At 62.0% G+C, this 57671-nt stretch carries 50 protein-coding genes, 1 tRNA gene and 1 pseudogene (2 of these 52 running past the window's edge); 33 read left to right on the forward strand and 19 right to left on the reverse strand.

The window, feature by feature from the left end; genetic code table 11:
* The 3 genes from XH98_RS37150 to XH98_RS37160 all read left to right on the forward strand — a co-directional run.
* On the forward strand, positions 1-1544 hold the 3' portion of the coding sequence (locus XH98_RS37150; protein ID WP_271621495.1) for a TRAP transporter large permease. Its footprint begins 343 nt before the window's first position; 1544 of the gene's 1887 nt are visible here — the last part of the coding sequence; its start codon lies beyond the left edge, outside the window; it ends in the stop codon at positions 1542-1544.
* A gap of 311 nt (positions 1545-1855) precedes the next feature.
* Positions 1856-4543 carry a pyruvate dehydrogenase (acetyl-transferring), homodimeric type gene (aceE, locus tag XH98_RS37155; protein ID WP_271621938.1) on the forward strand — a complete coding sequence of 896 codons (2688 nt, stop codon included), beginning with the start codon at positions 1856-1858 and terminating at the stop codon, positions 4541-4543.
* Positions 4544-4566: 23 nt separating this feature from the next.
* On the forward strand, positions 4567-5757 hold the full coding sequence (locus tag XH98_RS37160) for a biotin/lipoyl-containing protein (RefSeq protein WP_271621496.1): 1191 nt from the start codon (positions 4567-4569) through the stop codon (positions 5755-5757).
* A gap of 98 nt (positions 5758-5855) precedes the next feature.
* Here the strand turns inward: XH98_RS37160 and XH98_RS37165 are convergent, their stop codons facing one another.
* The 10 genes from XH98_RS37165 to XH98_RS37210 all read right to left on the reverse strand — a co-directional run bounded on the left by XH98_RS37165 (position 5856) and on the right by XH98_RS37210 (position 16507).
* Complete coding sequence (locus XH98_RS37165) at positions 5856-6746, reverse strand: SMP-30/gluconolactonase/LRE family protein (protein ID WP_271621497.1); 891 nt, start codon at positions 6744-6746, stop codon at positions 5856-5858.
* Positions 6747-6781: 35 nt separating this feature from the next.
* Positions 6782-7885: an ABC transporter ATP-binding protein gene (locus XH98_RS37170; protein WP_271621498.1), complete on the reverse strand. Its 1104-nt coding sequence runs from the start codon at positions 7883-7885 to the stop codon at positions 6782-6784.
* A gap of 10 nt (positions 7886-7895) precedes the next feature.
* A complete protein-coding gene (locus XH98_RS37175; RefSeq protein ID WP_271621499.1) occupies positions 7896-8735 on the reverse strand; it encodes a carbohydrate ABC transporter permease in 840 nt (279 codons plus the stop codon).
* Positions 8732-9655 (reverse strand): carbohydrate ABC transporter permease, encoded by a 924-nt coding sequence (locus tag XH98_RS37180; RefSeq protein ID WP_271621500.1) that lies wholly within the window; start codon positions 9653-9655, stop codon positions 8732-8734. Before XH98_RS37180 ends, XH98_RS37175 begins: the two co-directional genes overlap by 4 nt.
* A gap of 61 nt (positions 9656-9716) precedes the next feature.
* On the reverse strand, positions 9717-11153 hold the full coding sequence (locus tag XH98_RS37185) for an ABC transporter substrate-binding protein (RefSeq protein ID WP_271621501.1): 1437 nt from the start codon (positions 11151-11153) through the stop codon (positions 9717-9719).
* Positions 11154-11571: 418 nt separating this feature from the next.
* Positions 11572-12423 (reverse strand): ABC transporter permease, encoded by an 852-nt coding sequence (locus XH98_RS37190; RefSeq protein WP_271621502.1) that lies wholly within the window; start codon positions 12421-12423, stop codon positions 11572-11574.
* Between the two features lies 1 nt (position 12424).
* Entirely contained in the window at positions 12425-13273 is an 849-nt protein-coding gene (locus tag XH98_RS37195) for an ABC transporter ATP-binding protein (RefSeq protein ID WP_271621503.1), read from the reverse strand.
* Positions 13270-14316, reverse strand: coding sequence for an ABC transporter substrate-binding protein (locus XH98_RS37200; RefSeq protein WP_271621504.1), 1047 nt, complete (start codon positions 14314-14316; stop codon positions 13270-13272). The genes XH98_RS37195 and XH98_RS37200 overlap by 4 nt, the downstream gene beginning before the upstream one ends.
* A 38-nt stretch (positions 14317-14354) precedes the next feature.
* Positions 14355-15575, reverse strand: a complete 1221-nt coding sequence (locus tag XH98_RS37205) for a CaiB/BaiF CoA transferase family protein (protein WP_271621505.1) — start codon at positions 15573-15575, stop codon at positions 14355-14357.
* Positions 15572-16507, reverse strand: coding sequence for a hydroxymethylglutaryl-CoA lyase (locus XH98_RS37210; RefSeq protein ID WP_271621506.1), 936 nt, complete (start codon positions 16505-16507; stop codon positions 15572-15574). Before XH98_RS37210 ends, XH98_RS37205 begins: the two co-directional genes overlap by 4 nt.
* Before the next feature lie 87 nt (positions 16508-16594).
* Between XH98_RS37210 and XH98_RS37215 the strand changes: the two genes are divergently transcribed.
* Entirely contained in the window at positions 16595-17503 is a 909-nt protein-coding gene (locus XH98_RS37215; RefSeq protein ID WP_271621507.1) for a GntR family transcriptional regulator, read from the forward strand.
* A gap of 305 nt (positions 17504-17808) precedes the next feature.
* Here XH98_RS37215 and XH98_RS37220 read toward each other — a convergent pair whose 3' ends face one another.
* Together XH98_RS37220 and XH98_RS37225 are read right to left on the reverse strand one after the other, a co-directional pair.
* A complete protein-coding gene (locus tag XH98_RS37220) occupies positions 17809-18474 on the reverse strand; it encodes an RraA family protein (protein ID WP_271621508.1) in 666 nt (221 codons plus the stop codon).
* Between the two features lie 21 nt (positions 18475-18495).
* Positions 18496-19704 carry an aspartate transaminase gene (locus XH98_RS37225; protein WP_271621509.1) on the reverse strand — a complete coding sequence of 403 codons (1209 nt, stop codon included), beginning with the start codon at positions 19702-19704 and terminating at the stop codon, positions 18496-18498.
* 142 nt (positions 19705-19846) lie between these two features.
* Between XH98_RS37225 and nac the strand changes: the two genes are divergently transcribed.
* From nac to XH98_RS37285, 12 genes are all read left to right on the forward strand, one after another.
* The gene (nac, locus tag XH98_RS37230; protein WP_271600918.1) at positions 19847-20785 is read left to right on the forward strand and encodes a nitrogen assimilation transcriptional regulator NAC; all 939 of its coding nucleotides are present in this window, start codon (positions 19847-19849) and stop codon (positions 20783-20785) included.
* Between the two features lie 112 nt (positions 20786-20897).
* Positions 20898-21338 carry an acetyl-CoA carboxylase biotin carboxyl carrier protein gene (locus XH98_RS37235; protein ID WP_271600919.1) on the forward strand — a complete coding sequence of 147 codons (441 nt, stop codon included), beginning with the start codon at positions 20898-20900 and terminating at the stop codon, positions 21336-21338.
* Between the two features lie 3 nt (positions 21339-21341).
* The gene (accC, locus tag XH98_RS37240) at positions 21342-22694 is read left to right on the forward strand and encodes an acetyl-CoA carboxylase biotin carboxylase subunit (protein WP_271621510.1); all 1353 of its coding nucleotides are present in this window, start codon (positions 21342-21344) and stop codon (positions 22692-22694) included.
* Complete coding sequence (pxpB, locus tag XH98_RS37245) at positions 22691-23350, forward strand: 5-oxoprolinase subunit PxpB (protein ID WP_271600921.1); 660 nt, start codon at positions 22691-22693, stop codon at positions 23348-23350. The genes accC and pxpB overlap by 4 nt, the downstream gene beginning before the upstream one ends.
* Complete coding sequence (locus XH98_RS37250) at positions 23347-24333, forward strand: biotin-dependent carboxyltransferase family protein (RefSeq protein ID WP_271621511.1); 987 nt, start codon at positions 23347-23349, stop codon at positions 24331-24333. Before pxpB ends, XH98_RS37250 begins: the two co-directional genes overlap by 4 nt.
* Positions 24334-24359: 26 nt before the next feature.
* A complete protein-coding gene (locus XH98_RS37255) occupies positions 24360-24749 on the forward strand; it encodes a hypothetical protein (RefSeq protein WP_271621512.1) in 390 nt (129 codons plus the stop codon).
* Positions 24746-25540 (forward strand): LamB/YcsF family protein, encoded by a 795-nt coding sequence (locus XH98_RS37260; protein WP_271621513.1) that lies wholly within the window; start codon positions 24746-24748, stop codon positions 25538-25540. The genes XH98_RS37255 and XH98_RS37260 overlap by 4 nt, the downstream gene beginning before the upstream one ends.
* 83 nt (positions 25541-25623) lie before the next feature.
* Positions 25624-26391, forward strand: coding sequence for an SDR family oxidoreductase (locus XH98_RS37265; protein WP_271621514.1), 768 nt, complete (start codon positions 25624-25626; stop codon positions 26389-26391).
* Positions 26392-26405: 14 nt separating this feature from the next.
* On the forward strand, positions 26406-27107 hold the full coding sequence (locus XH98_RS37270) for an amino acid ABC transporter permease (protein WP_271600926.1): 702 nt from the start codon (positions 26406-26408) through the stop codon (positions 27105-27107).
* A gap of 2 nt (positions 27108-27109) precedes the next feature.
* Positions 27110-27868, forward strand: a complete 759-nt coding sequence (locus XH98_RS37275) for an amino acid ABC transporter permease (protein WP_442868679.1) — start codon at positions 27110-27112, stop codon at positions 27866-27868.
* A 38-nt stretch (positions 27869-27906) separates the two neighbouring features.
* Positions 27907-28641: an amino acid ABC transporter ATP-binding protein gene (locus XH98_RS37280; protein WP_220004523.1), complete on the forward strand. Its 735-nt coding sequence runs from the start codon at positions 27907-27909 to the stop codon at positions 28639-28641.
* A gap of 39 nt (positions 28642-28680) precedes the next feature.
* Positions 28681-29526 (forward strand): ABC transporter substrate-binding protein, encoded by an 846-nt coding sequence (locus XH98_RS37285; RefSeq protein ID WP_271600927.1) that lies wholly within the window; start codon positions 28681-28683, stop codon positions 29524-29526.
* Between the two features lie 147 nt (positions 29527-29673).
* Here XH98_RS37285 and XH98_RS37290 read toward each other — a convergent pair whose 3' ends face one another.
* Positions 29674-30486, reverse strand: a complete 813-nt coding sequence (locus tag XH98_RS37290) for a FadR/GntR family transcriptional regulator (RefSeq protein WP_271600928.1) — start codon at positions 30484-30486, stop codon at positions 29674-29676.
* A 174-nt stretch (positions 30487-30660) separates the two neighbouring features.
* Here XH98_RS37290 and XH98_RS37295 point away from each other — a divergent pair, with 174 nt between their 5' ends.
* The 6 genes from XH98_RS37295 to XH98_RS37320 are packed head-to-tail and all read left to right on the forward strand — an operon-like array spanning position 30661 to position 37883.
* Positions 30661-31623, forward strand: coding sequence for a dihydrodipicolinate synthase family protein (locus XH98_RS37295; RefSeq protein ID WP_271621515.1), 963 nt, complete (start codon positions 30661-30663; stop codon positions 31621-31623).
* A gap of 32 nt (positions 31624-31655) precedes the next feature.
* The gene (locus tag XH98_RS37300) at positions 31656-32768 is read left to right on the forward strand and encodes a BMP family ABC transporter substrate-binding protein (protein WP_271621516.1); all 1113 of its coding nucleotides are present in this window, start codon (positions 31656-31658) and stop codon (positions 32766-32768) included.
* A 9-nt stretch (positions 32769-32777) separates the two neighbouring features.
* Positions 32778-33854 (forward strand): ABC transporter permease, encoded by a 1077-nt coding sequence (locus tag XH98_RS37305; protein WP_271621517.1) that lies wholly within the window; start codon positions 32778-32780, stop codon positions 33852-33854.
* 5 nt (positions 33855-33859) lie between these two features.
* On the forward strand, positions 33860-34786 hold the full coding sequence (locus tag XH98_RS37310; protein WP_271600932.1) for an ABC transporter permease: 927 nt from the start codon (positions 33860-33862) through the stop codon (positions 34784-34786).
* Between the two features lie 40 nt (positions 34787-34826).
* Positions 34827-36341, forward strand: a complete 1515-nt coding sequence (locus tag XH98_RS37315) for an ABC transporter ATP-binding protein (RefSeq protein ID WP_271601051.1) — start codon at positions 34827-34829, stop codon at positions 36339-36341.
* A gap of 42 nt (positions 36342-36383) precedes the next feature.
* On the forward strand, positions 36384-37883 hold the full coding sequence (locus tag XH98_RS37320) for a CoA-acylating methylmalonate-semialdehyde dehydrogenase (protein ID WP_271600933.1): 1500 nt from the start codon (positions 36384-36386) through the stop codon (positions 37881-37883).
* Positions 37884-38196: 313 nt separating this feature from the next.
* Here the strand turns inward: XH98_RS37320 and XH98_RS37325 are convergent, their stop codons facing one another.
* A complete protein-coding gene (locus XH98_RS37325; RefSeq protein ID WP_271600934.1) occupies positions 38197-39840 on the reverse strand; it encodes a recombinase family protein in 1644 nt (547 codons plus the stop codon).
* 514 nt (positions 39841-40354) lie between these two features.
* A pseudogene (locus tag XH98_RS37330) lies at positions 40355-41356 on the reverse strand (type II toxin-antitoxin system HipA family toxin); the annotation flags it as partial.
* 393 nt (positions 41357-41749) lie between these two features.
* Between XH98_RS37330 and XH98_RS37335 the strand changes: the two are divergent.
* Together XH98_RS37335 and XH98_RS37340 are read left to right on the forward strand one after the other, a co-directional pair.
* Positions 41750-42988 carry a tyrosine-type recombinase/integrase gene (locus XH98_RS37335; RefSeq protein ID WP_271600935.1) on the forward strand — a complete coding sequence of 413 codons (1239 nt, stop codon included), beginning with the start codon at positions 41750-41752 and terminating at the stop codon, positions 42986-42988.
* Positions 42989-43184: 196 nt separating this feature from the next.
* Positions 43185-43919, forward strand: coding sequence for a hypothetical protein (locus tag XH98_RS37340; protein WP_271621518.1), 735 nt, complete (start codon positions 43185-43187; stop codon positions 43917-43919).
* A 47-nt stretch (positions 43920-43966) separates the two neighbouring features.
* On the opposite strand, the gene XH98_RS37345 is transcribed toward XH98_RS37340, so the two are convergent.
* Positions 43967-44629 carry a hypothetical protein gene (locus tag XH98_RS37345; RefSeq protein WP_271600937.1) on the reverse strand — a complete coding sequence of 221 codons (663 nt, stop codon included), beginning with the start codon at positions 44627-44629 and terminating at the stop codon, positions 43967-43969.
* Positions 44630-44862: 233 nt separating this feature from the next.
* Between XH98_RS37345 and XH98_RS37350 the strand changes: the two genes are divergently transcribed.
* From XH98_RS37350 to XH98_RS37390, 9 genes are all read left to right on the forward strand, one after another.
* Entirely contained in the window at positions 44863-45222 is a 360-nt protein-coding gene (locus XH98_RS37350; protein ID WP_271600938.1) for a hypothetical protein, read from the forward strand.
* A gap of 54 nt (positions 45223-45276) precedes the next feature.
* On the forward strand, positions 45277-46548 hold the full coding sequence (gene ihpA / locus XH98_RS37355) for a divalent metal ion exporter subunit IhpA (protein ID WP_271600939.1): 1272 nt from the start codon (positions 45277-45279) through the stop codon (positions 46546-46548).
* A complete protein-coding gene (gene ihpB / locus XH98_RS37360) occupies positions 46545-47543 on the forward strand; it encodes a divalent metal ion exporter adaptor subunit IhpB (protein ID WP_271621519.1) in 999 nt (332 codons plus the stop codon). The genes ihpA and ihpB overlap by 4 nt, the downstream gene beginning before the upstream one ends.
* Positions 47536-50724 (forward strand): efflux RND transporter permease subunit, encoded by a 3189-nt coding sequence (locus XH98_RS37365; RefSeq protein ID WP_271600941.1) that lies wholly within the window; start codon positions 47536-47538, stop codon positions 50722-50724. The genes ihpB and XH98_RS37365 overlap by 8 nt, the downstream gene beginning before the upstream one ends.
* Positions 50725-50767: 43 nt before the next feature.
* On the forward strand, positions 50768-51880 hold the full coding sequence (locus XH98_RS37370; protein ID WP_271621520.1) for a cation transporter: 1113 nt from the start codon (positions 50768-50770) through the stop codon (positions 51878-51880).
* A gap of 207 nt (positions 51881-52087) precedes the next feature.
* A complete protein-coding gene (locus XH98_RS37375) occupies positions 52088-53329 on the forward strand; it encodes a Fic family protein (RefSeq protein ID WP_271600942.1) in 1242 nt (413 codons plus the stop codon).
* A 732-nt stretch (positions 53330-54061) separates the two neighbouring features.
* Positions 54062-54541 carry a hypothetical protein gene (locus XH98_RS37380; protein WP_271621521.1) on the forward strand — a complete coding sequence of 160 codons (480 nt, stop codon included), beginning with the start codon at positions 54062-54064 and terminating at the stop codon, positions 54539-54541.
* Complete coding sequence (locus XH98_RS37385; protein WP_271621522.1) at positions 54538-54843, forward strand: hypothetical protein; 306 nt, start codon at positions 54538-54540, stop codon at positions 54841-54843. Before XH98_RS37380 ends, XH98_RS37385 begins: the two co-directional genes overlap by 4 nt.
* A gap of 166 nt (positions 54844-55009) precedes the next feature.
* Positions 55010-55180, forward strand: a complete 171-nt coding sequence (locus XH98_RS37390; RefSeq protein WP_271621523.1) for a hypothetical protein — start codon at positions 55010-55012, stop codon at positions 55178-55180.
* A 227-nt stretch (positions 55181-55407) separates the two neighbouring features.
* Here XH98_RS37390 and XH98_RS37395 read toward each other — a convergent pair.
* The 3 genes from XH98_RS37395 to XH98_RS37405 form a co-directional block, all read right to left on the reverse strand.
* Positions 55408-55483 (reverse strand) — tRNA-Ile (locus XH98_RS37395).
* Positions 55484-55768: 285 nt separating this feature from the next.
* Entirely contained in the window at positions 55769-56743 is a 975-nt protein-coding gene (locus XH98_RS37400; protein WP_271621524.1) for a Bug family tripartite tricarboxylate transporter substrate binding protein, read from the reverse strand.
* Between the two features lie 179 nt (positions 56744-56922).
* Positions 56923-57671, reverse strand: partial view of an ABC transporter substrate-binding protein gene (locus tag XH98_RS37405; protein ID WP_271621525.1) — the 3' portion only. Its footprint extends 466 nt past the window's final position; the window shows 749 of its 1215 coding nt (coding positions 467-1215); the start codon falls outside the window, past its right edge; its stop codon occupies positions 56923-56925.

The raw sequence follows: 57671 nt of genomic DNA on the forward strand, positions 1-57671 counted from the left end.
CAGCAGCGGCTTCAATGGCCTTCCTTCTGCTGGTCATCCAGCCGGCTTACGAGTTCGCCGCCGACGAGGTGTTCGTTACGACGCCGGCGCTTGGTATCGTGAATAGCTGGCGTGCCGCAGCCTTGCCCGTTGGTATCGGGCTGATGCTGGTCGCGGCGGTCCTCCGTCTCATTCGTATCGCGAGCTTGCGGAGCATGCTGACGGCCTTGGTATTGGTCGCAGTTATCATCACTGTATTTGCGCTGCTGGCGCCTGCGTTGAAGCCTCTCGGCAATCTGAACCTGCTGATCTTCTTCGTCTTCGTCGTGGGCGCCATGGTGTTTGCGGCGGTGCCAATTGCTTTTGCTTTCGGTTTGGCAACCGTCGGCTATCTGACGTTGACGACCAGCACACCCGACGTCGTGATCATTGGGCGCATGGACGAAGGCATGAGCCATTTGATTCTTTTGGCTGTGCCCCTATTCGTGTTTCTCGGGCTATTGATAGAGATGACCGGGATGGCGCGGGCGATGGTGGGCTTCCTGGCAAGCCTGTTGGGGCACGTCCGCGGTGGCCTGCATTATGTTCTCGTCGGCGCGATGTATCTTGTCTCGGGCATATCGGGTTCGAAGGCCGCCGATATGGCCGCGGTTGCCCCGGTTCTGTTCCCGGAAATGAAGCAGCGGGGAGCCAAGCCCGGCGATCTGGTCGCACTTCTTTCCGCGACAGGGGCGCAGACCGAGACAATTCCGCCCTCCTTGGTCCTGATCACGATTGGCTCCGTAACGGGCGTATCGATTTCGGCCCTGTTCACGGGCGGGCTCCTTCCGGGTGTCGTCCTGGCAATCATGCTGGCTGCGGTGGTCTGGTGGCGATATCGGCACGAAGATCTGTCGCATGTCGAGCGCGCAACCAAGCGGGAGATTGGCCGCAGCTTTGTCATCGCGCTTCCTGCCATCGCGCTGCCATTCGTGATCCGCACTGCGGTCGTCGAGGGTATCGCAACCGCGACCGAGGTGTCCACGATCGGAATTGTCTACTCTGTCTTTGCGGGCCTCGTAATCTATCGGCAATTCCCCTGGCAGCGGATCTATCCGATGCTGGTGGAGACGGCGTCTCTTTCGGGCGCAATTCTTCTTATTATCGGCGCCGCAACTGGAATGGCTTGGGCTCTCACCCAGTCGGGCTTCTCAGCCTCGCTGGCCAAGTTCATGACGTCGCTTCCCGGAGGGGTGCCGATGTTTCTGGCTGTGACAATCATCGCGTTCGTTGTCTTGGGAAGCGTCTTGGAGGGCATTCCGGCGATTGTGCTCTTCGGACCGCTGCTATTCCCAATCGCGCGCCAGGTTGGGGTTCATGACGTGCACTACGCGATGGTGGTGGTCCTCGCCATGGGTATTGGCCTCTTCGCTCCGCCATTTGGCGTCGGCTACTATGCCGCCTGTGCCATCAGCCGCATCAACCCAGATGAGGGAATGAAGCCGATCGTTGGCTATATGATCGCGCTCTTGATCGGAACCATCATCGTCGCAGCCATACCGTGGATTTCGATAGGATTCCTTTGAACAGAGCACATCGGTTGCGGTCTGTCTCAACGCCGGGAGCTTCCGAGAATATGCACAAAGATGGGAGACATGTCGTGGTGGCCTTTGGCTAATTAAGTTGTGGTTCGCGGTCACCCTGGATGACCGCGGCGGTAAGAGGCGCGCTGGCTTTCGTTGCTGACCAAAACCAGCTCAACGCTGGTCTGCATCCGGGAGCTTGGATTTCAGCAATAGCGGCGCGATTTCAAATGGAGCCAGCCCGGTCGCTTTATCGGTCGGTAGATCGAGATGAACGACGGAAGCGGACACGACAAATACCAGGAAGGGGCGCCATGGGTGAGCAAACCGACACGGATTCGCTTGAAACGCAGGAGTGGCTGGACTCGCTCGAGGCACTCAGAGCCAATCGGGGTGCGGAGCGTGCCAACTTCGTGGTGAATGCCGTTGTGGACGCAGCACGGCGTGACCGGCTCTATGTACCGCAGTTCCTCACGACTTCTTATTGCAACACCATACCTGCCAGCGAGCAGCCGCCGTTGCCGGCCGACCGTGCGACTGAGCACAGGTTGCGCTCAATCGTCCGCTGGAACGCCCTGGCTATGATCCTGCGGGCCAACAAGCACAGCTCGGAGCTTGGGGGCCATATCGCGAGCTTTCAATCGGCGGCTACGCTCTACGACATCGGGTTTGGTCACTTTTGGCACGCGCCGACGGAGAGTCATGGAGGCGACCTCATTTTCGTGCAGGGTCATTCCTCGCCGGGCATCTATGCCCGCGCTTTCCTTGAAGGACGTCTGACCGAGGAGCAATTGCTCAACTATCGGCAGGAGACGCAAGGCAACGGTCTGTCAAGCTATCCGCACCCTTGGCTGATGCCGGACTTTTGGCAGTTTCCGACGGTCTCGATGGGTCTTGGTCCGCTGATAGCGATCTATCAGGCGCGCTTCCTGAAGTATCTGGAAAGCCGGGAGTTCGCCGCAACGTCAAACCGCAAGGTCTGGGCCTTCATGGGTGACGGAGAGATGGACGAGCCGGAGTCGCTCGGCGCCATTTCGCTGGCCGGTCGAGAAAAGCTCGACAACCTGATTTTCGTCATCAACTGCAACCTGCAGCGCCTCGACGGTCCCGTGCGTGGGAACGGCAAGATCGTCCAGGAGCTCGAAAGCGTATTCCGCGGCGCGGGATGGAACGTCATCAAAGTGCTGTGGGGCTCGGGTTGGGACCGCCTCCTCGAAAAGGACAAGAGCGGCCTCTTGCTCAAACGCATGGAAGAGTGTGTCGACGGCGAGTACCAGGATTTCAAGAGCAAGAGCGGCGCCTATGTACGCGAGCATTTCTTCGGCAAATATGACAAGCTGAAGCAACTCGTCGCCGATATGAGCGACGACGACATCTGGAAGCTGACACGCGGTGGGCATGACCCGGACAAGATCTTTGCTGCCTACACCGCCGCGGTGAGCCACAAGGGCCAGCCGACGCTGATTTTGCCGAAGACCGTCAAGGGCTACGGGATGGGCGAGTCCGGCGAAGGGCAGATGATCGCCCATCAAGCCAAGAAAATGACCCTGAGCGCCCTGCGGGGTTTTCGCGAACGGTTCGAGATTCCAGTTTCAGACGAGGATCTGGAAAATGTCCCGTTCATCAAGCTGCCGGAAGACAGCCCTGAAATGCAGTACCTGCGAGCGCAGCGCGCTCGACTCGGTGGCTCTCTGCCGCAGCGGCGTCGCAAATCGCAGTCGCTCGAGATCCCGCCGCTGTCTTCGTTCCAGCGGCTGTTGGAGAACACCGGCGAACGCGAGATCTCCACGACCATGGCGTTCGTACAATTTCTGGGCAGTCTCGTGCGCGACAAGGCCATCGGCAAGCGCATCGTGCCGATCGTGCCGGATGAATCCCGCACCTTCGGCATGGAAGGCATGTTCCGGCAGCTCGGCATCTATTCGTCGGTCGGACAGCTCTATCGGCCGCAGGACGCCGACCAGCTGATGTATTACCGTGAGGACAAGCACGGTCAGGTGCTGCAGGAGGGCATCAACGAGGGCGGCGCGATGTCGAGCTGGATCGTCGCCGCGACGTCCTACTCCACGAACAACGTGCCGATGATCCCGTTCTACATCTTCTATTCGATGTTCGGGCTTCAGCAAGTCGGCGATCTGGCCTGGCTTGCCGGTGATATGCGCGCCCGCGGCTTCCTGCTCGGTGGCACTGCGGGCCGCACCACGCTCAACGGCGAGGGATTGCAGCACGAGGATGGCCACAGCCACGTCATGGCCGGCACGATCCCGAATTGCGTCTCCTACGATCCCACCTTTGCCTATGAAGTCGTGACGATCATGCGCGACGGCCTGCGGCGCATGTATCAGGACCAGGAGGACGTCTACTATTACGTCACCTTGATGAACGAGAACTACGCCCATCCGGGGATGGGTGAGGCGGCGGCAGGAGCGGCGACGAAAGCGGGTATTCTCAAGGGGCTTTATCTCCTGAAGAGCGGCGGCGAGACCGCGAAGAACGGTCTTCGCGTCCAGTTGGTCGGCTCGGGCACGATCCTGCGCGAAGTCATGGCCGCAGCGGACCTGCTCGAGGCGGATTTCGGCGTGACTGCCGATGTGTGGAGCGCGACCAGCTTCAACGAACTGCGTCGCGATGGCATGGCGGCCGAGCGCTGGAATCTGCTCCACGCGACGGAGCCTCGTCGCAAAAGCTGGGTCGAAGCCCAACTCGAGGGTCATCCGGGGCCGGTCGTGGCATCCACCGACTACATGCGCAACTACCCCGACCAGATCCGGGAATATGTGCAGGCGGCCGGACGCAGATACGTCGTGCTCGGCACGGATGGCTTCGGCCGCAGCGACTATCGCGTGAAACTCCGGCGATTTTTTGAGGTGGACCGGCATTACGTGGCGGTCGCAGCCCTCAAGGCACTCGCCGACGAGGGAGCAATAAAGCCTGCTGTCGTCGCCGAAGCCATCGGCAAATATCAGATCGACGGCGGGCGTCCCGCGCCTTGGACCGTGTGATGCAAGGAGCCGAGGGCAGAGCGATGAGCGGCGTGATCGACATCAGGGTTCCCGATATCGGCGACTTCAAGGAGGTCCCGGTGATCGAGGTGTTCGTCAAGCCGGGCGACAAAGTGAAGGCCGAAGATCCGCTGGTCGCGCTGGAGTCCGACAAGGCGACCATGGAGGTGCCCGCGCCGCGGGATGGCCGCGTGAAGTCGGTCATCGTCAAAGTCGGCGATAAGGTGAGCGAAGGGGCCGTGATTGTGCAGTTCGAGAGCGCCGGCGCGGAGCAGGCCGAGGCACGCCCGGTCATCAGCGCGCCGCCATCGTCGGTCAGCGCGCCGGCTGGTGTCGCTGACGTGCGCGTCCCCGACATCGGCGACTTCAAGGACGTGCCCGTCATCGAAATCTTCGTGAAGCCCGGCGACAGTGTGAAAGCCGAAGATCCGCTGATCGCACTTGAGTCGGACAAAGCGACGATGGAAGTGCCCGCGCCGCTCTCGGGAACGGTGCGCGAGATCAAGGTCAAGGTCGGTGACAAGGTCTGTGAGGGCGCGATCATTCTCTCGCTGGGAACGGCGGGATCTGCCATGCAGGCCGACGGTCCTCCCAGGTCGCCTGCTGTCTCGCCGGCCGCCGCCGTGGAAGCGGCGGTGGCCGGTGCTTTTGACGAAGAGAGCTTTGCACTCGCCTATGCAAGCCCCGCTGTTCGCAAGCTTGCGCGCGAAAAAGGCGTCGATCTCGGAAAACTGAAAGGGACGGGCAATCACGGCCGCATTCTGCGTGAAGATGTCGAGGCTTACATCAAAGGCGGAGCGCTCCCCGCCGCGGCGAGGGTGGACGGTGCTGCCGGCGGCATCGACCTTCTGCCCTGGCCAAAGGTCGATTTCGCGAAATTCGGGCCGGTCGAGCGCAAGGAGATGGGCCGCATAAAAAAAATCTCCGCGGCCAACCTTCATCGCAACTGGGTCGTCATTCCGCATGTGACGACCCACGACGAGGCCGACATCACCGATCTCGAACAGTTCCGCGTCCAGATGAACAAGGAGCTGGAGAAGAGCGGCGTCAAGCTGTCACTTCTGCCGTTCATGGTGAAGGCGGCGGTCGCGAGCCTGAAGACATTCCCGGAGTTCAATGCCAGCCTCGACGGCGACACGCTGGTCTACAAGAATTACTGGCATATCGGTTTTGCCGCCGACACCCCCAACGGACTGATGGTCCCGGTGATTTAGCTCTCTGTCAGCATACGGGATACGCTCCGTTCTTCAGGATCGAACAGCAGAACAATCAGCAAGCCCGCCACGATCACGACGTCGGCATTGAACACTGATCAGGCGAATTTTGGCAGGTGCAGCGGTAGGCCGTCACACGGCATATCGATTTCCTCGACCTGACCCTTGCCGACTTCAGTGACGCGCAGCTTCTTGCCTTCCAACGTAAAGGCACAATTCGTCGGCTGCGATCCATCCAGGATCAAGCGATCGGCGAGCTCGCCTCGGCGATCCAGCACAGTGACGTTCTTCTGATTGTAGACGGTGCAATAAAGCCGGCCGTCGGTTCCAAAAGCCATTCCGTCCGGTCCTTTGAAGTCCGGGTTCGGATCCGGTTGCAGGACGTTGCCGAAGACGACGCGCTTTGGCGCCGCTTCGCCGAACACGTCGTATCGGTAAATTTCGCCGGTAAAGGACGCGTTGGCATACAGGTGATCGTCGGGACCGAAGGCGATGCCGTTGGTGAAACGAATTTTGCGATCGATCACGCGCAGCACCTTCATCGCTGCCGGATCGATCTCATACACACGGCCATCCCAATCGAGATCCATATAGCCCTCCACGAAGGCCTGTCCGTTGATGAAATCCTCTGCGGCCATGCCTGAATCCGTCATGTAGAGCAGTCCGTTCGGACCAAAGCAGAGGTCATTGGGAAACAGAAACCGGTCCGCGCCTTCGCCCTGCATGCGCCGGATCTCGTTTCCGCTTTCGTCGATGCAGATCAGCGCCTGGAGGCCAGCTTCTGCGATCCAGATCCGGCCGTGGCCATCGATCGTCAATCCGTTCGGACGCCCGCCGGTCGTCCGGATCACGCGGCGGCTGCCGCGATGATCAAGTCGCGTAACGCAAAGGGTCGACGCGGACATCTCCGTAACATACATGGATCCGTCCGACAGGCACACCGGGCCCTCGGGCGCTCCGATCCCGCTTGCAAAGAGCTTCGACGCCATTTTTCCCTCCCGTTTCCCAGACTGTTCACCGATCGCTATCCGATGACCAGGCCGCTGGCCGGATCGATCAGCACGACGCGATTGAGGTCGATGGCGAGGTCGATGCGCTCGCCATGGCTGCTGACGTCATGAGCCTGCAGCTCCGCCACAGCATCCACACCGCCGAGCTTAATGGTGGTGAAAGTGCGGGTCCCGGTTGGCTGAATGAGGTCCGCAATGGTTGAGTAAGCCACCACTCCGTCCCTGAGAGGTCCGCCGGCGGCCCGGCTGAAATGCTGCGGTCGAATCCCGACGAGAACCTGTTTTCCATCTGCATGGGTCAGCGATGCGGCCTTGGCTTTCGGAAGTGCCAGCGCGTCGCCGGACTGAAATACCACCGCGCCGTCGGGGCCGTTTGTCGTGAGGGCCGCCGGGATAAGGTTGATTGATGGCGAGCCAAGAAAGCCCGCAACGAATCCCGTACGAGGCTGTTCGAACAGCTCGAGCGGAGCGCCCTGCTGCTCGATGTTTCCATCACGCAGCAGCACGATGCGGTCGGCCAGCGTCATCGCCTCGATCTGGTCATGGGTGACGTAGATCATGGTCGTCGTGATCTCGTGATGCAAGCGCTTGATCTCGGTCCGCATCTCGTCACGCAGCTGCGCGTCCAGGTTGGAGAGCGGCTCGTCGAACAGAAACAGATCTGCCTTGCGGACAATGGCGCGGCCAATGGCGACGCGCTGACGCTGCCCACCAGAGAGCTGTCGCGGATAGCGCTGCAGGAGACTGCCGATGCCGAGCATCTCGCCGGCTTCGCTGACCCGCTTCCTGATCTCGATCTCCGGAGTTTTGCGGGCGCGCAGACCGAAGGCGATGTTCTCGCCGACGGTCAGATAGGGGTAGAGCGCATAGTTCTGAAACACCATTGCTATGTTGCGCTCGCGCGGGCGCAGATCGTTAACCACTGCGCCTCCGATGGCGATCGTTCCGCCGTCTGGGTCCTCGAGACCTGCAATGGTTCGTAACAGTGTGCTCTTGCCGCAGCCGGACGGACCCACCAGCACAGCAAATTCGCCGTCGGCGATGGTGAGATCCACACCACGCACTGCATGCACGTTGCCGTAATATTTGTGTACACCGGACAGCCTGACGTCAGCCACTTCGCTCTCCCTAACCTTTGACTGCGCCCAGCGAGATGCCTCGCACGAGATAGCGCTGCATGACGGAGACCGCGACGAAGATCGGCAATGTCCCCAAGACCGACATCGCTGCGATCTTTGCCCAGAAATTCGATTGTCCGCCGAAATAGTGCGTCAGCATGACCGGAAAGGTGATGACTTCGGTGCGCGTGAGCACCAGCGCGAACAGGAAGTCGTTCCAGGCGAACACGAAGGTGAAGACCGACGTCGCCATGAGACCGGGTCTGACCATCGGGAAGACGACTTTCCAGATCACCTCCCATCGGTTCAGGCCATCGACCAGAGCGCTCTCCTCTAGCTCCAGCGGAACGTCGACGATGTAGCCGCGCATCATCCAGATCACGTAGGGGAGATTGAATGCGGTGTAGAGGAGGATCAGCCCGAAATAGCCGTCGACGAGGCCGAAATAGACGTAGATCAGAAAGATCGGGAAGACGACTGCAATTGGTGGAATCATGCGCTGGGAGATGATCCACATCGCCAGGTTCTCGCCGCCGGTGCCGAACCTGGCGAGGCTGTAGGCGCAGAGCGTTCCGAGAACGATTGCGATGCCGGAGCTGACGCCTGAGACGATCAGGCTGTTCAGGATGGCAAGAACGTCGCCGTCCTTGAACAAAACGTAGTAGTTCGAGAACTGGATCTGCCCAGGTATCCATAGGGGTGGCACGTGATAGATCTCGTCCGGCGTCTTGAACGAGATCATGAACAGCCAGTAGACCGGAAACAGAAATAGCAGGGTTACGACGCCGGCGCCGAGATAGCGAAGCCCCCGAATGCGGGCTTTTCTCGCCGGTAGCTTGCCGACCCTCATCGCGCGAGCTCCATGCGCTTGAGGACCAGCGTGGTGATGACCGTGAGCAGCGCAATCACCAGAAAGGAGATTGCGGCTGTGTAGCTGGTCTCGAATTGCGAGAAGCCTTGCACATAGGTGTAGAGCGAGACGGTCTCGGTCATCGAGCCTGGCCCGCCTTCGGTGAGGGCCCAGATGATGTCGAAGATGCGCACGAGATCGAGGCCGCGGATCAGGCAGGCCACGGCGACAACGGGAGCGATCGCCGGCAGAATGATTGCGCGAAGCACGCGCAAGTACGAGGCGCCGTCGATCTCCGCAGCCTCGAGTTGTGACTGGTCGACGTTCGACAGGGCTGCAAGCAGGAGCAGGAACATGAACGGTGCCCACTGCCAGACTTCGCAGATGATGATCGCCGGATAGACGTAGGCCGGATTGACGGTCCAAAGGATCCGAACCGGCTCGCCGGCGAAGACACTCAGGATCTGGCCGATCGGACCGAAGCGGACGTCGAACATCAGGCGCCAGGTCGCGCCGGCAACGATTGGAGAAATGACGGTCGGCAACACCAGCAGCGCGACGAAAAGCTGCCGCCCAGGCATGCGATCGATAAAGAGCTGCGCCATGAGGAAGCCGATCAACAGCTCAAGGGGCAGGGCTATCGTGGTAATGATGGCGGTGTGGCCAAGCGAAGCCCAGAGGCGAGCATCCTTGAAGAGCTCCGTATAGTTCAAGAGCCCGGCGAAGGACGTATCACTCTCGGTCATCGTGATGCGCTGGAAGCTCACGATGAGGGAGTAGATCAGGGGAAACAAACCGACCAGGAGAAGGATCAGAATGGCCGGTGCGACGATGAGATAGGGAAGGCGGTCCTCAAGGAGGCGCCCGAAGCGGCTAGGACGGCGTTGCTCGGCAACATTGAGACTTGCGGAAAGCGTCATCATCAGTCCAGGAAATGGCACGACACGGGAGGGCGATGCCTCCCGTGCGGTATTCAGTCCGTTATTGCGGGTAGGCGCCGGGCTTTGCCGCCCAGACCTTGTAGACGGCTTTCTGGTTCTCGATGCCGACCTTCTCGGTGATCGCGTCGAATTGTTGCGCCATGCGGTCGAGAACGGCTTTAGGATCTTCGCCGGCCCAGAGGCTCGAGATCGCCTTGGTCATCGCCTCGTCGTATTTGTCCTGTTGCAGCAGCGACAGGTCGAGTAGGCCCTTCTCACCAGACGTCTTGATGGTGTCGAGATAGGCGGGAGCATCGGGCCAGAGCGCGCGATATTTCTCGCTCGCGTAGTGGGAGAGGCGGAACGGATCGCGCAGCGTATAGGGTAGCTGGACACGCGCAAGGCTGGTCTTCTTGCTGTTCAGCCACTGGATGAAGAGATAGGCGGCCTCCTTGTTCTTGCTGGTGGCCGACACCGACAAGTCGAAGCCGACGCCGAGCTCGGGACGGCCGACAGGGGTGAGCGCGTAGCCGACCTTGCCTGCGACCTGCGATTTCGGCACCCACTTCAGCGCTTCCTCGCCCGAGCCGTAGCCGGCTGCCCAACGGCCGTAGGGCGGCCAGGAGATCGTCATTGCGGTCGTGCCCTGGAGGAAAGCGGCGAGATTATCGACAAAATTCCACTGCTCCACGCCCGGCGGCATGAACTTGTTCTCCGCCAGCATCTGCTTGAAGACCTTGAGGCCGACATCGCCATTCACCGTCGCCTTCATCGTGTCGGCATTGAAGAACTTGCCGCCCTCCATGCGGAAGCGTTCTTGGAACATGTATTGCGGATAGGGCGCGGTGCGGAAAAATCCCGCGCCGTAGACCTTGGGTCCCATCTTGTCGGTGATGAATTGGCCGATCTCGTCGAACTGTTTCCAGTCCTTTGGCGGCGCGAGCTCGTAGCCGAACTTGGCCTTGAACTCGTCCTTCATCTTCGGATCCTCGAAGATGTCCTTCCGGTAGTAGAGCAACATCACGTCGCCATCATCCGGGAAGCCGTAGATCTTCCCGTCATACTGCATCTGGTTGTCGCGATATGCGGCCGCAATGTCCTGCAACTCCTCGCGATAGCCGAACTTGTCGACATATTTGTCGAGGGGCTCGAGTGCCCCTGCGCGGGCCAAATCGGGCATCCAGGATGGGATAACGTTCAGCGCGTCATAGGCTCCGGCGCCTGATTTGAAATCCTGCATGATCTTGGTGAACATCTGATCGGTCGGCACTTCGACCACCTTCACCTTGATGCCGGTGAGCTTCTCCCATTGCGGGCCCGAATAGTTCAGCGGATCGAGCGACTGGAGACCAGCCTCCCAGACGATGCTGATTGTTGTACCCGCGTACTTCTTCGCGGCCTCCACCGCTGTGTCGGCCGCGTCCTTATCGGCGGCGGGCGCCGAGGTGCCAGCGAACGCCAGGATTACGGCGGCGCCGAGAAACGTCTTGAACTTCATTCCATCCTCCTCCTCTTCTCCCGAGCGTCCCGAGGCCACAAGCCGGCTTCGGAGCGCTTTCACATCATTCCTGGACGTGTCTCCGCCAGCCGCCGACATCGACAGGCTGTGCCGGCGCCAAGGGGCGCCGAACAAACGATTTCACCTATGTTGAGGGTTGGCGGCGCAGCCGTATCGCTGCCGGATTGCTGCTCCAGCCTAGATGAGGCCAGTTGGGCTTTTTAAAAACACGCGTCCTCCCCGAAAACGCTCTAGGGCGTTGATTTTGGGGCTAGTCTGCGTTGCGACGGAACTGTTGGGCAAATGAGAACTTTGCAATCATCGATGAGCAGGATTCACCTGTCTTCTGGTGCTCTCAGAAGTGCGAATCTGCAAAGCTTCGCCTGATCACAGTGGTTCGCGAAGCTTCCACGTCGGGCTAAGATGAATGTTCGAATTGCGGTTGCCAGCGCAGCAGATAAGATTGCAAAGCACGGACGGCAACCGCCAGCAGAATACCCACGACCATCATGACGAAGATGGCGACCATCATCTCGCTGGCATTGGCGCGCGCCTCCGCTTCGATGATGAGCTTGCCGAGGCCACGCTCGGCACCGATGAACTCGCCGACGATGACGCCGATCAGCGCGAACGAGACCGCCGGCAGCAGCGAGGCGAATACCCAGGCGAGCGCCGAGGGAATCACGACCGTCCGCAGCACGGTGAATTCGCTGGCGCCGAGCAGGCGGGCGGCCGCGATCTGGTCGCGGTCGACCGCGCGCGTGCCCTCAAAGGTGTTGAAGAACACCACGAAGAACACGACCAGCCAGGCGGTCGCGATCTTGGAGAGATCGCCGAGGCCGAAGATCAGGATGACGAGCGGCACCAGCGCGATGCGCGGGATCGAGTTGAGCGCGACGATATAGGGCCCGAACACGCGGGCGAGGAAATCCGAGCGGCCGAGGATTAGGCCGGCCGCAATTCCGCTCGCCGATCCGAACAAAAATCCCCACCAGGTGTTCTTCAGCGTCACGAGCGTGGCGAGCCAAAGATTATTGTCGTTGCCCTTGATGCAGGCGGCAAAGCCACTCGCATCGGAGAAGCAGCCGAGGCGCAGGAAGCTCTGCCAAATCAGCGACGGCTTGGCGACGAAATAGGGATCGAGGATTTTCGGCACATAGGCTTTCGGCAGCAGCGCCTTGCTCCAGTCGAAGCCCCATTGCCAGATGACGAGCAGGCTCGCGAGGATGGCGAGTTGCCAGAACAGGATGACGGCGCGGCTTTTGGGCATGTCAGTCGGCCCTGGTGCGGCGGAATTCTTCGCCGAGCGAATGCCAGATGTGGGAATAGAGGCGGCCGAATTCGGCGGTCTCGCGCAACGAAACGGGATCGCGCGGACGCGGCAGGGCGATCTCGAAGTCTTCCTTAAGCCGTCCGGGGCGCGCCGAGAGCAGGATGATGCGGCTCGCCAGGGTGATGGCCTCGCCGAGATCATGCGTCACGAACAGCACGGTCTGCCGCTCCCGCTCCCAGATCTCCAGCAGCGTCTTGTGCATCTCGAGCTTGGTGTGGGTGTCGAGCGCGCCGAACGGCTCATCCATCAGGAGGATCTCGGGCTCCAGGATCAGGGTGCGCATCAGGGCGACACGCTGGCGCATGCCGCCGGAGAGCATGCGGGGGAAGCTCTGCGCAAAGCCGGAGAGCCCTGCCTTGTCGACGGCCGCGGCGACGCGGTCCGTGCGCGCGGCCTTGGCGACGCCGGCGATTTCGAGGCCATAGCCGATGTTCTGTTCCACCGTGCGCCAGGGGAACAGCGTGTCACGCTGGAAGACGTAGCCGACCTTGCGGTTGATCCTACCGGTTTCGACAGTGTCATCGTCGATCAGGATGCGTCCGCCCGAGCGCGGCAACAGGCCGGCGACCATGTTGAGGATAGTGCTCTTGCCGCAGCCGGACGGGCCGAGCAGTGCGACGAATTCGCCTTGGCTGACCTCGAAGGAGACGTCGTCGACCGCGACGAACTCGCGGCCGGCCGAGGTGAAGCGCTTGGCGAGACCTTGCACGGCAATGCGTGTGCGGGCCGCATCCGCGTCCTTGTCCTCTCGCGTGAGCGCGAGGCTCGGGCCTTGAGCGGCCATCATTTGGTTTTCGCCTGCGCTGTCGCAAGGAAGCTCATGTTGACGACATCCTCATATCTGGTTTCGGGAATGTCCGTACCCTTGCGATACCAGGGTTTGGCGCCGCGTTCGAAAGACACCTTGTCGATGTGTCCGTCGTAGGCCCAGGTCGATGTGTCGAAGCCGAGCTCGGCGCTGACCGCGTCCGGATCGATGCCGGAGAAGTATTTCGGCGTGACCAGCGCCTGCACCTCGGCGAGCGGCGTTGCCTTGACATAGGCCATGGCGCGAGAGATCGCGTTGACATAGGCCTGCACCATCGCTTTGTCCTGGTCGATCGTGTCCTGCAGCGTGTAGATCACGAGCACGGGCAGGGTGCCGCCGAAGTCCTTTTCGAACACACCAGGCTTGGACGTGTCGTAGATCGTCTTGCCAAACCCCGTCTTCTCGACTTCGACCATCCAGCTCGGCGGCGCCATGATGGCATCGAACTGCTTGGTCTGGAGCGAGGGGAACATTGTGTTGGGGCCGCCGCCGGCCACCCAGTTCACCTTGTCGCCGAGCCCGCGCGCCTCGAACACATAGGTGCCGAACACCCAGGTGCCCGAGCCGATGGCGGTGGCGGCAACGATCGGCTTGGCGCCCTCGGCGCGCTTGTAGGCAGCGAGCTTCTCGACGGTGGTAATGCCGCTGTCATAGAGGTCCTGCCGGACCATGATGTTGGCGTAGGAACACACCATCTCGGTCGCGAGCAGGATCTTGCAGGGCTTGCCGCGCGCGCTGAGCTGCAGCGGATGGCTGGCGTCGCCATGCGCGAACAGCGCCTGTCCGGCCGCCAGCGTCTGGCGGCCGAACGTGCCGGCATTGCCGGTGATAAGCTTTGAATCGAGCCCTTCGTCTTTGAAGTAACCCTTTAGCTCCGCGATCATGCCGATGGCATAGACTGGCGAGACCGGCCCGAAGGCGAGCGAGACCTGCTTGCCTTCGGCTCGCACTTGCCTCGGCAGCAGCGATGCGCCGGCCCATGCGGAGCCTGCAATCAGCGCCGCGCGCCTGGTGATGGTCATGTGCTCCTCCCTTTATTCTCGTTTCATTGCACCATCCGTCACGATGGCGTCGGCGCAATCTTGATTGTTCCGGCTTGCCGCAGCGCCTCGATGTCATTCGCGGAGAGGCCGGCCTCGCCGAGGATCTCGCGCGTGTGCTCGCCGATCCCGGGCGGATCGTAGCGATTAGGCAGGCGCTGCCCGTCCATGGAGATCGGCAGCAGCGGCGTCTTGGCCTCGCGCCCGTCGGGCAAGTGAATGTTGGTCATGCCGCCCGACTGATTGAGATGAGGATCGTCGAAGAGATCGCCCGGCTTGTTTACGGGCGCATAGGGCAGGTCCAGCTGCTCCAGCCGTGCGGCGAGCGCGGCCTTGTCCCACTCCTTGAAGATCTTTGCGATCTCGGGGATCAGCCAGGCGCGATGATCGACGCGGCCGTTGGCTGTCGCAAGGCGCGGATCGGCGAGCCAGGCTTCGCGCTCGAAGGCGCGGCAGAACGCCTCCCATTGCTCCTCGCCGACGATAGTGACGAACAGTTTCGAGCCGTCCTTGGTGTCGAAGAGATCATAGACCGGCCACGGGCTGTCCTTGATCGAATAGGGGATCGACGGCTGGCCGCTGACCACCTCGCACATCATCGCCTGCGCCATCAGGAACACGTTGTTCTCGTAGAGCGCGCTCTGGATGTAGCGGCCGCGACCGGTGCGCTGCCGCTCCGAAAGCGCAGCCTGGATCGCGATCACGCCAAACATGCCACCCATGACGTCGTTGACCGAGGCGCCGGCGCGCATTGGACGGTCGGGCAGGCCGGTCATGTAGGCGAGCCCGCCCATCATCTGCACGACCTCGTCGAGCGCGAGACGGTTCTCGTAGGGGCCGGGCAGGTAGCCCTTCAGCGAGCAGTAGATCAGGCGTGGCGCGAAGGTTGAGACGCTGTCGTAGTCGAGCCCGATCCGTTTCAACAGGCCGGGGCGGAAATTCTCGATCAGCACATCGCTCGTCTCGATCAGCCGCCGCGCGATCTTCTGGCCTTCCGCGGTCGATGTATCCAGCGCAATGCTGCGCTTGTTGCGGCTGTAGGTAGCGAAGAAGCCGGCGGCCGGTCCCTTGAAGGTGCGGGTGCGGTCGCCCTTGGGAGGCTCGACCTTGATGACGTCTGCGCCGAGGTCGGCGAGGATCAGCCCGCAGCTCGGGCCCATCACCATCTGGCTGAATTCGATGACGCGAATGCCGGCCAGCGGCCGCAGCTCGGAGCCGCTCTCTCGCACGGCCGCGGTCATGCCGCCCTCCGCAGCACCTTGGGAATGCCAGCTTCATGCAGATGTCCCGTGAGATGCTTCGCCTGAATATGGCGGGCGAGAATCTCGCGCGTCTGCATCAGGCGGTCGAGATCGATGCCGGTGGACAGGCCCATGCGCTCCAGCATGAACACCAGATCCTCGGTGACGATGTTGCCGCGTGCGCCTGGCGCGAACGGGCAGCCGCCGAGGCCAGACACCGCAGCATCGAACCGGCGGATGCCGGCTTCGAGACCGGCGACGGCGTTGGCGAGGCCGGCGCCTAGCGTGTCGTGCAGATGCAGCCGCAGCGTCATCTGCGAGCCGACCTCGCGCCGGACGGCGTTCACGATCTTCCCGATCAGCTTCGGCGTGGCATAGCCGACGGTGTCGGCGAGCCCGATCTCGTCGGCCCGGGCCTCCGCGAAGGCTCGCGCGACCCGGCATACGGCAGCTTCGCTGACCTCACCCTCCAGCGAGCAGCCGAAGGAGGTGGAGATCGCGCCCATCAGTTGCGGCCGCTGACCCACAGGGCGGGCATCGATCGCGGCGCGCACCGAGCGGAAGCCTTCGATCTGCTCGTCGATCGTTCGGCGCACATTGGCGCGGTTGTGGGTCTCGCTGGCGGAGATGACGAAATAGATGGCGTTGACATTCGCCGCGATGGCGCGCTCGGCGCCCCTGGCGTTCGGCACCAGCGCGCCAATGGTCGCGGTATTCTGGGTGAGCGCGTGCGCCATCACCGCATCGACATCGGAGAATTGCGGCACGACCTTCGGCGGCACGAAGGAGCCGGCATCGATCTCGTGCAAGCCGGCAGCGGCGATCGTATCGATCAGCGCGCATTTGGCTTCCGTCGGAACGAAGACGTCCAGGTTCTGCAAGCCGTCGCGCGGGGCAACCTCGCAGATGTGGACGTCGGGCGCGCATGCCATTGGGCTCTCCCTGCTCGATTGTATATTATTGCATTAAAGAACAATCCGTGAGACGATCTGTCAAGCCTGAAAACTGTGTGCACTGCAATGACGGCCACCCAAGGCTATCGACGTTCCCAAGGCAAAGCCGGGCCCGAGCGCGCCGAGCATCTCGCCGGCCTAATCATGGCGCTCGCCCGGCGCGACGGCATGAAGGCCGGCGATCGCTTGATCGAGCAGAGGCTGGCGGACGCGCTCGACCTCTCGCGCGCCCCGATCCGGCTCGGGCTGAAGGCGCTGGAAGCCGCGGGCCTTGCCCGAGGCGAGCCACATCGCGGCTTCGTGCTGGCTAAGAATCCGACCAGCGGCGCGGCCCAGCCGGCGCTTGCGGCGGTCAGGCGTGGCGAACAGGTCTATGCGAGCATTGCAGGCGACGTTCTGGCGAGCCGGCTTTCGGCCGATGTCACCGAGGCGGAGTTGATGCGCCGTTATGATCTGAGCCGGGCCGAGCTGCAGCGATTGCTCGATCGCATCGCGGCCGAGGGCTGGATCGCGCGCCTGCCGGGCTATGGCTGGCGCTTCGCGGAGACGGTGTCGAGCCCCGCCGCGCAGGCGCAGGCCATGGCGTTCCGCGTCGTGATCGAGCCGGCCGCGATGGCGCAGCCTGATTACACGCTATCGCAGGAGGTGATCGCACGGCTGCGGGAGCGGCAGCAGCGCGTCCTCGACGGTGAATTCGAGAAGATGACCATCGGCGAGATCTATCAATCCGGCTGCGATTTCCACGAGGAGATCATCCGCGGCGCTGGCAATCCGTTCTTCGTCGAGGCGCTGAAACGTGTGAACTCGATCCGCCGCCTGTTCGCCTATCGCAGCTTCGCCGACCGCGACGGCATGCGTCGCCACGTGCGCGAGCATCTGCGCCTGCTCGATCGGTTGGAAGCGCGGCACTATGCGGAAGCGGCCGAGCTGATGGCAAGGCACCTGCAGCGCCCGCTGGTCGAGGGCTTATCTTGACGATTGAGGAGGATGATCATCAGACACGCCTAAACATTCGACTCTAAGCTTGAGGTGCTGTCGGCGAGAACTCCGGCTGGGGGAGGGCGCCGAAAATTCGCCTGCCGCGACAACGGAAGAGATGCCGAACGGGATATTGTCCGATCAGCTGCGCGCGAGGCTCGAAGGGCGTTCACGGGTTGACACTCTAAACTGGGGTTACTGAATCGAAGCTTCTCTTGGGGCAGAAGCGGTGGGTCGTAGACTTGGATAGTGGGGGCGAGCAAATCGGAGTGTCGCACGACGAAAATGCCATCCTTTTCCGTTCAGTTCGCGCAACGAGCCTCAAGCGCATCGACGAAGGCCCGATCCCAACGGCCCTCACGGATTGCGTGGATCGTACCCTGTTCCTTTTGCTCCTGGGCCAGTGCTTTCTCGATGACTGTTGCAGCCAGGGACGGTGCGAATGCGAGGAGGCCGTCCTGATCCCCTACGATGATGTCGCCAGCGTTCACGGGCATACCGCCGACGGTGATCGGGACGTTGATCGCTCCGGGACCATCTTTATAGGGGCCACGATGCGTCACGCCGCGCGCGTACACGGGAAAAGTGCGCTGGCGGATTTCCGCAACGTCGCGAATGGCGCCGTCGAGCACCATGCCGGCAAGCCCGAGCGAGGCGGCGGCGAGGGTCATGATGCCGCCGACGAGCGCGTTCGAGATGTCGCCGCCGGCATCGACAACCATCACGTCGCCGGGACGACAGAAGTCGTAGGCGCGCAGGATGGCGAGGTTGTCGCCGCCCCGCGTCTTCACCGTCACCGCGGTGCCCACCATCGGCGCCGGCGCGTGATAGGGGACTAGCCCGGTGCTGCCGCAATTGCGGTGCAGCTGATCGCTGAGGAGGGCGACCGCGATGGTCCGCAGTTTTGCGATCACCGCGGGATCGACTTGCGGAGCCGAGGGGTTCTTTGTGATGCCGGCGTTTGACATGGGATGCTTTCGATAGGGGTGTTAGCGGAGCTCGGAAACAGCGAGAGCGATGCGGTTGGTCCCATCGTCGAGCACATCGAGCGACGCTGCGATCGAGATGCGGAAGTACGGCGACAAGCCATAGGCGCTGCCTTGAACCACCGCGACGCCAACGCTTTCGAGCAGGTACATCGCGACATCGCCGTCGGTTTCGAGGCGCGTACCCGCCGGTGTGCGTCGGCCGATCAGGCCAGCACAGTTGACGTAGAGATAGAACGCGCCGTCGGGCGGCAGGCAGCTCAGGCCCTCGATCTGGTTGATGCGCATCAGGGTGCGGTCGCGGCGGTTACGATAGATCGCGACGCTCTCGGAAACGAAGCTCTGATCGCCATTGAGCGCTTCGACGGCAGCGGCCTGGCTGATCGAGCAGGCGTTGCCGGCGGCCTGCGACAGCAGCGTGTTCAGCGCACCAATCAAATCGGACGGCCCGGCGATCCAGCCGATCCGCCAACCGGTCATCGCGTAGGTCTTCGACACGCCGTTGACCGCAAGCACCCGGTCCGCCAGCTCGGGTGCAGCGTTCAGCAAATGTGGCGTCGCGCAGCCGTCGAAGCGAATGTGTTCGTAGATGTCATCGGTCATGACCAGCACATGGGGATGCCGTAAGAGCACTTCGGCCAGCTCGCGATATTCTGCCGCCGAATAGCTTGCGCCTGTGGGATTCGACGGCGAGTTGATGATCAGCCATCGTGTCTTGCCCGTGATCGCTGCTTCGAGCTGCGCCGGCGAGATCTTGAAGCCTTGGCTTTCCGGACACACCACAATCTTCGGAACGCCGTCGCAGGCGATCACCATATCGGGGTACGATACCCAGTACGGCGCCGGGATGATCACCTCGTCGCCGGTCTCGATCGTCGCCTCCAGCGCGCTATAGATGCCGCTCTTGCAACCGTTGGTGACGATGATATCGGAAGGTGAGTAGACGAGATTGTTCTCGCGCTTCAGTTTCGCGGCAATCGCTTGGCGGAGATCAACAGAGCCGGCCAACATCGTGTAGCGGGTTGCGCCCTTGTCCATTGCCTTTGAGGCCGCGGCGCGAATGTTCGCAGGCGTATCGAAATCCGGCTCGCCAACGACGAGGCTGACGATGTTCTTGCCCTCCCGCTTCAGCGTCGTTGCCCGATCGGCCGCTGCCGAGCTGGGCGAAGGCTTGATGCGCCTCACGCGGGCGGAGATACGAGGATGGTTCATAGTGATTGACCCTGGCTAAGCGAGGTGCGACGCTAGAGACAGAGCCGGGCGCTGGCCAACACGAGTTCAATCTGGCCTGATAGGCATATCTTATGGATACTCTTCTCGTGGTCTGGAGCAGCAGCTAGTCTGAGGAGACGGCATGAATCTCAGGCGACTGCAGTATTTCGTGAAGATTGTCGACGTCGGCAGCCTGACGCAAGCTGCCGATGTTCTGCATGTGGCGCAGCCGGCGCTCAGTCAGCAGCTCGCGACCCTGGAAGGCGAGGTGCGTCAGCAGCTTCTGGTGCGCACCAAAAGCGGCGTAGTGCCGACCGAGGCCGGCAAGGTGCTGTATCGCCACGCCCAGCTCATTCTCCGGCAATGCGACCAGGCGCGCGCCGACATGAATGCGGCCGCCAAAAACATCTCTGGCGCCGTGGCCGTGGGATTGGCGCCGGGCACTGCCGCGGCGGGACTGGCCTTGCCGCTGCTGCGCGCGGTGCGGGCGCGGCACCCTGGCATTCTGCTCTATTTGAACGAGACCTATGGCACCACGCTTTCCGAGCTCGTCATGAATGGCCGCATGGACTTGGCGGTACTCTACGGCGGCAAGACCGCCGTCCACGGCCTGGCGTTCCAGCCGTTGCTGCGCGAGCCGCTCTACCTTGTCGGCCGCGGCAGCATGGTGGCGCCACCGGCCGAAGTGCCGCTCGCGATGCTGGTCGACACGGAACTCTACCTCGCGCGCCCCTACAATGTCGTCCGCAAGATGGTGAACGACGCTTTCGCGGCCATCGGCAAGGTACCGAAGGTCGTGGCGGAGATCGAATCCGCCAGCACTCTGACCGCCGTGATCGCCGACGGGCTTGGGGCGACCATCCTACCCGAATCGATGGCGCGGCAGGTCGCTTCGTCCTGTGATGCCTGGCAATCGTGCATCATCGATCCGGTGATCGAGGCGCCGCTGGCGTTGTGCCAATCCGATCATTTGCCGCTCTCCGAACCTGCACAGGCGATCAAGGAAATCCTGCTGGAGCTTGTGGCCGGTCTGCCGGGGAACCTCGTTGCGCATGACGAGCGGTCTCAAAAGGCGTCATAGCGCTCTCTTATAGGGGCAAAGCCAATCCGTCTTGGTCGGCAGGAATCGATAGGGTTAGCGTCGAGGCCGGCGTTGCCTGTGCAGGGCCACGATCCCGTATGGGTGGCGGAACATGGATTTGGACCGGATCAAGACCCTGATCGATGCGATGGCTGTGTCAGATCTGAACGAGATGGAGTTCAGAGAAGACGGCTGGTCGCTCAGACTGGTCCGACGGGTGCAGCCGGACGATATGGCTCAGGTATCGGTCAAGACGGCCCAATCCATGCCGGCCAAGCAGTTGCCAATTCCCGCCGAACCCGAAGCGGCGCCGAAGCGAGAGGCGAAGATCGCTGCGCCCTTGTTCGGAATTGTGCATCTGCAACCGGCGCCGGATGCGCCCGTCTTCGTTTCAGTCGGCCAGACCGTGAAGGCCGGTACGCCACTCTGTGTCATAGAGGCGATGAAGATGTTCCACGAGGTTCGCGCCGAACGGGACGGCACAGTGTCGGCGATTTTGGTTGCTTCCGGTCAGGAAGTCGAAGCCGGCCAAGAACTGATAAGGTTCGCGTGACCCATGTTTGGATCGGTTCTCATAGCCAACCGGGGAGAGATTGCCTTACGCATCCAGCGGACGTGCCGGCGTCTCGGGCTGCGAACGATCGTGGTCCATTCAGAGGCCGATCGGGAGGCGCTCTATGTGCGCCATGCCGACCAGGCACTATGTATCGGGCCCGCCACGGCAGCTCAGAGCTATCTCAACCAGAAGGCGATCTTGTTTGCGGCCGAGATCAGCGGCGCCGAGGCGGTCCATCCCGGCTATGGATTTTTGTCCGAGAATGCCGGCTTTGCCGAGCAAGTTGAGGCTGCCGGCCTGACGTTTATCGGTCCGACCGCCGCGAGCATGCGCGTCATGGGTGACAAGATCGCCGCCAAGCGCGCCATGAGAGCGGCAGGCGTTCCGTGCGTCCCCGGTCCCGATGCAGCCCTGACTGAGGATATCGATGTCGTGCGCGCGGCGGCGCGGGAGATCGGCTATCCCGTCATCCTGAAGGCTGCGGGTGGCGGAGGCGGTCGCGGCATGCGGGTGGTGGAGACTGAGGACGGCTTGCGCGACGCGCTGCTCCTGACCCGGGAAGAGGCGCGGCGGGCGTTCGGCAACGGCGAAATCTATGTCGAGAAATTCTTAGGCTCCCCGCGCCATGTCGAGATCCAGGTGATCGCCGATACCCAGGGTGACGCGGTCTGGCTTGGCAGCCGTGATTGCTCGCTACAGCGGCGACATCAGAAGGTGATTGAGGAGGCGCCAGCCCCCCTGATCCCGGATGCGTTAGTCCGTGAAATCGGCGAGCGCTGTGCGAAGGCTTGCCGGCAGATCGGTTATCGCGGCGTCGGCACTTTCGAGTTTCTGGTCGAAGATGACGCGTTCTACTTCATCGAGATGAATACCCGCCTCCAGGTAGAGCATCCCGTGACGGAGATGACCACCGGGATCGATCTTGTGGAGGCTCAGATCCGTGTGGCGCAGGGTGAAAGGCTGCCGTTCAGGCAGGGCGACATCGCCTGTCACGGTCACGCCTTCGAGTGCCGCATCAATGCCGAAGACCCGGACAACTTCGTGCCTTCACCCGGCGTGATTGATACCTGGCAGATGCCGGGCGGACCCGGCGTGCGCATCGACAGTCACGCGAGTGCCGGCTACCGCGTGTCGTCGTACTACGACTCCCTGCTCGGCAAACTTATCGTTCACGGCGCGACGCGCGACGAGGCGTTGTCGCGGTTGCGGGTGGCGCTCGGCGAGGCTCGGATCGACGGCATTGCAACGAACCTGCCGCTGCATCGGCGCCTCGTCGACGATCCCGATTTTATCAGCGGTGGTGTTAATATCCACCATCTCGAGACGAAGCTTCGCCGGAGTGGGCAGCCATGACGACGGATCGACCACGTACAAGCCTACTCGGGACGACGGCCCTGCTGTTCGAGGCGCCCGGCGAGACCACGCTCGAAACGCAGCGGCGGATCTGGGCCATGGCGCACGAAGCTGCCGGATTTCCTGACGTGCGCGAGGCTGTGCCAGGCATGAACAACCTCATGCTGGTCTTTGTCGAGCCGCCACGGCGGCCGGAGGAGATTGAACAAAGGCTTATCGAACGCTGGAACGTCGTCGCGCCGCTTCCCGTCTCCGGGCGCTGCATCGATCTTCCCGTCGCCTATGGTGGCGAAGCCGGACCGCATATGGCCGATGTCATCGAACACACCGGCATGAGTGTCGATGAGATCGTCGAACGTCACAGCGCGCCAATCTACACGGTGTTCGCGCTCGGAAGTCACCCCGGCTACTGTTACCTCGGCGGCATGGACGAGTGCATCGCAACGCCGCGTCGCAAGGTGCCGGTGCTGAAGATTCCGCGTGGAGCCGTGTCAATCGGCGGCAGCCAGACCGGCGTGTCTGCTTCCGACGGACCCAGCGGATGGAATACGATCGGCAGTACAGAGGTGGCATTCTTCGATGTGAAGCGCAGCCCGTCCGCGCTACTTCAGCCGGGCGATAGCATCCGCTTCAGGGTTGCCCGGGTGCTGCGATGATCAAGATTTTGTCAGCAGGTGCGCTTGCGACGGTCCAGGATCTCGGCCGCACCGGTGGACTCAATCTCGGCGTCGGGACATCGGGCGCCATGGATCCGCTCGCACTTGCCGGAGGCAACATCCTGCTGCGCAACGAAGAGAATGCGGCGGCCATTGAGGTCCCGGTTTTTCCATTCAAGGTTCGTTTCGAGCGCTCAACTGTTTTTGCCGTCACCGGGGCCGATTGTGCAGGACGGCTTGATGAGGCGCCGGTGTTGCCGTGGTGGGCGCATCGCGCCGAAGCGGGGCAGGTGCTGTCGCTTTCGCATCCTCAGCAGACCACATGGCGGGCGACCCGCGCCTATCTTTGCGTTGCCGATGGCATTGACGTGCCGGCCGTACTCGGCTCGCGCAGCACGCAGTTGAGAGGCTCGTTTGGTGGCCACGAGGGGCGGCCGCTCCGCGATGGCGACGAACTGCCGACCGGCCGCTCGAATGGCCGGGCCGCTCCCGGCTTCGGTTTGGTCCCGCCCGGACTGGCGCTGCCACTTGAGGCGGACGGCGTGCCCGCTGTCCGCGTGTTACCGGCCGCCGAGTACGACTGCTTCACCAATTCATCGCAGGATGCATTGTGGTCGACGGCCTGGAAAATCACCGCGCAGAGCGACCGCTATGGCTACAGGCTTGCCGGCCGTGAGCTCAACCCGCTGCGTCCGCTGGAATTACGCTCGCATGGCATCGTGCCCGGCGTCATTCAGGTGCCCCATGGCGGCCAGCCCATCATCCAGATGCGCGATGCGCAGCCCTCCGGCGGCTATCCCAAAATCGGCACGGTCATCGAGGCAGATCTCTGGCGTCTCGGCCAGGCTCCAATCGGGAGCAACATTCGCTTCATCCGCTGTAGCTGGGATGAAGCGCTGGGCGCCTCGGCGGATATCCGCCGCTGGCTCGCAAACGCGCGTCGTCTCGTTGAGCTTCACTGCGGCGAGGGGGGCGGCCGATGAGCAATCCTCTCGATCACGTCGACCAGGTGAGCGCCTGGCTCAAGGACGCCAATCTCGCGCTGCTCGAGCTGCGCGGTCCGAATGCCACGTTGCGCCTGGTGAACGATGCCGCATCGGTGCGCGTCGTTGAAGGCGAGGAATCGTCGTCCCTCGACGCGCCGCCGCTGACCGTCCGCGCGCGATCACCGGGCATCTTTCTCGATCGCCACCCGCTTCACGAGCGTGCAATCGCTTTGGTGGCCGTCGATGTCCGGGCCGGCGACCCCATCGGCTTCCTTCAAATCGGTTCTCTGCTTTTGGCAGTGCCTGCGCCCCGGGCCGGAACGCTGACCGATGTGCTGGTCGCGCACGGCGCGATCGTTGGCTACGGCACGCCGCTATTCGCACTGCAGCCGATCGAAGGTGATGCATCATGAAGGTCGATCTCAACGCCGATATGGGCGAAGGTTTTGGTCCGTGGCCCATGGGCAATGACGAGGCGCTGCTCGACCTCGTGTCTTCGGCCAACGTCGCGTGCGGCTTTCATGCCGGCGATCCGCTGATCATGCAGCGCACGGCGGAGCGCGCCAGGGCGCGCGGCGTCGACCTTGGTGCTCATGTCGGCTTTCCGGACCGTCAGGGATTTGGCCGGCGCGTGATGCAGATCGATACCACCGAGCTTGCCGCCATGGTCACCTACCAGCTAGGCGCGCTCGATGGCATCGCGCGGACCGTCGGGCATCGCGTCACGCATATGAGCTTTCATGGGGCGCTGGGCAACATGGCGGCTGCCGACCTCGATCTTGCCCGGCCATTGGTCCGGGCGGTTGCCGCCTTCGATCCCCATCTTCTGATCGTTTCCTCGAGCAGCCGCGCCATCGCGGGGGCGGCGGCGCAGTGCGGGATCAGGGTCGCCACGACGTTCCTGGCGGACCGGGCCTATGATGACGAAGGCCTGTTGGTGTCTCGGGCGAAGCCCGGTGCGGTCATTCACGATGCCCGGGCGGTCGGCGAGCGGGTCGAGCGTCTGCTGCGGGATGGAGTGGTCATTGCCGCCAGCGGAAAGGAGCTTGCGATGCCGGTCAAGTCGATCCTGCTGCATGGGGATACCCAGGGCGCCGTCGAACTGGCCCGGGGGATTCGGGCCTCGATCGAGGCCGCCGGCGGGGAGATCGTGCCGGTCTCCCGGCTTGTGGCGGGCTCCGCCACAGCAGGTAGGCAATCATAAGGGGACCTTATCCCACCACAGTTAATCCGTCTTGGCGAGGAAGTCGCGCGATCGTTTAGCGTGTTGAGAAGGTGAGAAACCAGATGCCATTCTCCGATTACAAGACTGCTCTCGTCACCGGCGCCTCGTCAGGAATCGGCCTGGCGGTCGTCGAGCGCCTGACGCGTGAGGGCTTGAAGGTTCATGCGCTCGCACGGAGCGCGGATGCGCTGAGAGCTTTGGCTGATCGCACCGGCTGCATCCCCCACGCCATCGATGTCAGAGACATTGCAGCTATCACCAAGCTTGCTGAGGGGATCGAAGTCGACGTGCTGGTCAACAGCGCGGGCGTCGATCGGCCGAAGAAATTTCTCCAGGCGGATGCGGAGGATATCGATCTCCTGGTCGACGTCAACCTGCGCGCGATCCTGCATCTCTGCCGCCTACTCGTGCCGGGCATGGCTCAGCGCGATCGCGGCCACGTGGTGAACATTACCTCGATTGCCGGCACTTACAACTTCGCTGGCAATTCGAGCTATCACGCGACCAAGGCGGCCGTTAGCATGCTGACCAGTCAGCTCAGGGTCGATTGCTTCGGCAAGCGCGTGCGTGTCACCGAGATCTGCCCGGGCCGGGTTGCAACCGATATCTTCGCCCATGTCCACGGCGACAGCGCCGAAACACGCGCGAACTTCATCGACGGCTTTGAACTGCCCGAGGCAAAGGACATCGCCGACGCGATCGCGTTTGCGATCGCAGCTCCGGTGGCGGTGAACGTGGGTTACATCGAAATCACCCCGACCCTGCAGGTGCCGGGTGGCTTGTCGACCACGCGCTCCGAGGGCTCCTCAAAACCCTTTCTCCCGACCTAGATGAGGGGCGCGCGATGAAGGGTTTCGACCTCATGGCCGTCCTGCTCAATCCGGAGTTCAGCCGGATGCTGGTCCATGGGGTGAAGATGACCTTCATCATCTTCATTGGCTCATGGCTGCTCGCGATGGGTCTTGGAATGATTCTTCTTGCGGTCCGGATGCTGCCGAGCCGGATCGCCAGCGGTTTTGTCGCGATCTACGTCTCCTACCACCGCAACGTGCCGACGCTCGTGCAGCTCATGCTCTGGTATTTCGGCATTTCGAGCCTGCTGCCGGACTCCGTTCAGATGTGGCTCGGCGATCACAACGGCGAAGCAGTGTTCGCGGTCGTTGCTCTGGGGCTGTGCCAGGCTGCCTATTTCAGCGAAGATCAGCGCTCCGGTCTGCGTGCCGTGCCGCGTGGGCAGTGGGAAGCGGCCCGTGCGCTGGGGCATAGCTACGTCGGGGCCATGGCCTACATCCTGCTGCCACAGGCCGTTCGCAACGCGATGCCGGCGCTGGTGAACCATACGGTCTCGCTGTTCAAGAACTCCAGCCTTGCGATGGCGATCGGCGTCGCCGAGTTGACCCACGCCGTGAAGGAGGTCGAGAACCAGAGTTTTCGTCCGTTCGAGACTTACCTGATTGCCACGATCGTCTACCTCGTCTGCTCGCTGCTGCTGATGTGGCTTGGTCACTATCTCGAGCAGCGCAGCCGCATGGTCGGAGCGGTCTGATCATGTCGCTGCCCCTGAGCATGATCGAGATCGTCAGGGACAACTGGCTGTTGCTGCTCGTCGGCCAGTATCCGAACGGCCCGCTAGGCGGCATCGCGGCCACCCTCATCCTCTCCGTCCTCGGCATTGCCTTGGCCTTTCCGCTGAGCGTCGCGATGGCGCTGGCCAGCCTGTCGCCGTGGCGCGCATTGCGCTGGCCGGTCATGGCTCTGGTCTACATCACGCGCGGCGTGCCGCTGCTGCTGATCATCCTGTGGGTCTATTTCGTGCTGCCGCTCTTGATCGGGCATAGCGTCCCGGCGTTCGCGACTATGCTGGTCACGCTGGTCGGCTATGAAGCCGCATTCCTGAGCGAGATCGTGCGTGCCGGCATTCAGGCGCTGCCACAAGGTCAGATGGACGCCGCGCGCGCGCTCGGACATAGCCGTCTGGGCGCGATGCGCTACGTGATTTTGCCGCAGGCGCTGTTCAACATGATCCCGAGCATCCTCAGCCAGTTCGTCTCGACCATCAAGGAGACCACGCTCGGTTACATCATCAACGTCCCGGAGCTCACCTTTGCAGCCGGCCAGATCAACAACCGCTTGCTGACCAAGCCGTTCGAAGTCTACTTCATCCTCGCCATCAGCTATTTCATCGTTTGCTGGACCTTGACGCAGGCCATCTACATGGTCGAGCGGCGGATTACCGCGCGCCGAACTACAAGTGTGGCCGCCGCGTCCACACTGCCCGCCACATCCGCAAGCGTATCAGGGGCATGACCATGACGCATGAAAATCCATCCCCACATGCCGCTCCCATGATCCAGTTCGTCGCTGTCCACAAATTCTTTGGAGCGTTGGCCGCGCTGACGGATGTCAATGCCGAGGTCAAGAAAGGCGAGGTGGTGGTGGTCTGCGGGCCGTCCGGTTCGGGTAAGTCGACGCTCATCCGCACCGTCAACAGGCTTGAGGATATCCAGTCCGGCTCGGTGCTGTTCGAGGGCAAGGACGTCCACGCCAAGCTGCGTGGCTCGGCGCTGAACCACCTCCGGAGTCGCATCGGCTTCGTCTTCCAGAGCTTCAACCTGTTTCCGCACCTGAGCGCGCTCGACAACGTCATGTTATCGCCAATGAAGGTGAACGGCGTCAAGCGCAGTGATGCGCGCGAAACCGCACTTCGCCTGCTGGACCGCGTCGGGCTTTCGGCCAAGGCGCAGAACTATCCGGCCCAGCTCTCCGGTGGACAACAGCAGCGGGTCGCGATCGCTCGCGCGCTCGCCATGGAGCCGCCGGCTATGCTGTTCGATGAGCCGACCAGCGCGCTCGATCCGGAGATGGTGGGCGAGGTGCTCTCGGTCATGCGCAGGCTCGCGCGTGATGGAATGACCATGATGTGCGTAACCCACGAGATGAATTTCGCGCGCGATGTCGCCGACCGCGTCTGGTTCATGGATGCCGGAAGGGTGCTCGAGACGGGAGCTCCGGGCGACTTCTTCCGCTCACCACAACATCCACGCGCGCAGCGCTTTCTGTCGGATTTACACAGCCGGTGACCGCGCTGACTTCATGTCCCAACTTTGAGGAGAATGCGAATGTCCTTCAAGAACCGTTCAATCAGCCTGGTGGCCGCGATCACAGGCCTTGCCGGGATCGCGTCGGCGGCGTGCGCCGACCAGCTCTCGGAGATTACCCAGCGCAAGGAGCTGCGTTGCGGAACCTTCGCAGACGTGCCGCCGTTTGCGGCCCCGGATGCCAAGACGCGCGAGATGGTCGGCTTTGACGTCGACCTCTGCAAGGCCATCGCCCAACGCTGGGGCGTTGTCGCCAAGGTCACTCCGCTCTCGGTTGAGGCGCGCGTGCCCGAGGTCAAGCTCGGTCACGTCGACATCACGGTGGCAAACCTCGCCTACACGCTGGGCCGCGCCGAGCAGATCCAGTTTTCCGATCCGTATTATATTGCCAAAGAAATGCTGGCAGTGAAGGCGAGCGACCCCGGGACCGCCAAAGCCGACTTCAAAGGTAAGCGGCTGGCGTCGACTAAAGGCTCGACCTCGGAACTCGCGATCAAGATGAATGAATCCGAGCCGTTGACTTTCGTCGATACTGGTTCGGCCTTCATGGCAGTTCAACAAAACAAGGCGGTCGGAATGGTTGCAAATACCATGACTATCACCAAGCTGGTGAACCAGTCCAAGGAGGCCGGGCAGCCGCTAAAGATGATCGAGGAGCCCATGGTCCTGCAGCCGATCGGCGTTGGCATGAAGAAGGACGAGCCGGCGCTGCTCGCAAAGATCAACGAGACCCTACTCGCGATGGACCAGGCCGGCGAGATCAACCAACTCTGGGATAAGTGGCTCGGTCCGAGCACCGAGTTCAAGATGACGCGCACCGACAAGGTCGCGCCGCTCAGCCAGCTGAAGTTCACGCCGCTTCCATGATTTGTGAACTGGCGCCATCCAGTCGATTTGAGCAAGCTTCATCTTGAGTTAGGCTTTGGCAGTCTGCTCTTGTGCCGGGCGTAACTCCGCCGACAAAGTTGTCCACCGAAGGAGCTAATTGATTGGCCCCTGCAAGTAGAACGTCCATCACGACAGCGGTCGCGGGCGGGGAGCCATTTCCGAATCGAGGATCAGTCGACCGTCGAGTCGGCCATCCAATCGCTTCACGTATTCTGAAGCTTCCTCCATGTGCGCTTTCATGAGCGCGCGCACGCGCTCGCTGTCGCGCGCGCGGGCGGCCTTGGCGATCTCCGTGTGAATCTTGACGTTGGCGCATCCGAATTTCGTGTGCTCTTCAGGAGGCGTCTGGGTGCTGAAGACAACGAGCCGACGAAGCATCTCGTTGATTAGCTCGCATGCAAAGCGGAGGAAGGGATTGGGGTTTGCAGCAGCGAGGATGTCGTGAAAGTCGAGATCCGCCTGGCGTTGACGAACCAGAAGAGACGGCTCCTGGGAGGTAGGCTGGCACGTCTGAATGTTTTGCTCCAGCGCGTCGAGCTGCTCGTTCGACAGAAATGGCACCGAGCCGGCAGCTAATTCCGGCTCCAGCAAGCGTCGCGCCGCATAGATGTCCTCCATACTGACCTCTTTGAAGAAGAGGTAGTTCTGCAAAAGCTGAAAGGTACGTTCGAGCGGGACCTCCCTGATCATCGCCCCGCCGCTCGGGCCCGTGCTGATCGTTATCAGTCCCTGCACCTCGAGGGATTTAAGCGCCTCGCGGATCGTACTCTTGCTGACCGAAAACAGCCGCTGAAGCTCCTTCTCCATGGGAAGCTTGTCGCCCGGACGAAGGTTCTTCTGGGTGATCAGCTGCTTGATCTCTTCGGTAACGAGATCAGCCCGCTTTTGAATTTTTAGCCGCCCCCCCGGCCGCGGCAATTTTTCCAGTTCGACCGTCATCCCGAATTCTCCAAAGCGACCAATAGGATCCAGGGCCGGCTGCGGGCGAACTGGCGTAGGGGCCAGGCAAAGAACCGACTCATGGATTGACACTTCTCCCATAATAGGCATATTCATGCAAATCCGGTTTATCATGATAAATAGAATAGACCGGCCGGATGAAAGGGAGCGAGCATGACGACCGAGCGGAACATCCCGGAAATCTGGGCGGCAAGTCACACGCCCTTCGATGCGTCCGGTGCCATCGACGAGGCCGGAGTCCGGCGGAACGTCCGCCACTACATCATGACCGGGTTGGCAGGGGTCTTCTGCAATGGGCTGATCGGCGAAGTCTGGTCGCTCACGCTGCAGGAGAGAAAGCGTGTCATCGAGGTCATTGCGGACGAGGCGGGGGGGCGCCTTGGGATTTCCGTGGTGATCTCGGGTCCCTCGGTGGAGGAAACCATCGATCTCGGCGAGCATGCGCGTCGGCTTGGCGTCAGCCACGCCGTGCTCATGGTCCCAACGTCCGGGCCGCGATCCGCTGCGCAGCAGTTCGCCTATCTGCACCACATCTGTGTCCGCTTGGAGATGCCGATCGTCATCTTCAACGCACGCACCGCCGCGGGCAGCCCATTGGATCCCGGCGTTTTCACGCAGCTCTGCTCGCTACCAAATCTCAAGCTCCTGAAGACGACAGGCAATGCAGCCGAGAACGCGGTGCTCCGCCAGGCCGCGCGAAACGGCGTGCTGGTGTCAGACCCATTGGAAGAGAACTTCTTCGCCAACATGCAGGCCGAGGGGCAGTCGATCCTCTATGCCGACCCCGAGCCCTACCTCTATCAACGCGGCGAGTTTCGCCCGATTGCGGACTACGTGGCTCTGTTGGCGGCCGGACAGACGGAAGAAGCGGCGCGCATCTGCGCTTCACTCGCGCCGCAACGGATCATCTTCAACAAGTGGATCATGGACCCGCTGAAGCGCGGTCACATGCCGAACGCGGCGGTCAAGCACTGGTGCGATCTGATCGGCCTTGCCGGCGGTGCAGTGCGAGCGCCTGTCACGCCGCTGTCCGCTGCTGAAAGCCGAGCGCTGGAAGCCGATCTCATTGCATGTGGTGCGCCCGGCCTGCTGTCTGCTGCCGAACGAACGTCGTGACTTGCTGATTGCAATCTTTAACGGAGGGGAACATGACTTTGAAGCCTGTTGACCGTCGCTCGGTGCTCCAGATGCTGGCCGCTGCCGGCTCTGCATCATTCGTTCTCAAGAGTACCGTTGCCCGTGCGGAGACGCCGCTCACCGTCGGAGTTCTCTACTCCGGCTCCAAGCAGGATTACGGCTTCAACCAGTCCCACGCGCAGGCCGCCGCGGCCCTGAAGAAACTGCCGGGCATCAAGGTGATCGAGGAGGAGCGTGTCCCGGAAACGATCGCGGCCCAGCGCAGCATGGAAGGCATGATCCGTCAGGACGGCGCTCAACTCATCCTTGCAACCTCGTTTGGCTACTTCAAGCCGCACGTTCTGGAGATGGCAGCGAAGTATCCGGATGTCACATTCGCTCACACCGGAGGCGTGTGGACGGCGGGCATGCCCGAGAACATCGGCACTTTCTACGCCTACATCTTCGAGGCGCAGTACATTTCGGGAATCATCGCCGGCCATATGACGAAGAGCAAGAAGCTCGGCCTCGTCGCTGCAAAGCCGACGCCCAATCTCCTGCGCAGCATCAACGCGTTTGCGATCGGCGCGCGTTCGGTCGATCCAGCGATTCAGGTGCAGGTCATCTTCACAGGCGACTGGGTTCTTCCAGTCCGCGAAGCGGAGGCGACGAACACGCTGGTCGACCAGGGGGCCGACGTCATCGCGGCCCAGGTCGACAGCCCGAAAGTCGTGATCGAGACGGCGGAGAAGCGCGGCGTCATGTCGTGCGGCTACCACTCGAGTCAGGCGGATGTCGCTCCCAACGGCTATCTCACGGGGGCCGAGTGGAACTGGATCACGCCCTATCTTGTCTACGCCGGCAGCGTGCGTGACGGCAAGAAGCCCGAACACTATCTCCGTGCCGGGCTTGCCGATCATTTCGTCAAGAACAGCCCGTTCGGGAAACTCGTTACCCCTGAGGCGCGCGCGGCGTCCGAGACGGCGCGGGCAGACCTCATCGGCGGCACGCGCGTGATCTACAGCGGTCCGCTCAAGGACAACAAGGGTAATGTCGTGATCCCAGCCGGCGTCATGCAGAGTAGCAACGACCGCGCGCTCGATGGCATCAATTATCTCGTCGAAGGCATCATTGGCCAAGTCTAGGAGGCGCCCTTGTCTTCGATCTCGGGAATCGAATCCGTGCCTTCGAGGCCGCTGGTAACCGCAGCTCAACTGAGTGTGGCCTTGCCTGTCCTGGCGGTGCTGCTCGCCTCCGCCATCTTCGCGGCGTTCGTGGCCTTGTACGGACAGAACTCCGCCACGGTGTTCGGTCTGATCGTCCAGGGCGGCTTCGGTAGCAGCTTCGCCTGGCAGGATACCTTGTCACGGGCTGCTCCTTTGGTTCTCGTGGGCCTCGCCGTTGCGATCCCCGCGCAAGCGGGGCTGGTGATTATCGGCGGCGAGGGGGCTTTGGTGCTCGGCGGGCTCGCGGGTGCCGTCGTGACGTTGCCGTTCGCAGGGGCGCCCGCCCTTCCCATGCAACTCCTGATGTTGCTGGCCGGCGCCTTGATCGGAGGGCTCTGGTTCGGTCTGGCGGGTGTGCTCCGTCAATTTCGCGGCGTCAACGAAACGATCTCGAGCCTGCTGCTGTCCTATATCGGAATCGCCGTCTTCCACCACCTGACCGAAGGTATGTTGCGCGATCCGGCAAGTCTCGACAAGCCGTCGACCCATCCTATTGATCCCTCCTACATGCTGCCGACGCTGCCAGGCGTGGGCGTCCACGCCGGCCTAGCCGTCAGTCTCTTGCTGGCGATCGCCGCACATGTCGTGCTCCGTTACACCCGCTGGGGGTTTACGCTGCGAGTGGTTGGCGGAAGTGCGCGGGTCGCGAGGATGATTGGCCTTGCGGTGAATCGCTGGATCATCGGTGCCTCGGTCGTGGCAGGCGGCATTGCGGGCATTGCCGGCGCGATCGAGGTGGCGGCAGTGCAGGGGACGGCCAACTCCTCGCTCATCGTTGGCTATGGCTATAGCGGTATCCTCGTCGCGTTCCTGGCGCGACACCAACCGCTTGCGATTGTCGCTGTCGCGCTGTTGATCGGCGGCATGCAGGCAAGCGCCAGCCTGTTGCAACGACGTCTCGGACTTCCGGATGCGACGATGCTGGTGTTTCAGGGTCTGATCTTCGTTTGCGTCCTCGTCGCGGATGCAATCGCGCAACAACTGCGAGAAACGACGCGGAGGTAAAGGCAATGGACGGTACATCCAACGGCTGGCTTGCACTGCCGCTCGCGATCTTGGGTGGGGCGATCCGTGTGTCGACACCCTTCATATTCGTGAGCATCGGTGAGCTGATCACCGAAAAATCCGGCCGTATCAATCTAGGCCTCGAAGGGACGCTAATGCTCGGTGCCGTGGCGGGATACGCTATCTCCTACTTCTCCGGCTCGCCCTGGCTCGGCGTGCTTTCCGCCGGGCTCGCCGGAATGGCCTTCGGCCTGCTGCACGGGCTGCTGTGCAGTGTGAAGCGCGTCAATGACACAGCGATCGGCATCAGCCTGATCGTGCTGGGTACGGGCCTCGCGTTCTTCCTGGGCAAACCCTTGATCGAGCCCAAGGCGCCGCCGCTTCCCTCGATCGCACTCGGATTCTGGTCGAGCGTGCCGCAGGTGCGAGCGGCGCTGGACGTCAACGCACTGTTCTTCGTCGGAATTGCATTGGCTTTCGCGGTCTACATCTTCCTGAACAGGACGGGCTGGGGGTTGATGCTGCGCACGGTGGGAGATAGCGAAGATGCGGCACGGTCGCTTGGCTTTCCCGTATTGCGGGTGCGCATCATCGCGACCATGGCGGGCGGCTTTCTCGCGGGCATCGGCGGCAGCTTCCTATCGCTTTCGTATCCGGGAAGCTGGAGTGAAGGCTTGTCGAGCGGCCAAGGCATCATGGCCGTCGCGCTTGTCATCTTTGCCCGCTGGCGTTCGATCAATGCCCTCGGCGCATCGCTGCTGTTCGGCGGGGCAGGCGCTCTCGGTCCTGCTCTCCAGGGCATCGGCGTGACCGGCTACTACTACCTGTTCAACGCGGCCCCCTACATTCTGACCCTCGCAATCATGGTTGCGTCGACGTCACGGGCTGCTCCGTTTGCCGATGCCCCGGGCGAGCTCAAACTCCACCGGTGAGAAGCGTCGTGACGAGAATTCATCCTCGGAGGAAAGTCGGATGAGCGTTCCGCGAGTCGAGCTCAAGAACATGACGAAGCGTTTCGGGGCGAACCTCGCTCTGAACAACGTATCGCTGCTGATCCGCTCGGGCAGCGTCCACGCGCTGCTCGGGGAGAACGGCGCTGGGAAGAGCACGTTGGTCAAATGCCTGGTGGGCTTTTACCATCCGGACGAGGGTCACATCCAGGTGAATGGGCGCGAGCACCGGCTGAACTCGCCGAAGGATGCCGATGCGCTCGGCATCGGCATGGTATATCAGCATTTTACTCTCGTGCCGTCGATGACGGTTGCGCAGAATCTCGTCGTCAGCGGTGCGAGATTGCCGGCCTATATCAACTGGCATAGCGAGCTGAAGCGGCTGGCGGAAGTCACCAAGAAGCTTCCGTTTCACGTGCCGCTCGACGTGCGCGTCTCGCAGCTCTCTGCGGGCGAGAAGCAGAAGGCCGAGATCGTCAAGCAGCTCTATCTAGGGCGCAAGCTACTCATCCTGGACGAACCGACATCGGTGCTGACGCCGGCAGAAGCCGATGAAGTGCTCGGCCATGTTCGCAGCCTGACACGGACGGGCGAACTCAGCGCTATCCTGATCAGCCACAAGTTTCACGAAGTGCGCCGATTCGCCGACGACGTGACGGTATTGCGTCGAGGCGCGTCCGTGAGAACGGGCGCTGTCGCCGATTTGACTGATGACGCTCTGGCAGAAGCTATGATCGGAGAGCCCGTCAGCAAGATAGTGCAGCACGCGCCGAAATCACCGCCGACGTCCGATATTATCCTCTCCATCAGCGACCTCTGCGTGAACGGCGACAATGGTCTTCCCGCCGTGAAAGGTCTCTCGCTCGAGGTGCGGGCAGGCGAGATTGCCGGGATTGCCGGGGTATCCGGAAATGGACAGTTGGAGTTGGTCGAGGCTCTGATGGGGCAGCGGGATCGCAGCGGTACGATGACCGTGTCCGGCTCGCCGTTCAACGGTACGCGACAGGAAATCGCCCGCCTCGGCGTCTATGGACTGCCGCAAGAGCCCCTGAAGAACGCCTGCATCGATCGCATGTCGCTGGCCGAGAACCTCGCCCTGCGCAATTTCGATCGGGCGCCGCTCTGCCGAGGTATCGCGATGAACTACGGCGCGCTCGCCAAGCAGGCCGAACGGTTGGTCGCTCAATTTCGTGTCAACGCGCCTGGTCTGACCGCAAGCATGAGCACGCTGTCCGGTGGCAACGTGCAACGAGCCGTACTGGCGCGGGAGCTCACGCAGGACGTTCGATTGTTGGTCGCGTCCAATCCGACGTTCGGTCTCGATTTCGTTGCGTGCGAAGAAACGTACCGTCGGATCCTCGAGGCCCGGAACGGCGGAGCCGCAGTGCTGCTCATCTCGGAGGATCTCGACGAGTTGCTTGGCTTGGTCGACAGGGTCCTCGTCATGAGCGCGGGTCGCATCGTCCATGAAGTGTCAGCCGAGGGCGCCGACAAGCGCTTGATCGGCAAATATATGGCGGGAATGAAAGCGGCCTGACTTGAGGGCGCGGGTCTGATCAGAAACAAGAAGGAGACGTTCGTGGTCACGCAGATCAATCACTTCATCAATGGCAAGCAGGTCTCGGGAGGAACCGAACGTAGTTTTCCGGTCTTCAACCCGGCAACGGGCGCGCAGACGGGCCGTGTCGTGGCTGCCAATGGGGCGGTGGTGGCAGACGCGGTATCTGCTGCGAACAGGGCGGCACAGGGTTGGGCCGACACGACGCCTCTCAGGCGTGCACGCGTCCTCAATCGCTTTCTGCGGATCCTCGAGGATCGCGCGGGTCAGCTTGCCGACGTGATCGTCTCCGAGCACGGCAAGGTTCACTCCGACGCTCTGGGCGAAGTTCAGCGCGGAATGGAGGTGGTCGAGTTTGCCACGGCCGCTCCGCAGCTCCTCAAGGGCGAACTTACGGAGAATGTAGGTACCCGCGTCGACAGCTATTCCACTCGCCAGCCGCTCGGTGTCGTCGCCGGAATCACGCCCTTCAATTTCCCGGTCATGGTTCCGATGTGGATGTTCCCCGTCGCTCTCGCCTGCGGAAATGCGTTCATTCTGAAGCCATCTGAACGCGACCCATCGGCGTCGCTCGTCATGGCTGAGTGGCTGAAGGAAGCCGGTCTGCCGGACGGTGTGTTCAACGTCGTGCAAGGCGACAAGGAAGCTGTCGATGCGCTGCTGCATCACCCGGATATCTCGGCGATCAGCTTCGTGGGCTCCACACCAATCGCGCAGTATATCTATTCGACGGCCGCGAACACCGGGAAGCGCTGCCAGGCCCTTGGCGGCGCCAAGAACCACATGATCGTGATGCCCGATGCCGACATCGATCAGGCGGTCGATGCGTTGATGGGGGCGGCCTACGGCTCCGCGGGCGAACGCTGCATGGCGATCTCGGTTGCCGTGCCGGTCGGCGAGGGCACGGCAGACAAGCTGATTTCCGCGCTCGAACCCAAGGTCCGAGGCCTGAAGGTCGGGCCGGGTACCGACCGTGAAGCGGAGATGGGGCCTCTCGTCACGAAGCAACACCTGGAGAAGGTCCGAAGCTATATCGATGCCGGTGTCGCAGAGGGCGCAAGGTTGCTGGTCGACGGACGCAAGTTCAGGATGCAGGGCTACGAGAATGGTTTCTTCGTGGGCGGAACCCTGTTCGACCATGTCAAACCGAACATGAAGATCTACAAGGAAGAGATCTTCGGACCTGTGCTGTCGGTGGTTCGAGCGCCGGACTACGCGGCAGCCGCGCGACTGATCAATGAACACGAATTCGGCAATGGCACGTCCATCTTCACACGTGATGGCGATGCTGCGCGGGAATTCGCCCATCAAATTAAGGTGGGGATGGTCGGCATCAACGTTCCGATTCCGGTACCGATGGCCTTTCACTCCTTCGGTGGATGGAAAGCATCGATCTTCGGCGACCATCACATGCACGGCCCGGAAGGCGTTCGCTTCAATACCCGAATGAAGACGGTCACCAGCCGCTGGCCAACCGGAATACGAGCCGGTGCCGAATTCGTGATGCCGACGATGTCATGACGGCGCCTGGAAGCTACATGTTTCCCTTCCTCCCAAACTGCGAGGGCACTCAGCCCTCGTTCTTTTTCGGGCGATTTCATTGGCCGCAGTCTTAGAGAAATGATCGAGTCTGCGCAGACAGTTGTGCGCGCGCAGTGCGGAGAGGAGTGCGATGTTTCTCCAAATTGCTTACTCGCTCGAATATGGCGGAGCTGAAGTTTCGGTACGGGCGCGATCGCACATCTGCGGATGAAGCGAACGTGCTGCTGGTGCCGTGGCGAAGCTGATCAGACTGTAGAGCATTACTTCGCGGAAGTCTTTTACTTGCGTTCGATCAGCGCCGCGCATGAGGGTTCTTGGCCGCGGGCTGCTTTGGTCTCGATAGATTACTGGAAGGCACTCGGGAGGAACGGTCCGACTCAACTACTTGCTTGACGATGCCTCGTGCTAAAGCATTAGCCGTTTCGAACCGAGCTATTCCACGGCGAATGCGAGCCCTTTCAGAAAACGTCATAGTTCGTTTTACCTTCTGGCCAGTCCGCAGCAGTACGTAATCAAGCACCGATTTGTTATGCTCAGCCATCCTGGCCGCGGCAATCCACCCGTGAGGCAAGCGTTCCTCACGCTTGATGGACCAGTACGGCGCGCGGTCTTGCCTTCCGCACCAGAGGGCGACTCGAATTGAGATGTTGACCGATCCATTTACGCGCAAGTAACCCGTTTCCTTCCGAGAGACGGTTCGGCCGCCGGCCTTTTGGATGACCGTGGCAATTTGCGAGCCGAGCTTGGCCTTTTGTTCGGCCCACAGCGGACGCGACTCAAGGAATTCATAGTTTCGCTTCGGAGTGTAGCCGATTAGCCGATACACGTTCGTCATACTGCCGAAGTGAGTCTGATAGGTGGAGGGGCAGGGAAGGCCTACCGCGCTAGCGATGATAGCAGAGCTCAGACGTCCTTCCTTGACCAGCGTTTTGCGTAGTCGGGCAAGCATCTCCTCTTCAGTGAGGTCGACACGCCGTTCCTCAATGATCTTCTTCACTTTGAGGAAGGTGTCGCGTTCGATGATCGGTTCGATGCATCCCTCGCTGGTAATCCAAAGCTCGGGAGGATTGCAGATAGCCTTCCGCCGTAGCTTGCGCGATCGACGGTTAAACGTCAGGTTCCCAATGTAGTTCTCGTTTCTAAGAACCGTGTTAACAGCTGCACGCGTCCACCGACCTCTTGTGCTCGTGAGTATCTCCTTCTGGTTTAGCTCCCGAGCGATAATCACTTCCGACTTTACTTGCAGAAACCGCTCGAAGATCCACCTCACCACGGCTACTTCCTCGGGGATGCCAGGCCGTAGTCGGACGTGATCAGTCGCGAGGTACTTCTGATCCCCTTTCTTCAGCACGCCCCGAGACTGATGGCTCTGATCGACAAGCTCTCGAAGAAGAGCATAGCCAGGGAGACCTCCGAGCTTGAAGCCAAGTCGAGCGAACCGGCATTGCGCGGCGTGGACCTTGGTCGAAAGCTCACGACTGTACTCCGCCGCCATTACGCGCTTGATATTCTTGATGATGCTGGAGAGCACGCTGCCATCATTATCAAATTGCTCCGCACAATACGCGACATTGATGCCTGCCTGTTTGCAGACGAATTCGTAGTGCGCGCTCTCGTCAACGTTCTGAAAGCGGCCCCAGCGGCTCACGTCATAAACCAGAATATGACCAAAATCGACTTCCCCTGTTTGAACGTCCTTGATGAGCTGGATAAGGCCGGCCCTGTTCTTGATGTGAAGACCGCTCTCTCCCTCATCGCGATAGGTCCGTACAATCGTCAGGCCATGGGCGTGCGCGTATGATGCAATCACTGCAGCCTGATTCTGAATCGAGTATTGCTGCCGTTGTGTCGACATGCGCACGTACTGTGCCGCTCTCAGATTGAGCTGTGATCGCGTCGGATAAGCCTTATAAATGTCGAGGGCGTTCTCCATCATTCTCGCTCCCCAAGGTTACGCTGCCGCGATCAGACATCTATCCGACCCTTTCAGCAAGAATCAATTCGATAGTGCCGCAACGACCCGGCGCGCAATCTTCAGCTACGTCGCCGGCCTGTAGGGCTCCGCCGCTCATGCCGCGGCCGTTAATGATGTCGAAATCGACTTTGCGCTCAATCGGTAGTCGGCTACGGCAAGCCCGAACGCGCCACGCTCGAGATAGGCAACCGATGTTTTTTTGCGACTACCCAAAGGATAATCGATCAAAGCGCGATGGGTCTGCCGGCGATCATGTTCCCCGACGCCCTCAAGAAGGCGTGGCGCCTTGTCCGTGACGGTGAAGTCCTAACCGCCAAGAAGCGCCGCGCACGGGTGAGGCTAACTTGCTGTGGGTGACCAGACCAAACAATGTCCTCCTCTTGGCGAGGCCTGCGCAGATGAAAAAAAACCAACGGGGCCAAAGGGGCGACAGGGCTCGCCGTTGGTGGATCAAAGCCGTGAATAGACGTTCTGGTCACAGCGCCACCGCTCGCCGAGGATCGTCATGCTCAAACGCGCTTGCCATGCGGTTGATCTCTGCCGAATGCGCACCGGCTGACTTGGCGACGTTGCGCCATGTGGCGGTGATCGTCGCGAGCCTGCGCCAGCGTCAACCCGAAATAGTCTGATGCCGCCTCTAGAAGATCGATCGAGCAAGTGCCTTCATCCAGATCAATGTTTGTGGTCAACACGCGCCTTCACATCGCTTGGCACTGGATTGAGGTCATAGGCCGGAGACAGCGCCCAGCCGGCCTTTCCGAAACACAGGAAGCCGTGGTTGCGCACGTGGTCGTCGACATTCGAGATTAGCACGAAGACGACGCGCCGATAGAGAGCATGGGCGTCTGTCTTTCCCTGCGCGCCATGCTGCGCGAGCGCGTCGACCATCTCGGGATAGCTGCCGCGCTCACCGTCCTTAGCGCCCATCGTCGTCATGGCTGAGAGGATGTGTATGCGGATCGCACCGTTGCGATCAAAGCGACGCGATAGCATAACTGCCTTGTCGGCCACTTCGATGAGTTCGTGTTGTGGGTGGTCACGCCGGCCCGCTCCGCCAGCCGGAGCGCGATTTCCTCCCACGTCTCCATGCTGTAGTCGTCGGTCTCCTTTGGAAACTTGGCGATGGAGAGGTTGCCATGCTGGTCGATGACCGACGCCTTCGGCGGCCCCCGCCCAGAGAGGAGCCGGGCGCGAAGATGAGCTGAAGGCCTTCGTCCGTTTCTTCGTCCCGAAGAATGCGCTCCGTGATCTGGAGCAGCCGGCCAAGTTCGATCAGGGCAGGTACACTGGCGCGGATCGGCGCCTGGAAGGTGTCTTCGCCAACCCAGCGGAATCTGACTGCGCCGAGCCGCGTCTCGTCGGCGACGCTGAGCAGATAATCGCTTTCTGCAAGCGTGCGGACGGCTCGACTTTCGCGTTCGGCGAGGCGGCGTTCGGCGCGCTGCATGAGACGACGGCCCCAAGTATAAGGCCTGCTCGGTTCAGTGGATGCTATCTATCCGTCGCAGTGTTTCAGCAAGAAGCCCTCGCTGATCACGAAACCACTACGCGGGTCTGCTCAGTAATGCGAGGATGCGTTCATTTGCGCGACAAACGAAGCGCAAACTGTATTACGGGAGTTGCCTTTGCGATGATGACTGGGAACCCATTCACAAGCACGCTGAAAAGCGTTGATGTCACATCGAACGCAACCTGAAATTACACCTAATACCCCACTTCGCCTTGCTGACGCCGTGAAGATCGCATTTCCTCTGGGCGGAATGACGGTCGCCGGCTTACGACGCGAGCGCGATCGTCACCGATTGGTAGTTGAGAGAATTGCCGGCAAGGAGTTCACGACGCTGGCGCACATTGAACGGATGCGAGAGCTATGCCGCGGAGAAGCAAGGGGGCTCGACTTCAGCTCAAAGCCGCGCGTCGAACCAAATACGGAAAGATTACCCATAAAGCAACCTGGATCATCAGAGACAACGGTCGGGATGTCGGCACAGGCTGCGCTCCAGATGAAATTGCAGCCGCGGAGGAAAAGTTAAGGGACTATATCACCTCAAAGCACATACCCAAGCGAAGAATTTGCCATATAGACGATATCCCGATCGCGGATGTCCTCTCGATCTACTTGGATGCCCAACTAGACAAACTTCGCAGTCGCTTCGGCGTCGACGCGGAAAACGAAGACTCCATCCCGGACATCCGAAAGTTCAAGAAGCGGATCGAGCGGCTAAACGATTGGTGGGGCGGAAAAATGCTTGGCGAGGTCAATGGTGAGGCATGCCGGTCCTACACCAAGAATCGTAGCAGAAAGGGTGGGGCTCGTCGAGACCTCGAAGATCTCCGTGCTGCCATCGGGCACCACGCAGCCGAGGGGTACCATAGAGAGATCGTGAAGGTCTCCTTGCCCGAGAAGGGTCAGCCGAGAGATAAGTGGCTGACGCGCAACGATGCGGCCAAATTAATCTGGACTTGCTGGCGCTATCGCGAAATGCAGAAGGGCTCACGTCGGCCGTTAGACGAGACAAAGGTGCCAACGAGCAAACATCCACTCCGGCATCTGGCTCGTTTCATCTTACTGGGAATCTACAGCGGCACTCGCGCCGGCGCCATCGCAGCCGCATCTCCTATACCAGCCCTTGGTCGTTCATATGTGGATCTGGAGCGCGGCCGCTACTACCGTCTGAAGCAGGGAGCCTCGCAGACCAACAAGCGGCAGCCAACGGTTCCCATCCCATTGCGATTGCTTGCTCACCTGCGGCGTTGGCATCGGATCGATCCCGAGGCGAAGCATTTCGTTGAATACAAAGGCAAGCCGGTTCAATCGGTCAAGACGGCATTCAAAAGTGCCGTGCGACTCGCGGGGCTTGGACCATGTATTTCCCCTCACACATTGCGGCATACCGCAGCGACTTGGCTGATGCAGAGAGGGGCAGACCCTTGGCAGGCGGCAGGCTATCTCGGCATGTCGCTTGAGGTTCTGCTCAATACGTATGGCCATCACCATCCCGACTATTTGTCCGACGCCGTCGAGAAAATCGCCAAACGCGATCCAGCCAGCGAACGAAAAGCGCACGTATGTTGGTCCACTTTAAGAACGACTCGCACAAGCCTTTGATTTCGCTCGATCGCGCATTTTGGGTCCGACTCGATTTGGGCTTTAAGAACGACTCGATCCGCCCATTTCGACGATAAGAACGACTCGATTTCGTAGTTCGTTGTTTTTCCAGATTTTTCGGCCCCAAGGATTCCGCCTTGCCGGACCAGCCCGTAAGGTCCCTCCCAGCAGAGGGAGGCCGGTCATGGACACCAGAGTGCTGCCGCGGATGCAGGAATTTCAGAGGCTGAATTTCGCGATCCTCACCGAGAGCCACGGGGACCCGCGGTGGGTCGAGATCACGACGCCTGAACAGGCCGAGTTCGCCCATCGGGCCTCGAAGACGCCGGTCCATGTTCAGTTCGCCGCCGAGCGCGCCGACAACGCGGGCCGGCCCGCCCCTCATCGCTGGTTCATGTACGCGGTCGTCGATCCGATCGAAGGCGCGATCCAGGGCAACATCATCGTGGTCGCCCCGGGCCCCGGCGCTCGCTTGCGGCAGGCGGTTTGCCAGGTCGCGCCGACCTACACGGTCGGGTTCGCCGGCGCCAACCCGTATCCGGACAGCCGCGACGAGATCGATGAGCTGGCGAGAGCCGTCGGGATCCGGATCGAGCCAAACTTCGCCGGCGCTCGGATCGAAAGCAAGGCGCCGCGCCTGCACGAACTGCTGAACCTCTACGGCGCGAGCAAGTTCAAGGAAGGCTGGCTTCCGGAGTCGTTCGGCGGGCTCGGCGAGGTGGCGGCGTTGGCGCGGACCAGCGGCCTCCTGGACGAGGACGCCGACTTTCTCGTCGCCGAGATGACGTCGTACGGCGATACGGCATTCGGAGCCGAATGGAAGCCCCGCGAGGCCGACGAGGTCCTGGGAAAGGAGCGCGCGGGCGAGCTGCGTGGTCTCCTCGACTGGCTCGAGGCCACTCTGGACGCCAAGATGTATCCGAACTCTTGACGGCGAAGAAACGGTGCGCCTGTCGCCGCGTGAAGCCTAACCCCAACTCAGTCAGACGTATGACTGATTTTGTTCTTGTCATGGCCGTTCTTCCTGCGAGCTTCGACCACCGACTTCAGCACGATCCCATGACGGGATAGATTGACCTGCAGACTGTGAGGCCCGCACTTGAAGCCGCGCGTCGCCAAGGCGGCCGTGAGCTCCCGAAGAGTGACGTCCGGATTTGCCTTGATCCGACCGCGGACGAAATCGAGGTGATCGTCGAAGGGATAGCGGCGAGTCCCGCGCCCCTTCTTTGCGGTCGTCTGTCCCGTCGATTTCCAGGTCTCGATCCACCATTTGACTTGCGAGAACGTGACGCCGAGCTCCTCGGCGACCAGGCGGGGAGGCCGGCCGTCGCGGAAGACAGCGCGGATGAGCTTCACTCGCGGATCGTCGGTCTCTTCCGGAAGCTCGGCCAGCCGTTTCCTGCGCGTTTCCAACAAGGTCTCGAGGACGGGCTCGACGGCGCCGCGGTGGTAGGCGAAATCCTTGTTGTCCTCGAGGGCGACGACAGGCTCGATGCCGAGCCCGGCGAGGAGCTTTCTGACGCCGCGCAGCGGCTCCATGGTCTTTTCGGCGACTTCGGCCGTGAAGATCAGCTTGCGCGCTGCAGCTTCGACCTCGGCACGCCGATAAGGCCTGGATCCCTCCCGGCCGGCCTTCAGCACGTCGGGGCGCTTGGCGACCAGGCGGTAGAACAGGGGATCGCTCAGCGCCGTCTTAAGTTTTCCTGACGGTTCCGAGATGCGCTTTCTTGGCGGAAGCTTGACGGCCTCCAGCTCGCGCCGCCGCCTCCCGCGCGATTGCGTCCAGGTTGCTCGCCGACGTTACACTATTGCGGGTCGACACGTCGCTGCACTGCGTGGTACTCGGTTGTCTGCCAATGAACCGGAATCGCCGAGTGACCCAGTCAGCCCTCAAATTTGGCCATGCGTTGCCGCGCTCGCTGCGCGGTGCGATGACCATTTTCGTGCTGGCGATGTACCTGATCGCTGGCGTGCTGCACGGCGTGTGCGACTTGGACGTCACGAATTCGTCGTCCAAATCCGTCATCTCGCTTGCCGAAAAAGGTGCTGGTCATTCCGACAAGGGCTCCTTGGCGGACCATCATTGTCACGGCTGTTTCTCCGTCTCCGTTCCGGCCCCCGTAGTTGCGGCGGTAGCCCTGATGCCCAGCGTCAAGGTGGTGCCCATGCTGCAGATCACTCGGCGCGGTTTGCCGCCCGGGATCGACCCGCCGCCCCCGAAGTCCCTGACCTGAAAATGACCGCTGGGCGTATCGCGCCCTGATTCCGTCTTTCGTCAGGTTTTCACCATGTTTTCCAAGTGCGTCACGCGTTTCGCGTGCGCGATGGCGTTGCTGGTCAGCCCATGGCTGACGGCGGTGTCGCATTCGCAGAGCCTCAACATGGGGGCGGCGTTGCAGCGCGCGCTTGCGACCAGCCCGCGTCTGACCGCCGCTGAGCGCGACATCGGGATCGCGACCGGCCAGCGCATTCAGGCGGGAGCGCTCCTCAATCCGGAACTGTCCTACGAACAGGATAATTCCTTCGGTTCGGGCATCTATCGCGGCACGAAGTCGGCCGAGACGACGCTGCAGATCAGCCAGCTCTTCGAGCTGTTCGGCAAGCGCGAGGCGCGGATCGCGGCCGGCCAGGCGGGTGTCGACGGCGCGGCCATCGAGCGCAAGGCAGTACGCCTGCAGATCCTGTCGGAAACGGCCATCGCCTTCCTCAACGTGCTGGGCCTGCAGCGGCGGATTCAGATTCTGGACGAGCAGGTCGCCGCCCTCGAGCGTCTGACCCCGCTGCTCCAGCGTCGGGTCGACGCCGGCGCGTCGTCGCCCGCCGAGACCGGCCGCGCGGAAGTCGCTGCGGCGCTGGTGAAGGCCGATCGCGAGCGTACCAAGGCCAATCTCTCGAGCGCGCGTCGCGAACTGGCGGTCCTGATGGGCGATACCTCGCCGAAGTTCGCCAGCGTCTCCGGACGGCTGGACGCGACCACGCGCGCGCCCTCGTTCCAGTCGGTGATCGCCGCCATCGATGCGAACCCGCAACTGGTGAGATGGAACGCGATCTACGCGCAGCGCAACGCCGAGCTTCTGCTTGCGCGTCTGAAGCCATATCCGGACGTCCGTCTCGCTGCGGGCTGGCGTCATTTCAACGAGACCAACGACGACGCGGTCCGGTTGACGCTCTCGGTGCCGATCCCTGTGTTCGACCAGAACAAGGGCAACATCCTCTCCGCTCAGGAAAGCCTCGCCAAGACGCGGGCGGAGCGAGAGGCGAACCGCAACACGCTGATCGTCGTGGCGGGGCGGGCCTACGACAACGTTCAGGGCTCGCTGCGGGAACTTGCGATCCTTCGCGACTCCGGCATCCCCAAGGCCCAAGCCGCCGCTAACGAGATCGAACAGGGCTACGGTGCCGGGCGCTTCACCTTGCTCGAAGTTCTCGACGCACAGGCCAACGTCACCCAGGCGCGTCTGCGCGAGCAGGAGGCGCTGCAGAACTACCATGTCGCAGTTGCCACGATCGAAGGACTCGTCGGCAACCCCTTCGCTCTGGCGCGGGAGAGCGCACGATGAGAAATTCGAGCGCGATCGTCCTCGCACTGGTCGCTGCCGCCGCAGGTGCCTTCGGGTATCGCTGGCTGACGCCCAAGGACGCACCCGCAGCGACCCAGCAGACAGCGAAGCAGGAAGGCAACGCGGCCAAGGAGGAGAAGGCGGGCAACGAGCACGTTGAGAAGGACGAGCACGGGGCCGACCGCATCGTGATCAGCGACGTCAAGCTTGCGGCCGCGGGTGCCACCTTCGCCGAAGCCGGGCCGGCTACCCTGACCGAGACACTGTCGTTCAACGGTGTGCTGCGCGCCAATCAGGAGACCGTGGTTCAGGTCACCCCGCGCTTCCCGGGCATCGCGCGTGCGATCAAGAGGCGGATCGGGGACGTCGTCGGCAAGGACGAGCTGCTGGCGTCCATCGAGAGCAACCAAAGCCTCACCGTGTACGACCTCAAGTCACCGATCGGCGGCACGATCATCGATCGGCAGATCTCGCTGGGCGAATACGTCTCCGAGCAAAAGCCGGCCTTCGTCGTCGCGGATCTCTCGACGATCTGGGTCGACCTGTCGATCTACCGTCAGGATCTCAGGCGCGTCCGGATCGGAGACGAGGTGCTGATCGATCCGGACGACGGAAGGGGCGAGATCAAGGGCAAGATCTCCTACCTCGCGCCCGTCGGCATCAGCGAGACGCAGACCGCGCTCGCGCGCGTGGTGCTACCGAACGCCGACGGACGTCTCAGACCAGGCCTCTTCGTGACCGCGCGCCTGGTACTCGCCGCCCGGGCCGTGGCGGTCGCCGTGCGGGCCGGTGCGATCCAGACGCTGGAAAACAAGACCGTCGTATTCGTGCGCGAGGAAGGCGACAAGATCGAAGCCCGTCCCGTGGAACTCGGCGAATCCGACCCCAAGTCCATCGAGATCAGGGCCGGATTGTCCGCCGGCGAGCGCTACGTCGCCGAGAACAGTTTTGTCGTGAAGGCAGAGATGGGCAAGGGAGACGCCGATCATGATTGATGCGGTCCTCGCCTTTTCGATCCGTCAGCGCTGGCTGGTTGTCCTCTTTGTGCTCTGTGCGGCCATCTTCGGCGCATGGAATTTCACGCGTCTGCCGATCGATGCGGTCCCTGACATCACCAATGTCCAGGTGCAGATCAATACCAACGCGCCCGGTCTGTCGCCGCTCGAAGCCGAACAACGCATCACCTTTCCGATCGAAACCGCGATGGGCGGATTGCCCAGGCTCGACTACACGCGATCGCTCTCGCGATACGGACTGAGCCAGGTCACAGTGGTGTTCGAGGACGGCACCGACATCTATTTCGCACGTCAGCTCGTCAACGAGCGCATCCAGCAAGTCAAGGACCAGTTGCCGCCTGGAACTGAGGTCGCGATGGGCCCGATCTCGACGGGTCTCGGCGAAATCTACTCCTATACGGTGAGTGCCGAGGCAGGAAAGGCGCCCGGGGGCAGGGACTACACGCCGACAGAACTCAGGACGATCCAGGATTGGATCATCAAGCCGCAGCTCCGAACCGTGCCGGGCGTCGTCGAAGTCAATTCTATCGGCGGCTACGTACGGCAATTCCACGTGCTCCCGAATCCAGGCCGGCTGATGGCCTACAACTTCGGCTTCCGTGACGTCCTGACGGCTCTTGCAACGAACAACGCCAATGTCGGCGCCGGCTACATCGAGAAGAACGGCGAGCAATACCTCGTCCGTGCGCCCGGTCAGGTCGCGACGTCAGATGAGATCCGCGACATCGTGGTCGGCTCGCGTGGCGGCGTACCGGTTCGCATTCGGGACGTGGCGGATGTCGACGAGGGTAAGGAATTGCGGACGGGCGCAGCATCCGTCGATGGCAAGGAGACGGTGCTGGGCACAGCGATGCTGTTGATCGGCGAGAACAGCCGAACAGTGGCCCAAAGAATCGCGGTGAGGCTTCGTCAGATTGCCAGGTCGCTGCCTGAGGGCGTTATTGCTCGGGCGGTTTACGATCGCACGCATCTGGTGGAAGCCACGATCGAGACCGTTGAGAAGAATTTGTTGGAAGGTGCGGCACTCGTCATTGCCGTCCTCTTCCTGATCCTCGGCAACATCCGCGCGGCGATTATCACCGCCTGCGTCATCCCGCTTTCGATGCTGCTGACGATCACGGGCATGGTCGAGAGCAAGGTCAGCGCCAACCTCATGAGCCTTGGCGCAATCGACTTCGGCATCATCGTCGACGGCGCCGTGATCATCGTCGAAAACTGCCTCCGGCTGCTCGGGCGGGAGCAGCACCAGCGCGGACGCCTGCTCTCGCTCGAAGAGCGGATGGAGACGATCCGCGCCGGCGCGAGCGAGGTTATCAAGCCGAGCCTGTTCGGCACGCTCATCATCGCTGTCGTCTATTTGCCCGTGCTGACCTTGACGGGCACCGAAGGCAAGATGTTCACGCCGATGGCCCTCACAGTGCTCATGGCGCTGACTGGTGCGGCCTTGTTCTCCATCACTTTCGTGCCCGCTGCAATCGCCATCGTCGTCAGTGGCAAGGTCTCGGAAAAGGAGAACATCTTCATGCGCGGTGCGAAGCGCATCTACGTTCCGCTTTTGCATCAGGCGATCCGCTATCGAGGCAGCGTCGCCGTCGGCGCCGTGTTGATCATCGCCGGGAGCCTACTCTCGGCAACCCGCATGGGGGGAGAGTTCATTCCGAGCCTTGATGAAGGCGACGTGATCATCGAGACGATCCGGATACCCGGAACGAGCCTGACCCAAAGCGTCGAGATGCAGCTTCGGCTCGAAAATGCGCTGAAGCAGGTACCGGAGGTCGCCACCGTATTCTCCAAGCTCGGCACGGCCGAAATCGCCAACGATCCCATGCCGCCCAACGCCGTCGATACCTACGTTATCCTAAAGCCGAAGGGTCAGTGGCCGGATGCCGGCAAGCCCAAGGCTGATGTCGTCGAGGAGCTCGAGCGTGTCGCCAACACGCTGCCTGGCAGTTCCTATGGCATGACCCAGCCGATCCAGATGCGCTTCAACGAACTGATTGCGGGCGTGCGCAGCGATGTCGGCGTCAAGATCTTTGGCGATGATCTCGATATTCTGCTCGGGGTCGCGCAGCAAGTGCAATCAGTGATCCGCGGGATGGAGGGCGCTGCGGATGTCAAGACGGAGCAGGTTGGCGGCCTGCCAATCTTGACGGTAAAGCTCGACCGGCAAGCGCTGTCGCGCTACGGGCTCAGCGTCGCAGAGGTCCAGAACATCGTCGAGATCGCCGTCGGCGGAAAGGCCGCCGGCAAGCTCTACGAAGGCGACCGCCGCTTCGATATTGTCGTCCGCCTGCCGGAGCATCTGCGTGCCAACCTCGATGCCATCAAGGCCATCCCGATATCGCTGCCGCCTGTGCCGGAGAGTCCGTCGCTTACAAGGACCGCATCGACTGGCTCGGCGAACGCATCGCCGCGCTATATTCCGCTGTCTTCCGTCGCCGCCGTCGAGGTCGCACCCGGTCCCAATCAGATCAGCCGGGAAAACGGAAAGCGCCGGGTCGTCGTGACGGCGAACGTCCGCGGCCGCGACCTGCGATCCTTCGTCACCGATGCCCAGGAGGCTGTCGCGCAAAAGGTCAAGATTCCGGCTGGGTATTGGATCGGCTGGGGCGGACAGTTCGAGCAGCTCGTTTCCGCGACCAAGCGGTTGACGATCGTCGTGCCGATTGCGCTGGCCCTGGTGCTCCTGCTGCTTTTCATGAGCATGGGCTCCATTGCCGACGCGCTTCTGGTGTTCAGCGGCGTGCCGCTGGCGCTGACGGGCGGCGTGCTGGCGCTCCTCCTGCGGGGCATCCCCTTGTCGATCAGCGCGGGCGTCGGCTTCATCGCGTTGTCCGGCGTCGCGGTGCTCAACGGCCTCGTCATCATCGCGTTCATCGAGCGGCTCAGGCACGAAGGGAAGCCTGTGATCGAGGCCGTCCATGAGGGTGCGGTGACGCGGCTCCGCCCCGTGCTGATGACGGCGCTGGTGGCTTCGCTCGGCTTCGTGCCGATGGCGATCGCGACAGGCGCCGGCGCGGAGGTGCAGCGGCCGCTGGCGACCGTCGTCATCGGCGGCATCATCTCCTCGACGGTCCTGACGCTTCTGGTGCTGCCGGCCCTCTACGTACTCTTCCGGAAGGACTCCGGGCCGGCGCCGGCGGCCGAGGAGCCGGCGTGAAAGGAACTGCGGCAGACCACGCCGCTTGGCTAAGGACGGCATGATGACGGGTTCAAACGCAACGACTACGCGCCTGCGGGTTCAGGGAATGGACTGCGCGAGCTGCGCGCTCAAGATCGAGAACGCACTCAACCGGGTGCCCGGGGTGCGGTCCGTCGACGTGTCGGTCGCCCGCGGCACCGTCACCGTCAGCCATGACCAGACCGACGCGGCGGAGATGGCGAGCAGGATCTCGGCTCTTGGCTATACAGTCGCCGAAGGCGAAAAGACCCATGCCCCCATCGATCACCAAAAAGGTTCGGCGCCGGGACCCCAGGATCGCACCGACAGCAATCGCGGCGGCAGGGCGGCGGACCGACGATGGTGGCAGACCGGCAAGGCCAGGCTGACCGTCGCATCCGGCGCGGCTCTGGCGGTCGCTTTCGCCGTCGGCAAGAGCATTCCCGCCATCGAGCGTTGGGCGTTCTTGCTGGCAATGATGGTGGGGCTTGTCCCGATCGCCAGACGCGCTTTTTCTGCCGCCGTGGCAGGCACCCCGTTCTCGATCGAGACTCTGATGACGATTGCGGCGGTCGGCGCGGTTTTCATCGGCGCGACCGAAGAAGCGGCTACTGTGGTCCTGCTGTTCCTGATCGGCGAGCTGCTTGAGGGCGTCGCGGCGATGGCCGAGGCGACCTGCTGCGTCCGGGTGCTCGCGCCGGCGAGCGGAAAGGTGCTGGCGATCGTCCAGGACAGCGAGGCGACGGTCCTGCCCGGGACGGCAGAGGTCGTAGCCGACCTGCTCTCGACCGATGCCGTTCAGATCAAGGTCGGAGCCCCCGTCCGGATCGACGGGTGGGGCGGACAGTCCATCAAGGGGAAGGTGGGTCCGGGTGGACCCCGCAGGCTTCCTGAAGGTCTCCGCCCTCGGAATCGAGGAGCAGCGGGTCCGGGTGACAATGGACTTCGCGGACCCGCCCGAGCCATGAGGCTGCTCGGCCACGTTTCCCGGGTCGTCGTCCACGTGACCACCTGGAGCGCTCCGGACGCCCTACCTTGTGTTCAGGAAAGGCGACCAGTGGGCTGTTTTCGCCGACGAGAACGGCCGCGCCAAACCGGTCACCCTCGGCCACCGAAACAACCGAGTGGCCGAGCCGCTCTCCGGGTTGGCCGGTAGCCGCCTGGTGCTGCACCCCAGCGACCGGGGTCACTATGGGGCAGAATTGCCGGGCGCTGAGAGGGACGGCAGGCCAATGGTTAATGGAACTTAAGTTGCGTTGGCCTGTAAAAGCCTAAATAAGCTGCCTTGAGATCGCGGTGTGTTATGGCTTTTTGCACAAACCAAAAATATAAATAGGAAAACGGCCTCTTATTTCGGGTTCCCATGAAGCGCAGCGATCTCAGCCACACCATCCGCGAGAGCCTGAAGCGGCTTCCGCCGCCCTACGACTCTCACTACGGGATCGTGCCGCCGGCACCCCCCGAGGACGGGGTGTTCGTCGGAGGGGCGATGAAAGCCCTGGAAGCCGCTCAAGCGGCCTTCGGCAAGGTCGACGCCATCGCCGCCCAGATGAAGGACCCCTACATCGTCAGCCGGGTCCTTACCAGACGTGAGGCAGTCAGTTCCTCATCGATCGAAGGCACCCAGAGCACTCTCGACGAACTGCTTTCGGTCGAAGAGACGGGCGACGCCGGCGCACGGGACGAAGCGCGCCAAGTTCGCAACTACGCCGTTGCTTTGGACGGATTCATTCCGAGAGCCGCCAAGGATGGCTACGGCGTCTTCACGATGGATCTGATCAAGGACCTCCATCGCGCCGTGATGAAGGACGACCCCGACTATCAAGACGTTCCTGGCGACCTCCGCTCGCGCGTCGTGTGGATCGGCGGAAACAAAGACATCGCATATTCCAGCCTGAATCCTCCCCCACCGGCCGACGTCGCCGACTGCCTCGCCCAAACCGTCGACTACCTGCGGAACGAGGGCATGCAGCAGATGACGCAAGGGTTCATCACGCGCATGGCCATCGCGCATACCCACTTCGAGGCGGTGCACCCCTTCCGCGACGGCAACGGTCGTGTCGGCCGCCTTCTGCTTCCGCTCATGATGGCGGCGGAGAGGCACGTGCCTCTGTACCTTTCGCCTTACATCGAAAGCAAAAAGGGGGCGTATTACGCTTCGCTCAAGGACGCTCAGCAGCGGCTTGACTGGGAGCCGATCATCACCTTCATGGCCGACGCCGTCACCGGCACCGTCGAAGAACTCATCCGGACCCGCACGGCACTGTCGGAATTGTCAGAGCGCTGGAGAGAGCGCCGAAAATTCCGAAAGGGATCCGCGGCCATCCGCGCCCTGGACGAACTTCACAACTATCCGGTCGTGACGGCGAAGCGCCTTGGCCAACTGCTCGATGTCTCGCCCGCGCAAGTAAATCAGGCCATCGCGCAGTTGCAGGAGGCTGGCATTCTGCAGGAGAGGACTGGATACGCGCGAAACCGAATTTACGCCGCTCCCGAAGCTCTGGCCATCATCAACCGTCCGTTCGGCGAAGAGCCCATCTTTGCCGAATTGGATGCCGACGACACCGACCTGGACGAGGTCTTGCCTGGCCCGAAGGGTCCTTGATCTCTCGCTAGAGACTACACCGAGGCGGCTGCGAACCAGCGTCCCCGGTATCCTGCAGCTTATCGCCCCGGATCGCGGGGCGGTGCCGCCGACGCCAGAGCCGACGGCGCAGTCTCAGCTTATCTGACACGCGTCGCGCCCGCCGGACGAGCAGGTCCATTTCCAGGTCGACAGCGATCGACGCCAACCGGTACGCTCCGCCGATCATGCGCGCGACTTCCTCGTCAGTGATCGGACGATCAACTTGATCGGGCACCCGTGCGGTACCGACGAACGTGCCGGTCTCGGCGTCGATGCAAGTGACGGCGGTCGTGCTCGACGGATCTTCGCTTCTGGACACGATTACATCGCAGTCCCGATAAGGTAGTTTCCGCCTGCAGGCGTTCGATCGGGACACGTCGCACTTCCTCTCTCGGTGCGCCGGAAGGCGCATCGCTGCGGCCAAGTTTCTCAGATGTGCGGGAGAAGCTCCCTTATTCTTCGATGATTGGTCGGTGCGGGTGAACGAGCGCCGCCGCCGATCATTACGATTTGAAAGGTTGCGAGCACGACGACGACGGCTTCTCTTCATCGCAAAGAATGCGTTGCTTCGAAGCGGCGGCTTCGACGAATTTCCAAGGATTCGTTCAGCAAGAAGCGAAGAGCGGCCCGTCGGGGCCGCCGGCGGCGTTCCGCCTCAAACTTCTAGTAGGCAAGCCGCGCGCAGAACCGGCAACAACGAGGAGGATTCGGATGCCGGTACTGGCGGACGAAAGGCTTGCGACGTTGGTGAGGCAGGTGGTGCCGCCTAGAACCCAGCAATGGGTGGTGCAGATCGTCGACAACCATGAAGAGGTCTGCGTGATGTTCAGCCGAAACGTTCTCCGGGTCCATCGAAACTGGTGGACCGATGTCCACGACGCCGGGCTGCATTCCGTTCTGGCCTACCATCCGCTGAGTCTGAAGAAGGTGCCATCGCAGATTCTCCGCGGTTTGTCCTCGCGTACTGTCGTCGACGTCTGGCAGGCGTGCGCGTTAAAAAAAGGCTACAAGGGACGCCTTTCGGAGAAACGCGGCTTCCTGGCGCGGACCGCAGAGGGAGAGCTCGCGTTCGCAGCAACGCGGCGGCGGCGGAATTGGATGCGCTCCGTGAAGCCAGACGCGCAATCTCCGAAAGAGCCCGTCAGGCTCGGTCTCGAGCTCAACGCGACGAGGATTATCAAGGCTTGTTGAGCAGACGTTTGACGCTCCGAAAATACGACGGCTCTTTCCGCGTTCCGCTGTCGGACTACGAACGCTGGCTGCCGAAGCAGACTGCCGAAGCCTTGCGGCTCTACGGCGAGGAAGGTGTACCGCTGCTGGTGATCGAAGGAGAGGCGTTCGATCTTGTCCCCTCGTTGAACGACCGGGACTTGGCGGACTTGATCTACCAGTTGGATGGCGACGTCCAACGCGCGCAGACCGAGACGGACGACCGGGCATTGGACCAAATGTTGGAGAGCCTGGCCGAACTCGACGCCGGTCGGGGCTATTAGGCCGCAAGCGACAGCAAGCTGACGATCATCATCACCGGCACGGTCGGCATGCTGGCGCCACGATCATGGTGGCCGGAACTCGGCGATCATCGCCGCGATCATCAGCGGCGGCGCCGATCATCGGCGGCATCATCATGATCAGCATGGTGCCGGTACTCTGATGGACATGTCGATCATCATCGGCCCCAGCATGATGACCGGCAGCATCATCAGCAGCACTAGCAGCACTAGCAGCACTAGAACAGCAGGATGGATTGACGCGCTGGCGGTTCTCAACATCCAGCAGCTGCTGGTGATCATGGATAGCTTGCGATCAGCACGAAACCTATTATCTTAGCCACGGCGAATCTTCGCGGCGTTAATGTTTGAGCTTGGTCTCCGCCGCCGATTTCCCCTGATCGGGCATCCATTTACGAAATCGAGTCGTTCTTAAAGCCCGGAATCGAGTCGCTCTTATAGCCCGAGCGAGTCGTTCTTAAAGTGGACCAACAACGTATCTGGTGCGGTTTCTGGTGCGGCGATTCAGATAAGGCGAAACAAGGCCTAATAAGTTGCTGATTTCATTGGTGGGCCCGGCAGGACTCGAACCTGCAACCAGACCGTTATGAGCGGCCGGCTCTAACCATTGAGCTACAGGCCCCGCCGCGGGACGGCCCGCGGGAACGCGCGGCTGGCAACGGTGCGCGGTTCGTTTACAGGGATGGAGGCGGGGGTGCAATGCCGAGGCGCGCGAGGTGAGACGTCGGCGCGGCATCGCGAGCGATTTCCAAATTACCGAATTTTGCGATCGTGCCCTTATACGCCTGTTTTGCCCGACGGAACAAGCGTTTTTCCCGTGGTCCTGATTTTTGCTGTGGTAACCCGTTGTAATCGGGACACTTTCTACTGTGCATGGGGTTGTTTTGGTGTTTTTGACGTGACCCGCTCAGTCCACCGAGACCCCGGCGAACTCCACCAACTTCCTCCACTTCTCGGTCTCGTCAGCGACCAGCTTGCCGAACTCGGCCGGCGTCATCGGCCTGGGGATGCCGCCATTCTCGGTCAGCCGCGCCACCACCTTCGGGTCCTTCAGCGCCTCGTTGACCGCCTTGTTGAGGAGCTCGACGATCTCTGCCGGCGTGCCCTTCGGCGCGGAGATGCCGTAGAAGCCGACCGATTCGAAGCCAGGCACGGTCTCGGCGATAGCGGGCACGTCGGGCAGCGCGGGCCAGCGCTGCGGCGAGGTGACGCCGAGCGCGCGGACATTGCCGCCGCGCGACTGCTCCAGCGCGGACGGCAGGTTGTCGAAGATCAGCTGCACCTTGTTGGAGATGATGTCGGGGAAGGCGATCGCAGATCCCCGATAGGGCACATGCACCATGTCGCACTTGGTCATCGCCTTGAACAGCTCCGCCGACATGTGCACCGAGGTGCCGTTGCCTGACGAGGCGAACGAGATCTTGCCGGGATTGGCCTTGCAATAGTCGATGAACTCCTGGACCGTCTTCACCGGCATCGCGTTGGAGACGACCAGCATGTTGGTGAGCTGCATGATGCTGGCAACCGGCGTGGTATCGCGCAGGAAGTCGAACGGCAGCTTCTTGTAGAGCGAGGTCGAGATCGCATTGTTGGGCGCGACGAACAGCAGCGTGTAGCCGTCGGGCGGCGAATTGATCGCGGCCGCAGCCGCGATGTTGCCGCCCGAGCCGGTTCGGTTCTCGACGATGAACTGCTGGCCGAGATGGTCCGACAACCACTGCGCCATGATGCGTGCGACGATGTCGACCGGGCCGCCGGCGGCAAAGCCGATCAGCCAGTGCACGGGGCGGTCCGGGTAGGCGGCGGAGGCGGGAGGGGCGGCGTCGAGGAGACCTGACAGCAAGACCAGCCCGAAAACAGCGCACCGCAAGATTCGCAACATGTCGCCTCCCATTGCCTTATTGTTTGGCGGCATGCTTTCACAAAAACCGCCCGCTGCCTACATGGCCTCAAGTCGATGTTGACGCAGGCGCAGCCGGGCCGATGATGACATTCGTAAGTCGTATCCTTCTCAGTGTCGCGAGATCGGCGTGGTGAAGTGACGATCGCTCTAAGCGATCGTTATTTCTTCAGCATCGCACACGCCGGGTCCGGCGGGCCGAAGGCCTTGTCGCCGGGAATCGTCGTGAGGATCTTGTAATAGTCCCACGGATATTTGCTCTCCTCCGGCGTCTTCACCTGCACCAGCCAGAGGTCGTGCACCATCAGATTGTCATCGCGAAGCTTGCCGTGGCGGGCGAAGAAATCCTCGACCGGCGTCTCGCGCATTTTCGCCGCGACCTTGAGCGGATCGTCGGTGCCGGTCTCCTTGATGGCGTTGAGATAGTGGATCACGCTGGAATAGACGCCGGCCTGCCACATCGACGGCATCTTGTTCATCTTGGCGAAATAGCGCTTCGACCATTCGCGGGTCTTGTCATCCATGTCCCAGTAGAACGAGGTCGTCAGGAGCAGGCCCTGCGCGGCCTGCAGGCCGAGGCCGTGGATGTCGGTGATCAGCGCCAGCAGCGCCGCCATCTGCTGGCCGCCCTTGAACACGCCGAACTCCGAGCCGGTCTTGATCTCGTTCATGTTGTTGGGGGGACCTGCCGCAATGCCGATGATCTTGGCCTTGGAGGCCTGCGCCTGCAGCACAAAGGAGGAGAGGTCAGGCGTCGCCAGCGGCGGCTTCACCGAGCCCAGCACCTTGCCACCATTGGCGGTGATGACGCTGGAGGCGTCGCGCTCCAGCGAGTGACCGAAGGCGTAATCGTCGGTGATGAAGAACCAGCTGTCGCCGCCGCGCTTGACCACCGCATCCGCAGTGCCGA

Origin of the sequence: Bradyrhizobium sp. CCBAU 51745 (assembly GCF_028128715.1) — a bacterium.
GTDB lineage: Bacteria > Pseudomonadota > Alphaproteobacteria > Rhizobiales > Xanthobacteraceae > Bradyrhizobium > Bradyrhizobium manausense.

What these genes read in the sequence shown, in the direction of transcription:
- XH98_RS37165 (WP_271621497.1), bottom strand. Translation starts at nt 6,746, where the DNA reads ATGGCGTCGAAGCTCTTTGCAAGCGGGATCGGAGCGCCCGAGGGCCCG.
- XH98_RS37375 (WP_271600942.1), top strand. Translation starts at nt 52,088, where the DNA reads ATGAAGCGCAGCGATCTCAGCCACACCATCCGCGAGAGCCTGAAGCGG.
- XH98_RS37400 (WP_271621524.1), bottom strand. Translation starts at nt 56,743, where the DNA reads ATGTTGCGAATCTTGCGGTGCGCTGTTTTCGGGCTGGTCTTGCTGTCA.
- XH98_RS37265 (WP_271621514.1), top strand. Translation starts at nt 25,624, where the DNA reads ATGCCATTCTCCGATTACAAGACTGCTCTCGTCACCGGCGCCTCGTCA.
- accC (WP_271621510.1), top strand. Translation starts at nt 21,342, where the DNA reads ATGTTTGGATCGGTTCTCATAGCCAACCGGGGAGAGATTGCCTTACGC.
- XH98_RS37280 (WP_220004523.1), top strand. Translation starts at nt 27,907, where the DNA reads ATGATCCAGTTCGTCGCTGTCCACAAATTCTTTGGAGCGTTGGCCGCG.
- XH98_RS37315 (WP_271601051.1), top strand. Translation starts at nt 34,827, where the DNA reads ATGAGCGTTCCGCGAGTCGAGCTCAAGAACATGACGAAGCGTTTCGGG.
- ihpA (WP_271600939.1), top strand. Translation starts at nt 45,277, where the DNA reads ATGTTTTCCAAGTGCGTCACGCGTTTCGCGTGCGCGATGGCGTTGCTG.
- XH98_RS37335 (WP_271600935.1), top strand. Translation starts at nt 41,750, where the DNA reads ATGCCGCGGAGAAGCAAGGGGGCTCGACTTCAGCTCAAAGCCGCGCGT.
- XH98_RS37160 (WP_271621496.1), top strand. Translation starts at nt 4,567, where the DNA reads ATGAGCGGCGTGATCGACATCAGGGTTCCCGATATCGGCGACTTCAAG.
- XH98_RS37175 (WP_271621499.1), bottom strand. Translation starts at nt 8,735, where the DNA reads ATGAGGGTCGGCAAGCTACCGGCGAGAAAAGCCCGCATTCGGGGGCTT.
- XH98_RS37250 (WP_271621511.1), top strand. Translation starts at nt 23,347, where the DNA reads ATGATCAAGATTTTGTCAGCAGGTGCGCTTGCGACGGTCCAGGATCTC.
- XH98_RS37325 (WP_271600934.1), bottom strand. Translation starts at nt 39,840, where the DNA reads ATGATGGAGAACGCCCTCGACATTTATAAGGCTTATCCGACGCGATCA.
- XH98_RS37380 (WP_271621521.1), top strand. Translation starts at nt 54,062, where the DNA reads ATGCCGGTACTGGCGGACGAAAGGCTTGCGACGTTGGTGAGGCAGGTG.
- nac (WP_271600918.1), top strand. Translation starts at nt 19,847, where the DNA reads ATGAATCTCAGGCGACTGCAGTATTTCGTGAAGATTGTCGACGTCGGC.
- XH98_RS37390 (WP_271621523.1), top strand. Translation starts at nt 55,010, where the DNA reads ATGTCGATCATCATCGGCCCCAGCATGATGACCGGCAGCATCATCAGC.
- XH98_RS37300 (WP_271621516.1), top strand. Translation starts at nt 31,656, where the DNA reads ATGACTTTGAAGCCTGTTGACCGTCGCTCGGTGCTCCAGATGCTGGCC.
- XH98_RS37200 (WP_271621504.1), bottom strand. Translation starts at nt 14,316, where the DNA reads ATGACCATCACCAGGCGCGCGGCGCTGATTGCAGGCTCCGCATGGGCC.
- XH98_RS37235 (WP_271600919.1), top strand. Translation starts at nt 20,898, where the DNA reads ATGGATTTGGACCGGATCAAGACCCTGATCGATGCGATGGCTGTGTCA.
- XH98_RS37180 (WP_271621500.1), bottom strand. Translation starts at nt 9,655, where the DNA reads ATGACGCTTTCCGCAAGTCTCAATGTTGCCGAGCAACGCCGTCCTAGC.
- XH98_RS37190 (WP_271621502.1), bottom strand. Translation starts at nt 12,423, where the DNA reads ATGCCCAAAAGCCGCGCCGTCATCCTGTTCTGGCAACTCGCCATCCTC.
- XH98_RS37270 (WP_271600926.1), top strand. Translation starts at nt 26,406, where the DNA reads ATGAAGGGTTTCGACCTCATGGCCGTCCTGCTCAATCCGGAGTTCAGC.
- XH98_RS37365 (WP_271600941.1), top strand. Translation starts at nt 47,536, where the DNA reads ATGATTGATGCGGTCCTCGCCTTTTCGATCCGTCAGCGCTGGCTGGTT.
- XH98_RS37295 (WP_271621515.1), top strand. Translation starts at nt 30,661, where the DNA reads ATGACGACCGAGCGGAACATCCCGGAAATCTGGGCGGCAAGTCACACG.
- XH98_RS37215 (WP_271621507.1), top strand. Translation starts at nt 16,595, where the DNA reads ATGACGGCCACCCAAGGCTATCGACGTTCCCAAGGCAAAGCCGGGCCC.
- XH98_RS37195 (WP_271621503.1), bottom strand. Translation starts at nt 13,273, where the DNA reads ATGATGGCCGCTCAAGGCCCGAGCCTCGCGCTCACGCGAGAGGACAAG.
- XH98_RS37310 (WP_271600932.1), top strand. Translation starts at nt 33,860, where the DNA reads ATGGACGGTACATCCAACGGCTGGCTTGCACTGCCGCTCGCGATCTTG.
- XH98_RS37370 (WP_271621520.1), top strand. Translation starts at nt 50,768, where the DNA reads ATGACGGGTTCAAACGCAACGACTACGCGCCTGCGGGTTCAGGGAATG.
- XH98_RS37220 (WP_271621508.1), bottom strand. Translation starts at nt 18,474, where the DNA reads ATGTCAAACGCCGGCATCACAAAGAACCCCTCGGCTCCGCAAGTCGAT.
- XH98_RS37290 (WP_271600928.1), bottom strand. Translation starts at nt 30,486, where the DNA reads ATGACGGTCGAACTGGAAAAATTGCCGCGGCCGGGGGGGCGGCTAAAA.
- XH98_RS37210 (WP_271621506.1), bottom strand. Translation starts at nt 16,507, where the DNA reads ATGGCATGCGCGCCCGACGTCCACATCTGCGAGGTTGCCCCGCGCGAC.
- XH98_RS37275 (WP_442868679.1), top strand. Translation starts at nt 27,110, where the DNA reads ATGTCGCTGCCCCTGAGCATGATCGAGATCGTCAGGGACAACTGGCTG.
- XH98_RS37185 (WP_271621501.1), bottom strand. Translation starts at nt 11,153, where the DNA reads ATGAAGTTCAAGACGTTTCTCGGCGCCGCCGTAATCCTGGCGTTCGCT.
- ihpB (WP_271621519.1), top strand. Translation starts at nt 46,545, where the DNA reads ATGAGAAATTCGAGCGCGATCGTCCTCGCACTGGTCGCTGCCGCCGCA.
- pxpB (WP_271600921.1), top strand. Translation starts at nt 22,691, where the DNA reads ATGACGACGGATCGACCACGTACAAGCCTACTCGGGACGACGGCCCTG.
- XH98_RS37225 (WP_271621509.1), bottom strand. Translation starts at nt 19,704, where the DNA reads ATGAACCATCCTCGTATCTCCGCCCGCGTGAGGCGCATCAAGCCTTCG.
- XH98_RS37205 (WP_271621505.1), bottom strand. Translation starts at nt 15,575, where the DNA reads ATGACCGCGGCCGTGCGAGAGAGCGGCTCCGAGCTGCGGCCGCTGGCC.
- aceE (WP_271621938.1), top strand. Translation starts at nt 1,856, where the DNA reads ATGGGTGAGCAAACCGACACGGATTCGCTTGAAACGCAGGAGTGGCTG.
- XH98_RS37285 (WP_271600927.1), top strand. Translation starts at nt 28,681, where the DNA reads ATGTCCTTCAAGAACCGTTCAATCAGCCTGGTGGCCGCGATCACAGGC.
- XH98_RS37260 (WP_271621513.1), top strand. Translation starts at nt 24,746, where the DNA reads ATGAAGGTCGATCTCAACGCCGATATGGGCGAAGGTTTTGGTCCGTGG.